The sequence below is a fragment of the Streptomyces sp. NPDC056224 genome, from assembly GCF_042267665.1.
Taxonomy (GTDB): Bacteria; Actinomycetota; Actinomycetes; order Streptomycetales; family Streptomycetaceae; genus Streptomyces.
This window is the reverse complement of record NZ_JBHJTK010000014.1, coordinates 97,528-154,330: the sequence shown is the minus strand read 5'-3', so window position 1 is coordinate 154,330 and position 56,803 is coordinate 97,528. Positions and strand designations below refer to the sequence as shown.

General features: G+C 73.0%; 48 protein-coding genes and 2 tRNA genes (1 of these 50 cut by a window edge). 15 read left to right on the top strand and 35 right to left on the bottom strand.

Translation table 11 applies throughout. From position 1 onward, the window contains the following. The 6 genes from ACFCZ1_RS19170 to ACFCZ1_RS19145 all read right to left on the bottom strand — a co-directional run. A protein-coding gene (locus ACFCZ1_RS19170) for an HD-GYP domain-containing protein (RefSeq protein ID WP_376679443.1) crosses the window boundary here: on the bottom strand, positions 1-545 show its 5' end (the start). Its footprint begins 715 nt before the window's first position; 545 of the gene's 1,260 nt are visible here — the first part of the coding sequence; its start codon is at positions 543-545; the stop codon falls past the left edge of the window. After that, a complete protein-coding gene (locus tag ACFCZ1_RS19165; protein WP_376679442.1) occupies positions 542-2,044 on the bottom strand; it encodes an HD-GYP domain-containing protein in 1,503 nt (500 codons plus the stop codon). Before ACFCZ1_RS19165 ends, ACFCZ1_RS19170 begins: the two co-directional genes overlap by 4 nt. 190 nt (positions 2,045-2,234) lie before the next feature. Next, the gene (gene rsrA / locus ACFCZ1_RS19160) at positions 2,235-2,600 is read right to left on the bottom strand and encodes a mycothiol system anti-sigma-R factor (protein ID WP_376679441.1); all 366 of its coding nucleotides are present in this window, start codon (positions 2,598-2,600) and stop codon (positions 2,235-2,237) included. Continuing rightward, the gene (locus ACFCZ1_RS19155; RefSeq protein WP_376679453.1) at positions 2,597-3,241 is read right to left on the bottom strand and encodes a sigma-70 family RNA polymerase sigma factor; all 645 of its coding nucleotides are present in this window, start codon (positions 3,239-3,241) and stop codon (positions 2,597-2,599) included. Before ACFCZ1_RS19155 ends, rsrA begins: the two co-directional genes overlap by 4 nt. Positions 3,242-3,574: 333 nt before the next feature. Further along, a complete protein-coding gene (locus ACFCZ1_RS19150; protein ID WP_376679440.1) occupies positions 3,575-4,231 on the bottom strand; it encodes an alpha/beta family hydrolase in 657 nt (218 codons plus the stop codon). Positions 4,232-4,268: 37 nt separating this feature from the next. Then, entirely contained in the window at positions 4,269-5,087 is an 819-nt protein-coding gene (locus tag ACFCZ1_RS19145; protein ID WP_376679439.1) for an SOS response-associated peptidase, read from the bottom strand. Between the two features lie 81 nt (positions 5,088-5,168). Between ACFCZ1_RS19145 and ACFCZ1_RS19140 the strand changes: the two genes are divergently transcribed. From ACFCZ1_RS19140 to ACFCZ1_RS19125, 4 genes are all read left to right on the top strand, one after another. Then, the gene (locus tag ACFCZ1_RS19140; protein WP_376679438.1) at positions 5,169-5,882 is read left to right on the top strand and encodes a M50 family metallopeptidase; all 714 of its coding nucleotides are present in this window, start codon (positions 5,169-5,171) and stop codon (positions 5,880-5,882) included. A gap of 53 nt (positions 5,883-5,935) precedes the next feature. Then, entirely contained in the window at positions 5,936-7,330 is a 1,395-nt protein-coding gene (gene aroA / locus ACFCZ1_RS19135) for a 3-phosphoshikimate 1-carboxyvinyltransferase (RefSeq protein WP_376679437.1), read from the top strand. An 8-nt stretch (positions 7,331-7,338) separates the two neighbouring features. Beyond that, complete coding sequence (gene rsgA, locus ACFCZ1_RS19130; RefSeq protein WP_376679436.1) at positions 7,339-8,349, top strand: ribosome small subunit-dependent GTPase A; 1,011 nt, start codon at positions 7,339-7,341, stop codon at positions 8,347-8,349. Between the two features lie 135 nt (positions 8,350-8,484). Then, the gene (locus ACFCZ1_RS19125; protein ID WP_329099136.1) at positions 8,485-8,808 is read left to right on the top strand and encodes a multidrug efflux SMR transporter; all 324 of its coding nucleotides are present in this window, start codon (positions 8,485-8,487) and stop codon (positions 8,806-8,808) included. Here ACFCZ1_RS19125 and ACFCZ1_RS19120 read toward each other — a convergent pair. Beyond that, positions 8,774-9,313, bottom strand: coding sequence for a TetR/AcrR family transcriptional regulator (locus ACFCZ1_RS19120; protein ID WP_376679435.1), 540 nt, complete (start codon positions 9,311-9,313; stop codon positions 8,774-8,776). The two genes, ACFCZ1_RS19125 and ACFCZ1_RS19120, sit on opposite strands and share 35 nt — an antisense overlap. Before the next feature lie 101 nt (positions 9,314-9,414). On the opposite strand from ACFCZ1_RS19120, the gene hisN reads away from it, so the two are divergent. Further along, positions 9,415-10,218, top strand: coding sequence for a histidinol-phosphatase (gene hisN, locus ACFCZ1_RS19115; RefSeq protein ID WP_376679434.1), 804 nt, complete (start codon positions 9,415-9,417; stop codon positions 10,216-10,218). A 136-nt stretch (positions 10,219-10,354) separates the two neighbouring features. Beyond that, positions 10,355-10,747, top strand: coding sequence for a cyclic nucleotide-binding/CBS domain-containing protein (locus tag ACFCZ1_RS19110; RefSeq protein WP_376679433.1), 393 nt, complete (start codon positions 10,355-10,357; stop codon positions 10,745-10,747). A gap of 63 nt (positions 10,748-10,810) precedes the next feature. On the opposite strand, the gene ACFCZ1_RS19105 is transcribed toward ACFCZ1_RS19110, so the two are convergent. Next, positions 10,811-12,280, bottom strand: coding sequence for a catalase (locus ACFCZ1_RS19105; RefSeq protein WP_376679452.1), 1,470 nt, complete (start codon positions 12,278-12,280; stop codon positions 10,811-10,813). Between the two features lie 131 nt (positions 12,281-12,411). On the opposite strand from ACFCZ1_RS19105, the gene ACFCZ1_RS19100 reads away from it, so the two are divergent. Beyond that, positions 12,412-12,828, top strand: coding sequence for a Fur family transcriptional regulator (locus ACFCZ1_RS19100; RefSeq protein ID WP_376679432.1), 417 nt, complete (start codon positions 12,412-12,414; stop codon positions 12,826-12,828). Positions 12,829-12,948: 120 nt separating this feature from the next. On the opposite strand, the gene ACFCZ1_RS19095 is transcribed toward ACFCZ1_RS19100, so the two are convergent. The 4 genes from ACFCZ1_RS19095 to ACFCZ1_RS19080 form a co-directional block, all read right to left on the bottom strand. Beyond that, positions 12,949-13,022, bottom strand: a tRNA-Met gene (locus ACFCZ1_RS19095). A gap of 73 nt (positions 13,023-13,095) precedes the next feature. Continuing rightward, a complete protein-coding gene (locus ACFCZ1_RS19090) occupies positions 13,096-14,958 on the bottom strand; it encodes a tetratricopeptide repeat protein (RefSeq protein ID WP_376679431.1) in 1,863 nt (620 codons plus the stop codon). A gap of 201 nt (positions 14,959-15,159) precedes the next feature. Continuing rightward, positions 15,160-15,233 (bottom strand) — tRNA-Met (locus tag ACFCZ1_RS19085). A 52-nt stretch (positions 15,234-15,285) separates the two neighbouring features. Beyond that, positions 15,286-18,168, bottom strand: coding sequence for a UPF0182 family protein (locus tag ACFCZ1_RS19080; protein ID WP_376679451.1), 2,883 nt, complete (start codon positions 18,166-18,168; stop codon positions 15,286-15,288). A gap of 131 nt (positions 18,169-18,299) precedes the next feature. On the opposite strand from ACFCZ1_RS19080, the gene ACFCZ1_RS19075 reads away from it, so the two are divergent. Next, on the top strand, positions 18,300-18,869 hold the full coding sequence (locus ACFCZ1_RS19075; protein ID WP_376679430.1) for a PPA1309 family protein: 570 nt from the start codon (positions 18,300-18,302) through the stop codon (positions 18,867-18,869). Positions 18,870-18,898: 29 nt separating this feature from the next. On the opposite strand, the gene ACFCZ1_RS19070 is transcribed toward ACFCZ1_RS19075, so the two are convergent. The 4 genes from ACFCZ1_RS19070 to ACFCZ1_RS19055 form a co-directional block, all read right to left on the bottom strand. Beyond that, entirely contained in the window at positions 18,899-19,990 is a 1,092-nt protein-coding gene (locus ACFCZ1_RS19070; protein ID WP_376679429.1) for a PDZ domain-containing protein, read from the bottom strand. Positions 19,991-20,102: 112 nt separating this feature from the next. Beyond that, entirely contained in the window at positions 20,103-20,300 is a 198-nt protein-coding gene (locus ACFCZ1_RS19065) for a hypothetical protein (RefSeq protein ID WP_376679428.1), read from the bottom strand. 313 nt (positions 20,301-20,613) lie between these two features. Then, positions 20,614-21,075, bottom strand: coding sequence for a molybdenum cofactor biosynthesis protein MoaE (locus tag ACFCZ1_RS19060; RefSeq protein WP_328927537.1), 462 nt, complete (start codon positions 21,073-21,075; stop codon positions 20,614-20,616). Positions 21,076-21,313: 238 nt separating this feature from the next. Further along, positions 21,314-22,366, bottom strand: coding sequence for an SDR family oxidoreductase (locus ACFCZ1_RS19055; RefSeq protein WP_376679427.1), 1,053 nt, complete (start codon positions 22,364-22,366; stop codon positions 21,314-21,316). Positions 22,367-22,681: 315 nt separating this feature from the next. Here ACFCZ1_RS19055 and ACFCZ1_RS19050 point away from each other — a divergent pair, with 315 nt between their 5' ends. After that, positions 22,682-24,088: a zinc-dependent metalloprotease gene (locus ACFCZ1_RS19050; protein ID WP_376679426.1), complete on the top strand. Its 1,407-nt coding sequence runs from the start codon at positions 22,682-22,684 to the stop codon at positions 24,086-24,088. Then, positions 24,085-24,633: an NUDIX hydrolase gene (locus tag ACFCZ1_RS19045; protein WP_376679425.1), complete on the top strand. Its 549-nt coding sequence runs from the start codon at positions 24,085-24,087 to the stop codon at positions 24,631-24,633. The genes ACFCZ1_RS19050 and ACFCZ1_RS19045 overlap by 4 nt, the downstream gene beginning before the upstream one ends. A 70-nt stretch (positions 24,634-24,703) precedes the next feature. Here ACFCZ1_RS19045 and ACFCZ1_RS19040 read toward each other — a convergent pair whose 3' ends face one another. From ACFCZ1_RS19040 to ACFCZ1_RS19025, 4 genes are all read right to left on the bottom strand, one after another. Beyond that, positions 24,704-25,459, bottom strand: coding sequence for an AIM24 family protein (locus ACFCZ1_RS19040; RefSeq protein ID WP_376679424.1), 756 nt, complete (start codon positions 25,457-25,459; stop codon positions 24,704-24,706). Positions 25,460-25,476: 17 nt separating this feature from the next. Then, entirely contained in the window at positions 25,477-26,157 is a 681-nt protein-coding gene (locus ACFCZ1_RS19035; RefSeq protein ID WP_376679450.1) for an AIM24 family protein, read from the bottom strand. Between the two features lie 20 nt (positions 26,158-26,177). Continuing rightward, positions 26,178-27,806, bottom strand: a complete 1,629-nt coding sequence (locus tag ACFCZ1_RS19030; RefSeq protein WP_376679423.1) for a TerD family protein — start codon at positions 27,804-27,806, stop codon at positions 26,178-26,180. Between the two features lie 130 nt (positions 27,807-27,936). After that, entirely contained in the window at positions 27,937-28,575 is a 639-nt protein-coding gene (locus tag ACFCZ1_RS19025) for a M48 family metallopeptidase (protein WP_376679422.1), read from the bottom strand. A gap of 125 nt (positions 28,576-28,700) precedes the next feature. On the opposite strand from ACFCZ1_RS19025, the gene ACFCZ1_RS19020 reads away from it, so the two are divergent. Next, entirely contained in the window at positions 28,701-29,843 is a 1,143-nt protein-coding gene (locus tag ACFCZ1_RS19020) for a ThiF family adenylyltransferase (RefSeq protein ID WP_376679421.1), read from the top strand. Between the two features lie 73 nt (positions 29,844-29,916). Further along, positions 29,917-31,245 (top strand): ABC1 kinase family protein, encoded by a 1,329-nt coding sequence (locus ACFCZ1_RS19015; protein ID WP_376679420.1) that lies wholly within the window; start codon positions 29,917-29,919, stop codon positions 31,243-31,245. A 27-nt stretch (positions 31,246-31,272) separates the two neighbouring features. Here ACFCZ1_RS19015 and ACFCZ1_RS19010 read toward each other — a convergent pair whose 3' ends face one another. From ACFCZ1_RS19010 to ACFCZ1_RS18990, 5 genes are all read right to left on the bottom strand, one after another. Beyond that, the gene (locus ACFCZ1_RS19010; protein ID WP_328927529.1) at positions 31,273-31,479 is read right to left on the bottom strand and encodes a hypothetical protein; all 207 of its coding nucleotides are present in this window, start codon (positions 31,477-31,479) and stop codon (positions 31,273-31,275) included. A gap of 125 nt (positions 31,480-31,604) precedes the next feature. Beyond that, positions 31,605-31,934 (bottom strand): hypothetical protein, encoded by a 330-nt coding sequence (locus ACFCZ1_RS19005; RefSeq protein ID WP_376679419.1) that lies wholly within the window; start codon positions 31,932-31,934, stop codon positions 31,605-31,607. After that, positions 31,931-32,302 carry a WhiB family transcriptional regulator gene (locus ACFCZ1_RS19000; protein WP_376679418.1) on the bottom strand — a complete coding sequence of 124 codons (372 nt, stop codon included), beginning with the start codon at positions 32,300-32,302 and terminating at the stop codon, positions 31,931-31,933. Before ACFCZ1_RS19000 ends, ACFCZ1_RS19005 begins: the two co-directional genes overlap by 4 nt. Before the next feature lie 174 nt (positions 32,303-32,476). Further along, positions 32,477-32,818, bottom strand: coding sequence for a hypothetical protein (locus ACFCZ1_RS18995; protein ID WP_376679417.1), 342 nt, complete (start codon positions 32,816-32,818; stop codon positions 32,477-32,479). Positions 32,819-32,986: 168 nt separating this feature from the next. Next, positions 32,987-35,158 carry an ATP-dependent DNA helicase UvrD2 gene (locus tag ACFCZ1_RS18990; protein ID WP_376679416.1) on the bottom strand — a complete coding sequence of 724 codons (2,172 nt, stop codon included), beginning with the start codon at positions 35,156-35,158 and terminating at the stop codon, positions 32,987-32,989. A 186-nt stretch (positions 35,159-35,344) separates the two neighbouring features. On the opposite strand from ACFCZ1_RS18990, the gene ACFCZ1_RS18985 reads away from it, so the two are divergent. Next, on the top strand, positions 35,345-35,605 hold the full coding sequence (locus ACFCZ1_RS18985) for a mycoredoxin (RefSeq protein ID WP_031151539.1): 261 nt from the start codon (positions 35,345-35,347) through the stop codon (positions 35,603-35,605). 65 nt (positions 35,606-35,670) lie between these two features. On the opposite strand, the gene nudC is transcribed toward ACFCZ1_RS18985, so the two are convergent. The 5 genes from nudC to ACFCZ1_RS18960 form a co-directional block, all read right to left on the bottom strand. Further along, positions 35,671-36,618, bottom strand: a complete 948-nt coding sequence (nudC, locus tag ACFCZ1_RS18980) for an NAD(+) diphosphatase (RefSeq protein ID WP_376679415.1) — start codon at positions 36,616-36,618, stop codon at positions 35,671-35,673. A gap of 57 nt (positions 36,619-36,675) precedes the next feature. Continuing rightward, entirely contained in the window at positions 36,676-38,103 is a 1,428-nt protein-coding gene (locus ACFCZ1_RS18975; protein WP_376679414.1) for a dipeptidase, read from the bottom strand. 9 nt (positions 38,104-38,112) lie between these two features. After that, positions 38,113-41,928: a UvrD-helicase domain-containing protein gene (locus tag ACFCZ1_RS18970; RefSeq protein WP_376679413.1), complete on the bottom strand. Its 3,816-nt coding sequence runs from the start codon at positions 41,926-41,928 to the stop codon at positions 38,113-38,115. Positions 41,929-42,013: 85 nt separating this feature from the next. Then, positions 42,014-45,445: an ATP-dependent helicase gene (locus tag ACFCZ1_RS18965; RefSeq protein ID WP_376679449.1), complete on the bottom strand. Its 3,432-nt coding sequence runs from the start codon at positions 45,443-45,445 to the stop codon at positions 42,014-42,016. Between the two features lie 255 nt (positions 45,446-45,700). Beyond that, positions 45,701-46,072 (bottom strand): MGMT family protein, encoded by a 372-nt coding sequence (locus ACFCZ1_RS18960; protein ID WP_376679412.1) that lies wholly within the window; start codon positions 46,070-46,072, stop codon positions 45,701-45,703. A 119-nt stretch (positions 46,073-46,191) separates the two neighbouring features. On the opposite strand from ACFCZ1_RS18960, the gene ACFCZ1_RS18955 reads away from it, so the two are divergent. Beyond that, a complete protein-coding gene (locus ACFCZ1_RS18955; protein ID WP_376679411.1) occupies positions 46,192-48,957 on the top strand; it encodes a YbhN family protein in 2,766 nt (921 codons plus the stop codon). 291 nt (positions 48,958-49,248) lie between these two features. After that, a complete protein-coding gene (locus ACFCZ1_RS18950) occupies positions 49,249-50,868 on the top strand; it encodes an alpha/beta hydrolase (RefSeq protein WP_376679410.1) in 1,620 nt (539 codons plus the stop codon). A gap of 102 nt (positions 50,869-50,970) precedes the next feature. On the opposite strand, the gene moeZ is transcribed toward ACFCZ1_RS18950, so the two are convergent. The 5 genes from moeZ to ACFCZ1_RS18925 form a co-directional block, all read right to left on the bottom strand. After that, positions 50,971-52,149 (bottom strand): adenylyltransferase/sulfurtransferase MoeZ, encoded by a 1,179-nt coding sequence (moeZ, locus tag ACFCZ1_RS18945; RefSeq protein WP_376679409.1) that lies wholly within the window; start codon positions 52,147-52,149, stop codon positions 50,971-50,973. A gap of 63 nt (positions 52,150-52,212) precedes the next feature. Then, positions 52,213-52,968, bottom strand: a complete 756-nt coding sequence (locus tag ACFCZ1_RS18940; protein WP_376679408.1) for a spherulation-specific family 4 protein — start codon at positions 52,966-52,968, stop codon at positions 52,213-52,215. Then, positions 52,956-53,966, bottom strand: coding sequence for an NAD-dependent epimerase/dehydratase (locus ACFCZ1_RS18935; protein ID WP_376679407.1), 1,011 nt, complete (start codon positions 53,964-53,966; stop codon positions 52,956-52,958). The genes ACFCZ1_RS18940 and ACFCZ1_RS18935 overlap by 13 nt, the downstream gene beginning before the upstream one ends. After that, entirely contained in the window at positions 53,963-55,009 is a 1,047-nt protein-coding gene (locus ACFCZ1_RS18930) for a hypothetical protein (RefSeq protein WP_376679406.1), read from the bottom strand. Before ACFCZ1_RS18930 ends, ACFCZ1_RS18935 begins: the two co-directional genes overlap by 4 nt. Continuing rightward, complete coding sequence (locus ACFCZ1_RS18925) at positions 55,006-56,622, bottom strand: DUF3492 domain-containing protein (RefSeq protein WP_376679405.1); 1,617 nt, start codon at positions 56,620-56,622, stop codon at positions 55,006-55,008. Before ACFCZ1_RS18925 ends, ACFCZ1_RS18930 begins: the two co-directional genes overlap by 4 nt. Positions 56,623-56,803: the final 181 nt, after the last annotated feature.

Sequence of the window (56,803 nt, the reverse complement as noted above, 5' to 3'; positions counted from 1 at the left end):
GGCCCGTACGGCCAGCCGGTCCGGGCCGCGGCGAGGGCGGCGGCGAGCACGGCGTCGCACAGGGCGGTGAGTCCGAGGAGCAGGAGCAGGAAGAGGACGAGCAAAGGGCCCTGGCCCACCCGCTCCTCCAGGCGGCCCGAGTTGTACAGGGGCTGGAAACAGACGGCGGCGAAGGCGACGGTGAGGACCCGGCGGGCGACGTGGTCCAGGGCGGGGCCGCGGCCCCGGGCGACGTGCGGGACGATCCCGGCGAGGGCGGCCGCGACGACGACGGCGACGATCTGCAGCGCCCCGTGGTGGGTGGGCAGGCCGGCGAGCGGGCCGAGCAGGGCGTAGGCGAGGGCTCCGGCGGAGCCGAGCGGTGCGGGCTGGCGGTCGGCGGGCCCCGGCCGGTCGCGGCGGGCGAGCTCGCCGATGGTGATCAGGATCCCGAAGGCCAGGGCGGTGCCGGGCTCGACGAGCCCGTTCCACAGGGTGTGCCCGAGCGCGGCGGCGGTGAGCGCCGCGGCCGCGCCCCGCACGGTCCGGACGGTGGCCCGCCTCATGTGCCGGCCCCCGGCGGCGCGGGGGACGCGGGGGACGCGGGGGTGGCCGCGGACGGACGGCCGCCCTGCCCGGGCAGGGCGGGCAGGGTCGGCGAGCCGGGCCCGCCCCCGGCGGGCGGGGAGCCGCTGATCGTCTGGAGGTCGTCGTCGGAGGTGACCACCGGATGCCACCCGTGCCGTCCGACGGCCCCGGTCAGGGCTCCGACCATCGCCGGGTCGAACTGCGTCCCCGCGCACCGCGCCAGTTCCGCCAGGGCGGCCTCCACCGGCCGGGCCCGGCTGTACGAGCGGGTGGAGGTCATCGCGTCGAAGGCGTCGGCCACGGCCACCACCCGGGCCAGTACCGGGATCTGGTCGCCGGTCAGCCCGTACGGGTAGCCGGAGCCGTCGACCCGCTCGTGGTGGTGCAGGATCGCGGACCGGGCCTCCCCGAGGAAACCGATGCCGCGCACCATCTCGTGCCCGTACTCGGGGTGCAGTTCGATGACGCGGCGCTCTTCCGGGGTGAGCGGCCCGTCCTTGCGCAGCAGCCGCGTCGGCACGCCGAGCTTGCCCACGTCGTGCAGGATCCCGGCGATGCGGACGGCCTCCAGGCGGTCCTCGGCCATGCCCAGTTCGCGGGCGATCATCGCGGAGGCCTGGCCGACCCGTTCGCTGTGGCCGCGCGTGTAGCGGTCCTTGATGTCGACGGCCTGGACGAGGGCGCGGATGGTGGCCTGGTGGGCGGCGCGTTCGCGGTGGTACTGGGCGAAGACCCAGCAGGAGATGTACATCGGCAGCAGGACGAGCAGCGCCGCCGGGAGCCCGTACGGACTGCGCCACATGACCGCCATCATCAGGCCGGCCAGGCCGTGCACACAGTGCGGGGCGAGGGACCGGGTGAGCAGCCCGCGCCAGGCGGTGGCGGCGGGCCGGCGTTCCGCGGTGGCGAGGATGCCCCCGTCGAGGGCGGTGAGCACCAGGCAGAAGGCGACGGCCGCGGCCGCCGCGGGGAGCATCACGTACGGGAAGTCGGCCACCCAGACGGGCGGGTCCGCCGCTCCGGCCGGCCCGGAGCCGCCGGAGGGCCCGGGGCCGCCGGAGCCGCCCGATCCCCCGGAGCCCAGCGCCGCCGGGCCGTGCAGCAGCCGGTACGCCTGCCCCGCGGCCCAGGCGGCCATCGCCTGCTGGGCTCCGTGCCACACCCGGCGCACCCGGGCGGGCCGTTGGACCACGGTCCCCGCGAGGCCACCGGGCAGCGCCACGAGCGCGGCGGCGGCGGGCGGCAGCAGGAAGACGGCGGCCAGCACCACGGGGAAGAAGGAGCCGATGTCCTCGGGAACCCGGCTGCCCGGCAGCGGGCGGGTCTTCACGAGCTCGCAGCCGAGGTAGAGCCCGGCGAGCAGGGCCACGGTGACCCAGGGCGTACCGGAATCGGTGAAGGCCGGGACGACGCACGCGGTGGCCGCGAGAACGGCGCACAGGATGTATCCGCGCGCCCCCGGCGGAAGTAACCGCATGGCGCTCCCCTCCCCTGGGCCGTTCAAGCCGGGTACGGAATCGGACCAGTACCGATTGGGGAGAATAGGCGGGGCCCCGGGCGAAGTGGGCCACATTTTTGCATTGCGCCATACGGACGCCCCCGGATTAGCACCTTCGGGTGAATGAAGTACCTCTCCGGGGGCGGTTGTTCACACCGCGACCGCCGATTCAGCCGGCGGCCGGACGGTCCGCGGTGGCATCCGCCGTGGCGTCGGAGGTGACACCGGCCCCGATGTCGGAGGTGACGTCGGAGGTGACGTCGTGGTCCGGCACGGCCTGCCCCGACCGGATCAGCTCGATCCGGCCCATCACCTTCGACCGCAGGTCGGTCGGCACGTCGTCCGACCCGCAGCAGCGCTTCACCAGCTTCTTCACGGCCTGCTCCAGGCCGTACTTCTCCAGACAGGGGCTGCACTCGCCGAAGTGTGTCTCGAACTTCGTGCAATCGCTGTCGGGCATCTCATGGTCGAGGAACTCGTAAAGGTGGTCCAGGACCTCAGAGCAGTCCGTCTCGTGCGGCTCTCCGCAACTCATGAGCCCGAGCCTTTCCTGTCGTTCGACTCTCCCGCGCCGGCGGGGACCATCCCGCGCTCACGGGCATAGTCCTCCAGCATTCCACGGAGTTGACGGCGGCCACGGTGCAGTCGCGACATGACCGTACCGATGGGTGTACCCATGATGTCGGCGATCTCCTTGTACGCAAAGCCCTCTACGTCGGCAAGGTAGACCGCGATGCGGAACTCCTCGGGAATGGCCTGGAGCGCTTCCTTCACGTCCGAATCGGGCAGGTGGTCGAGCGCCTGCGACTCGGCGGAACGCAGGCCGGTCGACATGTGCGACTCGGCGCGTGCCAGCTGCCAGTCCTCGATCTCCTCCGCGGCGCTGCGCTGGGGCTCGCGCTGCTTCTTGCGGTAGGAGTTGATGAACGTGTTGGTCAGGATGCGGTACAGCCACGCCTTCAGGTTGGTGCCCTCGCGGAACTGGTGGAAGGACGCGTATGCCTTCGCGTACGTCTCCTGGACCAGGTCCTCGGCGTCGGCCGGGTTGCGCGTCATGCGCAGCGCGGCCGAGTACATCTGGTCGAGGTAGCCGAGGGCGTCCCGCTCGAAGCGCGCGTTGCGCTCCGGGGTCGTCTCCTCCGCGTGGCCTTCGTCGGTCCCAGCGACAGGACCCACCTCCTCCGACTGCGTGGCGGCTCCGAAAGCGGACCCGCTCGAATCGGAGAATAGTCGACCTTCCCGGCCCTCCGCCGCCCGAAGCGGGCCGCGCTTCGGCGCGGGCAGCACCGTCCAGTCCAGGTCAGCGGCCTGCGGACGGTTCTGGCTGATGACCTGGGTCATGCGCTCCCTCTCCTCCGACGAAATCCTGTGCGTACCGACATCCGGGACAACAGAAGGTGCGGGCGGCACATTCCCCGGCGGGGCCCGGTTTCCGGCCTCCGTACGGGTCCGCGCGGCCGGCGCCGGGCCGGGGTGATCCGGATCACCCCGCAATACGTCAGGTCGCGGTCAGACCGCCAGGGCCGCGAGCCACTCCGCCACCGCCCCGGTGATCACCGCGAGGGCCTCCTCCTGGGTGGTCCCCGCCTTCTTCGGCACGGCGAAGCCGTGGTCCGCGTACGGAACCTCCACCAGCTCGTACGGGTGGTGCGCGGCCGGCTCCGGGAACTCCTCGGGACGCCCGAAGGAATCCCGGCCTCCCTGGACCACCAGGGTGGGCAGCCCGGCGCCGAGCAGTTCCCCGGCCCGGGACTTCTCAGGCCGGCCCGGCGGGTGCAGCGGGAACGCCAGCGCCAGCACCCCGGCCGCGCCCAGTCCGGCCGCTGTCCGGCAGGCCACCCGGGCCCCGGCGCTGCGGCCGCCCGCGACCACCGGCAGCCCGGGCCCGGCCAGCGCCGGCCACAGGCCGCGCCAGCCCTCGTCGAGCACCTTGGGCGCGGCGGCGACCCTCTTCCCGGCGACCCGCCAGGGTTGTTCGACCAGGGCCACGGTGATCCCCCGGGCGGGCAGGGCGGCGGCCAGCGCCTGGAGGTCGCGGGCCTCGACGCCGCCGCCGGCGCCGTGGCCGACGGCGAGGACGAGCCGGGCCCCGCGTGCGGTGTGCCAGCCGATGCGGGCCTCACCCGCCGGGGTGTCGACGCTCTCGGTACGCGTACGCGTGGTCATGGATCCATCGTGCACGCGGACGGGCCCCGGGCAGCGTCTAGAAGAGGGTGGCCTCCTCCGGCGCGGCGAGCTCCTCCAGCAGTTCCGGCCCGTTGTTGCGGACGCTGCTCACCGCGGCCCTGACCGGATAGGCGCGCATCAGGCCGCCCGGCGGTGGCTCCAGCAGGCGCCGCAGCGAGCCCTCGGTGTCGGTGTTCGCCGGGTCCAGCCAGGCGTCCCAGCGGTCCGGGGTGAGCATCAGCGGCATCCGCGGGTGGATGTCGGACAGCGAGCGCGGCCCCTCGGCGGGAGCCACGCCCAGCGGTCCGGTCTCGGCCTCGGTGGTGATCACCGAGCAGGTGGCCCACCAGGCGAGCGGGTGCGCGTCGGGCAGCGTCCGGTCGCGCCAGAACTCGTAGATCCCGGCCATGGCGAAGACCGAGCCGTCGGCGGGGAGGACGAAGTAGGGCTGCTTGCGGGCGCGCTTCTTCTTCCCCTCCACCTCCAGCTGCCGTTCGTCGTGGGCGGTGACCCACTCGTAATAGCCGTCGGCGGGGATGATGCAGCGGCGCTGGGCGAACGGCCGGCGGAAGGACGGCTTCTCGGCGAGGGTCTCGGACCGGGCGTTGATCATCCGGGCGGCGCCGTCGGGGTTCTTGGCCCAGGAGGGAACGAGCCCCCACTTCAGGACGCGCAGCTGACGAACCGGACGCGGAGTCGGAGCGTCTTTCACGGGACGGTCGAGGACGACGCGGACCTCTTTCGTCGGCGCCACGTTCCAGTCGGGGGCCAGCGTCTCCTCCGGCTCCCACTTCTCGACGCCGAAGACCTCCGCCAGGTCCTCGGGCCCACGGCTCGCTGCATACCTTCCGCACATGGCTGCCACACTGCCATGTCACTCCCCCGGCTCACGCCGGGAGGTGCCCCCAGCCCCCTACCGCAAGGAGTCCGCCACCCCATGGACAGCACCACGACGGCCGGCCTGTGGGACCGGCTCACCGGCATACAGACCCCGCCCGAGCTGTGGCTGGTGATCGTGACGGGCCTGGCCGCGCTGGCCGCCGTGGGCCCCCGCCCGCTGTGGCGGCTGTCACGCAACGCCGTGACCATCGCGCACGAGGGCGGGCACGGCCTGCTGGCACTGCTCACGGGGCGGCGCCTCGACGGGATACGGCTGCACTCCGACACCAGCGGGGTCACGCTCAGCTGGGGCAGCCCGACCGGCCTCGGGATGATCCTGACCGCCGCCGCCGGGTACACCGCCCCCTCGCTGCTCGGGCTCGGCGGGGCAGCACTGCTGTCCGCGCACCGGATCACGCTGCTGCTGTGGGCGGCCACCGCCCTGCTGCTGGCGATGCTGGTGATGATCCGGAACGCGTACGGGGTCCTGACCGTCGTACTGACCGGCGGCACCTTCGTGCTGGTGTCCTGGAAGGCCCCGGCCGAGGTGCAGGCCGTCTTCGCGTACGGGGTGGTGTGGTTCCTGCTGCTCGGCGGCGTCCGGCCGGTCTTCGAGCTCGGGGCCAAGCGGCGGCACGGCGGAGCACCGGATTCCGACGCCGACCAGCTCGGACGGCTCACCCACGTGCACCCGGTGGTGTGGCTGCTCCTCTTCCATGTTGTCGCCCTGTGCTCGCTGGTGGGCGGCGGCCGTTGGCTTCTCGGTCTCTGAGACGGCGCAGCGATCAAGATCTGGTGCCGGAGGAAGCCACTAAAGTGGTGGCCATGACCGAGACCCCCGCGCTCCCCGTCCTCTGGCCCGCCCCGATCGCCGACTCGGCCGTCCACGCCACCGTCACCGTGCCGGGGTCCAAGTCGGTCACCAACCGGGCCCTCGTGCTCGCCGCGCTCGCCGCCGAGCCGGGCTGGGTGCGCCGCCCGCTGCGCTCGCGCGACTCCCAGCTGATGTCGGACGCCCTGCGCGCGATGGGCGTCGGCATCGAGGAGACCGTCTCCTCCAGCTCCGCCGGGTCCCCCAGCGGCACCGTCGGCGGAGAGGCCTGGCGGATCATCCCCGCGGCCCTGCACGGCCCGACGACCGTGGACGTCGGCAACGCGGGCACGGTCATGCGCTTCCTGCCCCCCGTCGCCACCCTCGCCGACGGCGACATCCGCTTCGACGGCGACCCGCGCTCCTACGAGCGCCCGCTCGGCCAGGTCATCAGCGCCCTGCGCACGCTCGGCGCCCGCATCGACGACGACGGCCGGGGCGCGCTGCCCATGACCGTCCAGGGCGGCGGGGCGCTGGAGGGCGGCACGGTCGAGATCGACGCCAGCAACTCCTCGCAGTTCGTCTCCGCGCTGCTGCTCTCCGCCCCGCGCTTCAACCAGGGCGTCGAGGTCCGGCACGTGGGCACGACCCTGCCGTCGATGCCGCACATCCGGATGACCGTCGAGATGCTGCGCGCGGCGGGCGCCCAGGTCGACACCCCCGAGGCGGGTGGCGAGAAGAACGTGTGGCGGGTGACCCCCGGCGCGCTGCTGGGCCGCGACATGATCGTGGAGCCGGACCTGTCCAACGCCCAGCCCTTCATGGCCGCGGCCCTGATCACCGGCGGCACGGTCACCATCCCGGACTGGCCGCGCCGCACCACGCAGCCCGGTGACGCGCTGCGCCGGATCTTCACGGAGATGGGCGGTTCCTGCGAACTGACCGACGCGGGTCTGGTCTTCACCGGAACCGGCAAGATCCACGGCATCGACGTGGACCTGGGCGAGGTCGGCGAGCTCACCCCGGGCATCGCGGCGGTGGCGGCCCTGGCCGACTCGGAGTCCGTCCTGCGCGGGGTCGCGCACCTGCGGCTGCACGAGACGGACCGGCTGGCCGCGCTGACCAAGGAGATCAACGCGCTCGGCGGCGACGTCACCGAGACCGCGGACGGCCTGCACATCCGGCCGCGCCCGCTGCACGGCGGCACCTTCCACACGTACGACGACCACCGGATGGCCACCGCGGGTGCGGTGATCGGCCTGGCGGTGGAGGGCGTAATGATCGAGAACGTGGCGACGACCGCGAAGACCCTCCCGGACTTCCCGCGGATGTGGACGGACATGCTCGCCGCGGGTGCCGGGGTCGTCTCCGGGGATGCCGGGAGCCATGCGGCGGGTGCGGGAGCGTAGGGCCCGTCATGCGCAGGTACGGCAAGCACACCGACGAGGACGACATCCGCCAGCGTCCCAACCCCAAGGGCAACCGGCCCCGGACCAACATCCGGCCCAAGCACGAGGACGCCTCCGAGGGCTTCGTCCTCACCGTCGACCGCGGCCGGCTGACCTGCCTGGTCGGGGACCGCGCGGTCCACGCGATGAAGTCCAGGGAACTGGGCCGCAAGGCGGCGGTGGTCGGCGACCGGGTCTGGATCGTCGGTGACCTGTCCGGCAAGAAGGACACCCTCGCCCGGATCGTGCGGATCGAGGAGCGCAAGTCCGTCCTGCGGCGCACGGCCGACGACGACGACCCGTACGAGCGCGTGGTCGTGGCCAACGCCGACCAGCTGGCCATCGTCACGGCCCTCGCCGACCCGGAGCCCCGGCCCCGGATGATCGACCGCTGTCTGGTGGCGGCGTACGACGCCGGGCTGGAGCCGCTCCTGGTGCTGACCAAGTCCGATCTGACGTCCGCCGACAAGATCCTGGAGATCTACTCGACGCTCGGCGTGAACTTCGTCGTGACCAACCGCGAGGAACTCGCGACGGGAGACGCGGCCGCCAGGGTGCGCGAGCGCCTGGAGGGCCGGATCACCGCGTTCGTGGGGCACTCGGGCGTCGGCAAGACCACCCTGGTCAACTCGCTGGTGGCGCCGGACCGCAAGCGGGCGACCGGCGTGGTGAACGCGGTCACCGGGCGCGGCCGTCACACCACCACCTCGGCCCTGGCGCTGCCGCTGCCCGGTATGGAGGGGTGGGTCATCGACACCCCGGGCGTGCGCTCCTTCGGCCTGCACCACGTGGATCCCTCCCGGGTGATCCTGGCCTTCCCCGACCTGGTGCCCGGCACCGAGGAGTGCCCGCGCGCCTGCAGCCACGACGAGCCGGACTGCGCGCTCGACCGGTGGGTGCAGGACGGTCACGCGGACCCGGCGCGGCTGTATTCGCTGCGGCGGCTGCTGGAGACGCGGGAGCGCCGCGAGGGCGACTGACCGCCTGGCGGGACGGTGGCGCCGAGGGGACGGCGGGGCGCGCGGGGCCGATGGGGTTTGCCGAAGATCGTGTCTGGATACATGCATAGTCGCACCGAGTGGCGCGAAGTCACGTGACGCGGGGAGGCATTCGACATGGCGTGGCTGCTCGTGGTGGTCGCGGGGCTCCTGGAGACCGGCTTCGCGGTCTGCCTCAAGCTGTCCCACGGCTTCACGCGGCTGTGGCCGACCATCGCCTTCGCGTGCTTCGCCCTCGGCAGCTTCGGTCTGCTGACCCTTGCGCTGAAGAAGCTGGACGTGGGCCCGGCGTACGCGGTGTGGACGGGCATCGGGGCCGCGGGGACGGCGATCTACGGCATGGTCTTCCTCGGCGACCTGGTCTCCACCCTCAAGCTCGTCTCGATCTCGCTGGTGATCCTCGGGGTCATCGGGCTCCAGTTGTCCGGTTCTGCGCACTGAGCAGCCTTAGCAGCTCACCCGCCCCCGGCTCCTCCCCAGGCGCCACCACGTAGGACAGGGCGAGCCGTACGGCGAGCTCGCACCGCTCGGCGTCCGCCGCGGGCATCAGCACGGCGGCCGCCCGGTCGCGCACGACCCGGACCAGCTCACCGGGCCCGGGCGACCGGCCCGCGGCGGGCAGGTCAGGGCCCCAGAACCCGGTCAGCAGGCCTCGTACGAGGGGGTACGCGCGGGCCGCTCGTACGGTCCACTCCGCGACCGCGGCCAGTCGCTCGACGGTCCGGCCCGGGACCGCCAGGGCCCGCTCCACGCCGTCGAGGTAGCGCTCGCCCTCGCGCCGGACCAGGGCCCGGCCGAGGCCCCCCTTGCCGCCGAACTCGTTGTAGAGGGTCTGCCGGGACACCCCGGCGGCGGCCGCCACGTCGACCATGCGCACGGCCGGCCAGGGGCGCGCGCAGAGCGCCGCTCCCGCCGCCTCCAGCAGGGTTTCCCGGGCTGCCGGCACACGCGCCTCCCCCGTTTGGCTCCACGGCCAGAGTTGACGGGGCGACAGGTCCTGTCAAGGGCGCGTCCCGGCCGCGCCACCGGCCGCGATACTGTTCGGCCATGTCCGAGTATGACGATGACCTGCGCCTTGCCCTCGAACTCGCCGACGCCGCGGACGTCGCCACGATGGAGCGGTTCCGAGCCCTCGACCTGGAGGTCGAGACGAAGCCGGACATGACCCCGGTGAGCGAGGCGGACAAGGCCGCCGAGGAGATCATCCGGGCGGGCATCGCGGCCGCGCGGCCGGGCGACGCGATCCTGGGCGAGGAGTACGGCCTCGAGGGCAGCGGCCCGCGCCGCTGGGTCGTGGACCCGATCGACGGCACGAAGAACTACGTGCGCGGGGTGCCCGTCTGGGCGACCTTGATCTCCCTGATGGCCGAGGGTGCCGACGGGGTCTTCCGCCCGGTGGTCGGCGTCGTGTCGGCGCCCGCGCTGGGCCGGCGCTGGTGGGCTGCACAGGGCGGCGGCGCCCACGCGGGCGGCGCGCTCGGCGCGACCAGCGCGATCGGCGTCTCGAAGGTGGGCACGCTGGCCGACGCCTCGTTCGCGTACTCCTCGCTGAGCGGCTGGGAGGAGCAGGGCCGCCTCGCGGGCTTCCTCGACCTCACACGCGCGTGCTGGCGTACGCGCGGCTACGGCGACTTCTGGCCGTACATGATGGTCGCGGAGGGCTCGCTCGACCTGTGCGCCGAGCCGGAGCTGAACCTGTGGGACATGGCGGCCATCGCGGTCGTGGTCCAGGAGGCGGGCGGCCGGTTCACCAGCCTGGACGGGGTGGACGGGGTGCACGGCGGGAACGCGGCGGCGTCGAACGGGCACCTCCACGAGGAGATGCTGGAGCACTTGCGCCCACGCGCCTGAGCACGCCCCCTTGTTGGCCCTGCGTGTCCGTGGGAATCTGAGGATCCCCCCGCTTGTGCGCTTGTGAATCCATTCTCTTGGTTCGCCGCCGCACCCCACCCAAGCGGAGGGACTCACCCAGGAGGTGGCTCTCTTCATGCTCGTCCGTGACGCAATGAGCACCGTGATCCTCACCCTCGGCCCCGCACACACCCTGCGTCAGGCGGCCTGCCTGATGTCCGGCCGGCGCGTGGGCGCGGCCGTCGTACTCGACCCCGAGCACAGCGGGATCGGCATCCTGACCGAGCGCGACATCCTCAACTCGATCGGCGCGGGCCACGATCCCGACCGCGAGTCCGTGGGTGCGCACACCACCAACAACGTCGTGTTCTGCACCCCCGACGCCACGGTGCAGGAGGCCGCCGAGGCGATGGCCCACGGCGGTTTCCGGCACCTGATCGTGCTGGAGAACGGCGGCCCGGTGGGCATCGTCTCCGTACGCGACGTCATCCGCTGCTGGGTGCCGGCGCGGCGGACGGTCCCGGCGTAGAACGACGGAGGGCCGGAACCCGTGGGTTCCGGCCCTCCGTCCTGCCGCGGCAAGCGGTCCGGATCAGCCGCGAAGGGCCTGGACCGCGGCTTCCAGCCGCTTGCCGAAGTCGCCGTCCGCCCTGCGGAAGTTGTCGATCGCTCGCTCGGCGATGTCGTCACGGGAGACCTTGGCGATGAACCCGGCCAGGTTCTCGACGAGACGGGACTTCTCGTCCTCGGAGTACAGGCGGTAGAGGTTGCCCGCCTGGACGAAGTCGTCGTCCTCGCTGTGCACCGCGGCGGCGTGGTTGCCCGTGCCGCCGGTCACGTCGACGGGCTGCCACAGGGGGCGGTCCGTCTGGTGCGGGCCGCCGAAGGAGTTCGGCTCGTAGTTCTTCGCGCCCTTGTGGCGGCCGTCGTACAGGTGGCCGTCACGGGAGTTGGTGCGCGCCTCGGTGGCGTGCGGACGGTTCACCGGCAGGTGGTCGGCGTTGATGCCGACGCGGTAGCGGTGGGCGTCGCCGTAGCCGAAGAGGCGGCCCTGGAGCATCTTGTCGGGGGACGGGCCGATGCCGGGGACGAAGTGCGCCGGGGAGAAGATGCTCTGCTCGACCTCGGCGAAGACGTTCTCCGGGTTGCGGTTGAGCTCCAGCGTGCCGATCTCGATCGGCGGGTAGTCCGCGTGCGGCCACACCTTGGTGAGGTCGAACGGGTTGAAGCGGTACCCGGCCGCCTCGGCCGCCGGCATGATCTGGACCTGCACGGTCCAGGACGGGAAGTCGCCGCGCTCGATGGCCTCGCGCAGGTCGCGCTGGTGCGAGTCGGGGTCCTCACCGGCGAGCTTGTTGGCCTCGGCCTGGGTGAGGTTCTTGATGCCCTGGTCGGTCTTGAAGTGGTACTTGACCCAGAAGACCTCGCCGGCCTCGTTGTTCCACTGGAACGTGTGCGAGCCGTAGCCGTTCATGTGGCGGTAGGACGCCGGGATGCCGCGGTCACCGAACAGCCAGGTCACCTGGTGGGTCGACTCGGGCGACAGCCCCCAGAAGTCCCAGACGTTGTCCGCCTCCTGCGAGCCCGTGTACGGGTCGCGCTTCTGGGTGTGGATGAAGTCCGGGAACTTGATGGCGTCCTTGATGAAGAACACCGGGGTGTTGTTGCCGACGAGGTCGTAGTTGCCCTCCTCGGTGTAGAACTTCAGCGCCCAGCCGCGGGGGTCTCGCACGGCGTCGGCGCTGCCGAGGTTGCCCGCGACGGTGGAGAAGCGCAGGAAGGTCTCGGTCTGCTTGCCGACCTCGGACAGGAACGCGGCGCGGGTCCACCGCGAGACGTCACGGGTCAGCGTGAAGGTGCCGTACGCGCCGGCGCCGCGGGCGTGCACCACGCGCTCCGGGATGCGCTCGCGGTTGAAGTGCGCGAGCTTCTCCAGCAGCAGCTGGTCCTGGACCAGGACGGGACCGCCGACGCCGGCCGTCTCGCTGTTCTGGTTGTCGGCGACCGGAGCCCCGGCCTCCGTGGTGAGCGGTCCCTGCGTCACGTGCGCCTCCTGCGTCATTCCCTGCATGTCCTGTCCTCGGTCCGTGCCGTACTCGATCCTACGATGGACATTGTCTAAGTCAAGTAAGCATCCAATTCCGCACTGGTTCGGGAGTTACACCGAGTCCCCACGCTGTTAGGCTGGTTTCCATGAGTGACCTGCTGGAACGACTTCGCGGACGCGGATGGCGCATGACCGCACAGCGGCGCGTCGTGGCCGAGGTGCTCGACGGTGACCACGTTCACCTGACGGCCGACGAGGTGCACGCGCGCGCCGTGGCCAAGCTGCCGGAGATCTCCCGCGCGACGGTCTACAACACGCTCGGCGAGCTCGTGTCCCTGGGCGAAGTCCTGGAAGTCTCCACGGACCGCCGCGCCAAGCGGTACGACCCGAACGCCCACCGGCCGCACCAGCACCTGGTCTGCGCCCGGTGCGGCGCGATCCGCGACGTCCACCCGGCGGGAAACCCGCTGGCCGACCTGCCGGACACGGAGCGCTTCGGCTTCGTCGTGTCGGCGGTCGAGGTGACGTACCGCGGGGTGTGCCCGACCTGCGCCGGCGCGTAACCGGCCCGACGGACGAGGCGAAAGGGGCCCGGAGCGAACGCTCCGGGCCCCTTTCCTTGTCGAACGCCCGGGAAACGGCTGAAGGCCCGGATCCAGAGGATCCGGGCCTTCAGTCTTCAGTAGCGGGGACAGGATTTGAACCTGCGACCTCTGGGTTATGAGCCCAGCGAGCTACCGAGCTGCTCCACCCCGCGTCGGTAAACACGACTCTACGTGAGGCCGCACAGCAGATGCAAATCGGTTGAGGACAGGTCCTGGCCGCAAGGGTCAGGCCGAGAGCTCCTCGGCCAGGGCCTCGCGCAGCCGCGCCGCGCGCTGCGAGACCTCCTCCGGCCCGAGCTCCATGGCCCGCACACACCACTTCTGCCCCTCCGCCAGGTCCCCGTGCCGCGCCGCCAGCAGCCCCAGCCGCAGCGCGGCGCGGCCGTGGCCCGCCACCGCGGCGCGGGTCCACCACAGGGCGGCCTCCGGCTCGCTCCCCTCGCGGGCCAGCAGCAGCCCCAGGTTGAACGCGCCGTTCCGGGAGCCCGCCTCGGCCGCCTCGCGGTACCAGCGCGCGGCGACGGCCAGGTCGCCCCGGGCCGCGGCCAGCATTCCGATCCGCACCTGGGCGCGGCGGTGCCCCAGCTCGGCGGCCCGCTCGTACCACTCCTCGCTCTCGCTCCGCGGGGCGCCGCCCACCGGCTCGCCCAGTGCCACGGGCTCCGGCGGCGGGGCCAGCGACTCCAGCAGCGAGGCCAGCCGGAAGGCCGCCTCCGCGCTGCCGCCGCCCGCCGCGCACCGCAGGTGGCGCTCGGCGGCCCGCTCCTCCCCGTCCCGGACCAGCGCGATGCCGACCTGGAGCGCGGCGTCGGTGTGCCCCGCCGACGCGGCCCGCTCGTACCACTTCAGCGCCGTACGGTCCTCGTCGCGGCTGGCGAACAGGATCCCGAGGTTGAAGGCGGCGTCGACGCTGCCGGCCTCGGCGGCCTTGGAGAACCACGGCTCGGCGCCCTCCGCGTCCCCGCCCTGCAGCAGCAGGATGGCGAGCGCGTTGGCCGCCTCGCGGTGTCCGGCGTACGCGGCACGCCGGTACCACTGCTCGGCCTGCGCGGTCCGGTCCTGTGCGACGCACAGCAGAGCAAGGTTGTACGCCCCGTTTTGATCGCCCGCGTCCATGGCGGTCCGGTACCAGCGCTCCGCGGTCTGGGTCTCGCCGCGCGCCGCGTACAGCGCGCCCAGGGCGTTCGCGGCGTTGCCGTCGCCGTCCTGCGCGGCCCGGTGCCACCAGGTGGACGCGCTCTCCTCGTCGCCGGCGTCGCGCAGCAGGAAGCCGAGCGCGCAGGCCGCCCTGGCCTCGCCCTGCTTGGCGGAGGTCAGGTACCAGCGCCCGGCCTCCTTGACTTCGCCGCGCGCCTCCAGCATCGCGCCCAGGTGCAGCGCGGCACGGCGGTGCCCGCGCGCGGCGGCCTGCCGGTACCACTGCTCGGCCTCGGCGGGGTCGCCCTTCCTCAGGTGCCGCGCCAGCCGGTAGGCGGCTTCGCGGTGCCCCTGTTCCGCGGCGGCGCGGAACCACCGCTCGACGCCCTTGTCCCCCCGGTGCTCCAGCAGGTCGGCCAGCCCGTACGCACCCAGGGCATGGCCGGATTCCGCCGCCTGGCGGAGCCAGTACTCGGCGGCGGGCTCGTCCCCGCGCTCGCGGAAGTGGCGGCCCAGAGCGTGCGCGGCGGGCGCGGATCCGGCCACGGCGGCGACCCGCCACCAGCTGGCCGCCTCCTCGGGGTAGCCCCGCTGGTGCAGCAGGACGCCCAGGTTGTTCGCGGCGGCGCGGTCCCCTTCCCCGGTGGCGCCGCGCAGGTACGGCTCGGCGCCGTCGAGGTCGCCCCGGCGCAGCAGCAGCGCACCGAGCACGCTCATGGCACCCGGGTCGCCCTTGTCGGCGGCCACCCGGTGCCGGGCTTCCAGCTCGGCGTCGCTCGCCGTGTCGGTCTCGGCGAACACTTCCTCCGCGCTGTGCTTGTCCAAGAAATCCGCATCGGTCAGCGCGGTCTGCGCGTTGGCAACGGGAGCCGACTCACCGGCTCCCGTACCCGGCTCGGCCTCCGCCCTCACAAACCGCCCTGTCTCCAGCAGAGTTGACCTGTCCCCCATAAATCCCATCGTCGCATCACCTGCTACCCGCGTACACCAGGTATGTCGCAGCCAGTGAGGTCACTACAGCGTTTTGTCGACATGCCCATAGAGAGTCAAGTCAAACACGCTCCCGGCCCAACTCACCCTTGTGGGCTACCGCGTGTCCGCCCCGGGCACGACGAAGGCCCGGATCCCATGGATCCGGGCCTTCGTCTTCAGTAGCGGGGACAGGATTTGAACCTGCGACCTCTGGGTTATGAGCCCAGCGAGCTACCGAGCTGCTCCACCCCGCGTCGGTGAAACCACAGTATCACGACGCGGGACGGACCCATTACCGAGGTGGCACTAGCCGGCCGGTGTGGGCGGGGTCAGCTTCGCCTCCGCGTCGATCGCCCGCTTCAGCGCCGCCTTGATCTCGTCCTGGGCCTTGCCGAAGGCCGCCCAGTCGCCGGCCTGCCTGGCCTTCTCGGCGTCCTCGATGGCCCTCGACGCGTCGGCGAGCGCCGCCTTCACCGTCGGGTCCGTGGCAGTCGGAGGCGTCGTGGTGCCCTCGCCCGGCGGCTGGGCCGGAGGCACGGGCGTGGTGGGGGCCTCGGCCCCGAACACCACGTTCAGCGCCTTCTCCAGCGTGTCCTCGAACGCGGTCTGGCCGCCGTAGGTCACGAGCACCTTGCGCAGCAGCGGGTACTTCAGGCCCGAACTGCGCACGTACACCGGCTCCACGTAGAGCATGCCGCCGTCGAGCGGGACCGTGAGCAGGTTTCCGTACTCGACCTCCGAGTCGCCACCGCGCAGCAGGCGGATCGACTCGGCGATCTTCGGTTCGGACTGGAACTTGCTCTGGACCTGCTTGGGCCCGTCCACCGGCTTGCTCGTCGGCAGCTTCAGGACGCTGATCTTGCCGTAGTCCGGGGTGCCCGGATCGGCGTTGACCGCCATGAAGGCGCTCAGGTTGTCCCGCTCGTTCGGCGTGAACGTCGTCGTGAGCGAGAAGACCTGGTCCTTCTCCGTCTGGCCCGGCAGCTTCATCGACAGGTAGTACGGCGGGACCGCCGTGCCGGCCTTGGTCGTCGGGTCGTCCGGGACGGCCCAGGCCTCACTGCCGCTGAGGAAGGTCTGCGGGTCGGTGACGTGGTAGCGGGTCAGGAGCTCGCGCTGGACCTTGAACAGGTCCTGCGGGTAGCGCAGGTGGTCCATGAGCGGCTTGGAGATCTCGCTCTTGGCCTTCACCGTGCCCGGGAACGCCTTCATCCAGGTCTTCAGGACCGGGTCCTGGGTGTCCCACTGGTACAGGCTGACCGTGCCGTCGTACGCGTCGACCGTGGCCTTCACCGAGTTGCGGATGTAGTTGACCTGGTTCTCCTGGGCCACCACCGCGCGCTGGCTGTTGGTCAGCGAATCCGCGGTGCTCTGGCCCAGCGTGGTGCGCGAGGCGTACGGGTAGCCGTTGGTCGTCGTGTAGGCGTCGACGATCCACTTGATCCGGCCGTCCACGACCGCCGGATACGGGGCGCCGTCGATGGTGAGCCACGGGGCGACGGCCTCGACGCGCTCCTTGGGCGTGCGGTGGTACAGGATCCGCGAGCCGTCGCCGATGGCCCCGGAGTACAGGATCTGCGGCTCGCTGAAGGTGAGCGCGTACGCGGCCCGGTTTATCGGGCTGTCGAGGTTGACGCCGGAGTCGCCCTTGTAGCTCGTCTCCTTCTCACCCTTGAGGTCGTCCGAGTAGTCGAGTTCCTTCTGCGGTCCGCCGACGATCGAGTACTGCTTCGTCTGCTCGCCGTAGTAGATCCGCTGCTCGAAGTCCGTGCCGAACATGCCCTTGGAGGGCAGGTCGGACTGGGTGAAGTCGGGCGCGCCCTGGTCTCCGACCGTGGTGCCCTTGGCGGCGACCACTCCGTAGCCGTGCGTGTACTTGAAGTGGTCGTTGATCCAGTTGTTCTTCGGGATGCCGCCGATGTTCAGCTCGCGCAGCCCGATCACCGTGTCCTGGCCGCTGTACCGGTCCACGGCGAGCGTGGACGGGAAGGCGTAGTAGCCCTTGACCTGCTGGAGCTGCTGGAAGGCCGGCGAGACGATGTTCGGGTCGAGGAGGCGGACGCTGGCGGTCGTGTCGGCCGCCTTGCGCAGCTTGGTCCGGTCCTGCGTCTGCGGCACGCCCGGATAGTCCTTGACCTCGGAGCCCGCGATCCCGTAGGCGTCGCGCGTCGCCTTGATGTTCTTCTCGACGTACGGGGATTCCTTGGCCTGCTCGTTCGGCTGGACCTGGAACTTCTGCACGATCGCCGGGTACAGGCCGCCGATCAGGATCGCCGAGAGCACCATCAGGCCGAAGCCGATGACCGGCAGCTGCCAGGTGCGGCGCCACAGGGTCGCGAAGAACAGGACGGCGCAGATCGCCGCGATGGCGACGAGGATCGTCTTCGCCGGGAGGTACGCGTTCGCGTCGACGTAGCGCAGGCCGGTCCAGTTGTCGGCTGCCTTGAAGTCACTGGACTTCACCGCGAGGCCGTACCGGTCGAGCCAGTACGCGACCGCCTTCAGCGTGACGAAGAGGCCGAGCAGCACCGACAGGTGACCGGTCGCGGCGGCGGTGGCCCGGGCGCCCGGGCTCGTCACGCGCAGTCCGCCGTACAGGTAGTGCACGACCGCTGCGGCGATCACCGACAGGACGACCGCGGCGAAGCCGAAGCCCAGCAGGAAGCGGTACCAGGGCAGGTCGAAGGTGTAGAACGACACGTCGAGGTGGAACTCGGGGTCCTTCTGCCCGAAGGGCACCCCGTTGACGTACATCAGCCAGGTCTTCCACTGGCCCGCCGCCGAGGCGCCCGCGATCAGGCCGACGATCACGGCGATGCCCAGGAGCAGCCACTTCTTGTACGGGGCGATGCTCATCCGGTAGCGGTCGAGGCTCTGCTGCTCCATCGACATCGCGCTGAGCGGCGGACGCAGCCGGTGCGCCAGCCAGATGTTGAACCCGACGGCACCCGCCATCAGCAGGCCGAAGACGGCGAAGAGGCCGATCTTCGTCCACAGGGTGGTGGTGAAGACCGTGGAGTACTTCACCGAGCGGAACCAGAGCCAGTCCGTCCAGAAGCCCGCGAACATGATGAAGAGCATGGCCAGGACGGCCAGGACGCCCAAGGTCATGAGGAGAGTGCGGGCTCGCCGGGACGGGCGGCCGACTCTCATCCGTGGCCCCGAAGGGCCTCCGCCGCGGTCCGGCATCTGGAAAGCCAAGGTGCGCACCTCGAAAGTCGCTGAGTCTGGTATTGAACGGGCACCCGATCCTAGAGCCCCACTCATCCAACTTTCCGGGGCCTTGGTCAGTTCCCGGTATCGGGTGGAAAGGAGGCAGGATGTTGTCCATGTCCAACCTTTCCCCTTCCCCCGGCACGCCCATGGCGGCCAGCCCGCTGACCCGCGCCTGCCTCGAAATCGACGAGTACGCGGCCGGACTCGGCTGGGACAAGCCCGCCCGGCTGTTCGCGCTCGTGGACACCGCCCGGCTCAAGAAGCAGGAGCCGCGCCTCGCGAGCCAGCTCGGCCTCGACCAGGACGACGCGGGCAAGTCCTCCCTCACCCCGGTCGAGCAGGACGAGGTCCCGGCCGGGACCCCGCTCGACAAGTTCCTGGGCACCATCGCCTGGCCCGCCGCGGTCGTCGGCTGCGCGCTGACGGTGGAGCGGCTGATGCTGCCGCCGTCCGCGGAGGCCTCCGTACCGGAGGGGCTGAGCGACAAGCAGCTGGCGAAGTGGGTGGCCGGGCACCCGGAGCGGCAGGAGGTACGCCTGACGGTGGCCGTCCTTCGCGACGGCTCGCGCGAGTCGGCCGTGCGGCTGCGCGAGAAGGACTCCTCGACCGAGGTCCTCACCGGCGGGAACCTGGTGCCCGGGCTGGCCGAGGCGCTGGCCGCGACCTTCTCGTAGTACTCGTAGCGGGGTGGCCGGGGGGCCGGTCAGGGCTTGGCGCCGCACTGCGGCAGCCCGGCCGTGTCCCCCTTGCTGATCTTCTGCAGCGCCTGCGTGGCGTCCCCGATGGTGGAGACCTTCACCAGGGTCAGCCCGTCGGGCACGTGGACGGCCGCGGCGGCGCAGTTCTCGGCCGGGGTCAGGAAGTACTCGGCGCCGGCCTGGCGGGCTCCGATGGTCTTCATCTGGATGCCGCCGATGGGCCCGACCTTGCCCGCGTCGTCGATGGTGCCGGTGCCCGCCACGAACGTGCCGCCGGTCAGGTCCTCCGGGGTGAGCTTGTCGACGATGCCGAGGGCGAACATCAGCCCGGCGCTGGGACCGCCGACGTCGGCGAGCTTGATGTCGATCGTGAACGGGAAGGTGTGGTCGGTCCCGGCCCGGATGCCGACGATGGCGTGGCCGTCGCCCTCCGCCTTGCCCGCGGTGACGGTGACCTTGGTGGAGCCGGTGGGTTCGCGGTTCGCCTTCACGGCCTCGGCCGCGTCCGCGGCGGGGACGATGGTGAACTCGACGGGCTCGCCGGGCTTGTGCTTGGTGACCAGCTTGGCCACGTCCTCGGGGGCGGTGACGGGGGCGCCGTCCACGGCCTTGACGACGTCACCGGCGTGCAGCGTGCCGTCGGCGGGGCTGGCCTTGACCACGGAGGAGACGATGACGCGGGCGGAGACCGGGATGCCGAGCTGCTTGAGGGCGGCCACCTTGGCGCTCTGCTGCGACTGGCTGAACTCCTCGGCGTTCTCCTGAGTGGACTCCGCGTCCGTCTTGCCGTCCGGGTAGAGGTTCTCGTGCGGTACGACGATGTTGTCGCCGGCCAGCCACCCGTACACCGCTTCCACCAGGTTCATGTCGTAGTCCGCGCCCGTGACGCGGACCGTCGTCATGTTGAGGTGGCCGCTCGTCGGGTACGTCTTGCGCCCCGCGATGTTGAGGACGGGCTCGCCGTGCGAGTCCCCGAGCGTGTTCACGGTCGGCCCGGGGCTCATCTCGGAGTACGGGACCTTGATGAACACCCCTGCGCAGAGCAGCGCGAACAGCATGAGGGTGGAGGCGAGCATCGTCGCAGTGCGGCGTGGCATGGATCCGACAGTACGGGACGGCTTTGGCGGGCGGCCCGTGGGGCCGGTCCGTACGGGGCCGTGCGCGGAGCCCTCGGGCTCCGGGTGATCTCGGGGCATCTCGCGGGACGCGTCAGACGGCGTCGGAACCGGAGTGAGCCTCTGCCTTGTGCCGGGTCTGTTCGGCCTTTCCCATGGCTTCGCGGAATCGCGCGTAGCCGGCGAGCTCGGATATGTCGCCTTGTGTGCGGTCGCGTGCCGCCCAGCTGCCCCATATCGCCGCTCCGATCGCGGCGAACAGCGGAATCAGCAACCACGCCAGTGACGCCATGGGCGTGCCTCCCTACCCCGAAGTACGTGTCGTTGGTGGCTTCAACGCTGCTGCCCGGGAAGGGGTTACGCAAATCGAGGGCGTGTTGCGCGGCCGAACGGGTGCGAGGCTACCCCCTTCCGGGGGCGGTCCCGCGACCGGGGGTTCGGCCGGCGCCGGGTTCAGCAGGCGCCCACCCACTCCTCGCTGCCGTCGGCGAAGGACCCCTCGTCCAGAGCCGCCCTCGCACGGATCGGCGCCGGGGCGCCTCACAGGCTTCGGACGCCCGCGCCGGACTCCGTCCGCCGGCCCGCTCGGTCCGCTCGGTCGGCGTTCAGCAGGCGCCCACCCACTCCTCGGTGCCGTCGGCGAAGGTCTGGTGCTTCCAGATCGGGACCTCGTGCTTCAGGTCGTCGATCAGCATGCGGCAGGCCTCGAAGGCCTCGCCGCGGTGCGGGCAGGACACGGCGACGACGACGGCCAGGTCACCGACGGCCAGGTCGCCCACGCGGTGCACGGCGGCCAGGGCGCGGACCGGGTACTTCGCCACGACGCGCTCGGCGACCCGGCGCATCTCGGCCTCGGCCGTCGGGTGGCAGGAGTAGCCGAGCGAGTCGACGTCCGCGCCGCTGTCGTGGTTGCGCACCGTGCCGACGAAGAGCGTCGTGCCGCCCGTCGCGTCGTCGCCGACGGCCTGGAAGACCTCGTCGATCGAGAGCGGGGTGTCACGGATCGCGAGCAGCCGGATCGGGTCCTGTGCGGCCTGCTCGCCGGGGTGATCGAAGTGCGGTGCCATGTCTTCATCGTGCCCTAGCCGCTGACGAGGCGAAATAGCTGATTCACCCGCGCCGCGCCCGCCTGCTTGGGAGCCTCCTACAGAAATCCCCGCATTCCGAACCCCGCCGGCCGTGGAGGAGCGGGGTCCGGGCGGGGCCCCGGACAGCCCGGGCGGGGCCCCGGGCAGCCCGGGCGGGGCCCCGGGCCGCCCCCGCGACGCCGCCGCGTGACCCGGGCCCGGACGGGCGGCCGCCGGGTCAGATGCCCCGGCGCCTGCGGGCCGCCCGCACCACGGCGGCGGCACCGAGCAGCGCGACCGTCGCGCCCGCCGCGCCCGCGGCGGTGGCGTCCTTGCGGCCCAGCCGGCGGCCCACGACGGTGTGCCGGCCCGCGACCTCCTGGAGGAGCTCGGCCAGCACCTCCTCGTTGGTCCAGCGCGGCCGCCAGCCCGCCGCGTGCAGCCCGCTGACGCTGACCACCCACGGGTGCATGGTGTAGGCGAGGTCCCCGGCCGGGGAGGGCGTCAGGCCGATCCGGTGCAGCCGGGCCGCGGCTCCCAGGGCGACCGCCGAGGGGAGTTCCATGCGGCGGATCCCGCTCAGCTCCTCGACCTCCTCCTGCTCCAGCCAGCCCTCGCAGCCCACCGCGAGCTCGCCCTCGACCTTTTCCAGCGCCGCGTACTCCAGCGCGCTGACCAGGTCCTCGACGTGGCAGAACTGCCAGGTGGGGCGGGAGCCGGCGACCACGAGCAGGCGCGGTGACTCGAAGTACCGGGTGAGGGCGGTGTCCGTACCGCCGACCAGGACCGCGGGACGGATCACGGTGACGTTCAGGCCGGGGTGGGCGCGGGGGGCCCGGCGGCCGAGGCGCTCGATCTCCAGCAGGTCGCCGACGCCGGTCGCCTCGGCGGTGGCCCGCAGCTCGGAGTCCTCGGAGAGCGGGATGTCGTTGTCGGGCAGGGCCCCGTAGACCATCGCGGAGGTGCACAGCACGACCCGGTGCACGCCGGCCGCCGCGGCGGCCGTCAGCACGGTCTGGGTCCCGCGCACGTTGTACGCCGTGCGGGCCGCCGGGTCCGTCTCCAGATCCAGGTCCAGGGCGAGGTGCACCACGACGTCGGCGCCGCGCAGCTTCTCGGCGATCGCGGGGTCCCGTACGTCCAGGACGTGCCACTGCGCGGCCGCGCAGTCGCCACGCCGCTCGTCGATGGCCACGACCTGCTTGACCTCGTCGGAGGCCGCCAGGCGGGTCACCAGGGCCGCGCCGACGCCCGACGCGGCGCCGGTGACGGCGATCACGGGGCCTCGCACGGCAGGGTTTCGCGGCTGGCGAACATCGTGCGCGCCGTCGCTCCGCTCGGGGCGGTTTTCGGCGTCGGGCCTGTACTCGTCCGAGCCGTGCTTGTCCAAAGCGTGCGGATCTGGGGAACTCACCAGGCGTCTCCAGCGGTTGTCTTCAGTAGGGACGCGCCGTGACGCGTACCCACCAGGTGATGTCCATCCTGCCGCAGCCCAGGAGTCGGCGGAGCACCGAGCCCGCAAGCGGTTCCGGTGTCTACGCTGGGTGGTGTTGTCGGACCATTGCCCGTCGGCACCCGCCGGCGGCCCTACGAGCCGAGGAAACCCGTGAGCGACACCCCATTCGGATTCGGCCTTCCGCCGGAGGAGCCGGAAGACGGCGACGAAGGCAAGAAGAAGGGCAATCAGGGCGGCCAGGGCGGCCCGAATCCGTTCGGGTTCCCCGGCATGGGCCTGCCGGGCGGCGCGGGCGGTCCCGGCGGCGCGGACAATCCGTTCGCGGCGATGTTCGGCTCGATGAACCCGAACGACCTGGGCGCGGCCTTCCAGCAGCTCGGCCAGATGCTCAGCTACGAGGGCGGTCCCGTGAACTGGGACATGGCCAAGGACATCGCGCGCCAGACCGTGGCACAGGGCACGGCGGACGGCGTGAAGGACGCGAGCGTCGGCATCGCCGAGAAGGCCGCCGTGGACGAGGCCGTGCGTCTGGCCGATCACTGGCTCGACGGCGTGACCTCGCTGCCCTCGGGCGCCACCACGGCCGTCGCCTGGAGCCGCGCCGAGTGGGTGGAGGCGACCCTCCCGGTGTGGAAGGAGCTCGTGGACCCGGTCGCCGAGCGGGTCGGCGCGGCCATGGGCAGCGTGCTGCCCGAGGAGATGCAGGCCATGGCGGGCCCGCTGCTCGGGATGATGCGCTCCATGGGCGGCGCCATGTTCGGCCAGCAGATCGGCCAGGCCGTGGGCGTGCTCGCGGGCGAGGTCGTCGGCTCGACCGACATCGGGCTGCCGCTGGGCCCGGCCGGCAAGGCCGCGCTGCTGCCGCTGAACATCGAGGGCTTCGGCAAGGACCTGAGCGTCCCGGCGGACGAGGTGCGGCTGTACCTGGCCCTGCGCGAGGCGGCCCACGCCCGGCTGTTCGCCCACGTGCCGTGGCTGCGCTCGCACCTGTTCGGCGCGGTCGAGGGCTACGCCCGCGGCATCAAGGTCGACACCTCGAAGCTGGAGGACGTGGTCGGACAGCTGGACCCGTCGAACCCGGAGCAGTTGCAGGAAGCGCTGCAGGGCGGCATGTTCCAGCCGCAGGACACTCCCGAGCAGAAGGCCGCGCTGGCCCGCCTGGAGACGGCGCTCGCGCTGGTCGAGGGCTGGGTCGACGCGGTGGTCCACGAGGCGGCGAAGCCGCGCCTGACCTCGGCGGACGCGATGCGCGAGACCATGCGCCGGCGGCGCGCCTCGGGCGGTCCGGCGGAGCAGACCTTCGCGACGCTGATCGGACTGGAGCTGCGGCCGCGCCGGCTGCGCGACGCCTCGCGGCTGTGGGCCTCGCTCACGGACGCGCGCGGTGTGGACGGCCGTGACGGGCTGTGGGAGCACCCTGACATGCTGCCGACGGCCTCGGACCTGGACGACCCGGACGGCTTCGTGCACCGCGAGCAGCTGGACTTCTCCGAGCTCGACAAGATGCTCGGCGAGGCGGCCCAGAAGCGCGACGAGGAAGACGGCGGGGAGAAGTGAGCCTGCACGACGACGCGGTCCTCGTACTGAAGCGCTACGAGGACCAGCCCGATCTGCGCGATGTCTACCTGGAGCACCTGGCCGCCCATCCGGACGGGGTCTACAAGCCGTGCGGGGCCGGGCACGTCACCGGCAGCGCGCTGGTGATCGACCCGGAGCGGCAGCGCGTCCTGCTGACCCTGCACAAGAAGCTGGGCATGTGGCTGCAGATGGGCGGCCACTGCGAGCCCGGCGACACGACCCTCGCCGAGGTGGCGCTGCGCGAGGCCCGCGAGGAGTCCGGCATCGCGTCCGGGCTGAGCCTGGTGCCCGGCGGGCCGGTGCGCCTCGACCGGCATCCGATCCCGGCGCCCTGCCACTGGCACCTGGACGTGCAGTACGCGGCGCTGGCACCGGCCGGTGCGGTGGCGGAGATCAGCGAGGAGTCCCTGGACCTGCGCTGGTTCCCGTACGAGGAGGTGGCGGCGGTGGCCGACGCCTCGGTCGTGCGGCTGCTGGAGGCGACGTTGGCCCGTCTCGACGCGGCTCGGCACGTGGCGTCGTGACGTGACGTGAGGAAGGGGCGGACCCGGCGGCCCGGGTCCGCCCCACGTACCTCGCCGTGCCTATGCCGCACTAGTTCCAGGCGTTGTTCTGGTTCTGCGCGTGCGAGCCGTGCTGGCCCATGCCGAACTGCGCCGCTGCCCCCTGGCCTAGCTGGGCGTTCTGCGGCGGCAGCACCTCGCTGGGCTGCACCAGGGCGAAACCGGTGCCGAGGAAGCTCAGCTCCCAGCCCTCACCGGTGTTGCCGCGCCGGCGCCACACTCCGGAGGAGTGCGTCTGGGCCTGCATCTGCACCCGCAGCGAGGTGGACCAGGCGACGATCGCGTCCGCGTCGGCGTTGACGTACTTGTCGGGCGTGACCTGCATCATCAGCGGCTGCCCGGAGGTCATCAGCGCGACCTTGCCGCGGCCGGTGATGTTGAGCTGGTACTTGCCGGACCCGGAGATTCCGTACTGGCTGTCCACCGCGATGGCCTCGGTGTGCAGGGTGGAGTCCAGGGCCAGCACGTAGCTGCTGTCGACGGTGAGGCCGTCCTGGTCCACGTCCACGACGTGGACATACTGGGCCAGGTTGGCCAGGTAGACCGTGCCCTGCCCGGAGCAGCGCATGAGGTCGAGGCCCTCGCCGGTGCGGGCGCGGGCGGTGCGCTGGGTGGTGCTCTGGTACTCGCCGTCGAAGTCGATGATCCCCTGGTAGGCGACCATCGCGCCCTTGCGGGCGAGTACGTCGTCGTGGCCGGTCAGCGAGACCCGCAGCAGCTGCGGGTTCTGGACGGCGTACCGCTCCTGGGACTGCGCCTCGGCGTGGGCGAAAAGTGCGCTCTGCATGATGTGTCCGCTCCCCCTCAGCCCCGGGCCCGGAGCCGGTCGGTGCTGTCCTCGCTGGGCTGTACGACGACGATGCCCTGGCCGGAGAAGGCCATCTGGTAGGCCTCCCCGCTGCCCCGGCCGATCATCGACGAGGCCTTGAAGCTGCGCTTCCCCTTGATCTTGAGATTCGGCGACCAGGCGACGAGCGCGTCCGGGTCGACGTACGTCTCGTCCTCGCCGCGACCGCAGTCGACCACGATCGGGGTGCCCCGGGAGGTGATCGCGACCCATCCGGTGCCGGCGACCTGCACGTTGAACAGGCCCTGGCCGGCGAACTTCGCCATGCCCTTGACCCGCTCGACGCCCCACTGGAGGTGGGCGTCGAAGGCGAGCAGGTTGGTGCCGTTGACGGAGAGGGCGTCGTTGTTGAGGTTGATGACGACGACGTCGGCGCCGTAGTCGGCGAGGTAGAGCAGGCCGTCGCCGGTGCACTTCATCAGCGGGGCACCCTCGCCGGTGAGCCACTGCGAGGCCATCTGGCGGACGGCCGGCGGGTTGGGCTCGTACTGGACGAAGCCCTCGTACGCGACCATCGAGCCGGTGCGGGCGAAGAGGTCCTGGCCGCTCTGCATGGCGACCTTGAGCATGGCCCGGCCGTGGTTCTCCATGCGGGCCGTGACGGGCGTCGGGGCGTAGCCCGCGAGCTGCTGGTTCATTGCGTTCATGTCGGGCTCCCTCAGACCTCGTACGGCTGGACGACGATGAAGTTGCCGGGAGCGCCGCGGAACTGGAGGTTCACGGTCTCCCCGCTGTGGCCGGGATAGGCGTTGCGCCGGAGCCGGACCTGACTGGAAATGATCACCTGTGAGGCGGCCGACCACGCCACGATGGCGTTGCTGTCCGCGAAGGTGGTCGGGGTGACGGGGAGGACCACCGGGACGCCGTGCGTCTTGACGATCACGGTCCCGGTCCCCTGGAACTGCATGGTGAACAGGGCGCCGCCGGGGATGCCGTGGCCCTCGATGCGGCGGACCTCGTGCTGGAGCGACTCGTCGAAGGCGAGGACGTTCTCGGCGGAGACGCAGATCGCGTCGCCCTGGAGCTCGATGGCGTGCAGGTGGGAGCCGTTCTCCGCGAGGAAGACCTGGCCGCGGCCGGTGCAGCGCATGAGCTGCATCTCCTGACCGGTGGCGTTGCCCACGACGCGGCCGGCGAAGCCCGCGCCCTTGTAGCTGAAGTCGACCTTGCCCTGGTACAGGACCATGCTGCCCTGGCGGGCGAGCACGGCCTGGCCGCCCATCGACAGGTCGACGCGCATGAGCTGCTGGTTCTGCGCGGTCCAACGGGCGCCCGTCGGGGCTTCCTTGTACGGCTGGAGCGCGGCGGCGAGACCGGCTGCGGCGGGGGCGGGGGCCTGCTGGGCGTAGCCGGGCTGCTGGCCGGCGGGAGGGTACTGGCCGGGCGCCTGGCCCGGTACCTGCCCGTAGCCCGGCTGCTGCCCGTAGGGGGCAGGGGCCGGAGCGGGCGCGGGGACCTGGCCGTACGAGTGCTGCTGCGCCGGCTGGCCGTACGGCGCGGGGGCGGGCGGGGCGAGCGGCGCGGCCATGGTGGGCGCACTGTGCTGGGGGTACGCCTGAGGCTGCGGGGCGGCGGCGGGCGGCGCGCCGAAGGCGGGCGCGGGAGCCGGGGCCTGCGGGGCCGGGGCCTGCGGGGCCGGGGCCTGGGGAGCCGGGGCCTGGGCGGGGGCGCCGAAGGACGGTGCCTGGGCCTGCGGCGGCGGGGCGAATCCCGGCGCGGCGCCGCCCTGGGCCGGGGCCGGCTGCTGCGGCTGCTCCTCTTCGGCGACCTCGCCGCCGAAGTTCTTGAGCAGCGCGGCGAGTCCGCCGTCGAAGCCCTGGCCGACGGCGGCGAAGCGCCACACGTCCTTGAGGTAGAAGTCGCCGAGCATCACGGCCCGCTCGGTGGTGAACTCCGCACCGGTGAACGAGTACCGGACGACTTCCTCGCCGCCCGCGACGATCCGGATGTAGCCCGGTCCGATCTGAGACATCTGGCCGGCGCCGTCGATGGTGGCGGTGAAGGACAGCTTGTGGATGGAGGCCGGCACGCGGTCCAGGGTCACCCGGAAGGATTCGGTGTCTCCGGCCTGGGCGCCGAGCTGCTGGATGGACTCCTCGGGCGACTTCGGCTGGTTGAAGAAGACGAAGTAGCGGTCGTCGGACAGCTGCTCGTTCGCGTCGAGGCCGAAGCAGCTGATGTCGAAGGTGAGTCCGGGTCCGGCGATCTGGACGCCCACGTACAGATCCGTGCCCGGCGTCAGATCACTGATCTTGGCCTTGTGGCCCCGTTGGAATTCCCTGGCCATACGTAACGACCGTCCCCCATCCCGACTGTGAATGCGTGCCGCTCAGGCTAACGGCAACTGCCGACATCCGGCCAAGTCGGTACCGACCCGGTACATATCACCGTCCGTGACAGTGCGTGTGGCTGACGCGCTACTCACCGCGGGCGGCGGGGACCTTCGGGAGGCGCTCGGCGGCGACGATTCCCTCCAGGTACCCGCGGGCCCGCTCGGTCCGCGGATACGCCTCCAGCAGTTCCCAGAAGCGGGGGCCGTGGCCGGGGACGAGCAGGTGGGCCAGCTCGTGCAGGAGGACGTAGTCGACGACGTACTCCGGCATCCCCTGGAGGCGGTGGGAGAGCCGGATGCTGCCTTCGGCCGGGGTGCAGGAGCCCCAGCGGGTGTTCTGGTTGGTGACCCAGCGGACCGAGCGGGGGCGGGCACGGCCGGTGAAGTACTGCTCGGACAAACGCTCGGCGCGCTCGGTGAGTTCCGTGTCGCCGAGGGTGCGCTTGCTCTCCTGGGCGGCCAGCTTGTCGAGCATCACGCCCACCCAGCGCCGCTCCTCGGCCTCGGACATCCGGGCAGGGATGAGGACGACCGTACGGTCACCCTCGCGATAGGCGGATACGGTCCTGCGGCGGCGCGCGCTCCGGCGGACTTCGACGGCGCGCTGCGGTGGGTCGGCGGACACGCCACGACGGTACCCGGTAGCCGCGGCGGAAGTCCCGCCCGTCCGGCGGTCGATCGCGATCGATTCGCAGCCGGTATCCGCAAGACCCCATTTCTCCATCTCATATGCCTAATACACCTCGGCTGTGGACAAATTCCCGCACCGAATGCGGCGGACGGGCAGTGTTGCGGGAGACCGGAAAACGGGACGGCGCCGGTGCGCACGTCGAAATCGAGGGGGCGGCCGTGTATCCGAAGGTGAAGCCGGCGCTGGCAAGGGCCTGGCGGGATCTGCAGACGGTTCAGTTCGGGGTGACCCCCGACCACGCGGTGGTGCTCGGCCCCGTCGACACGGCGACGGGCGCGCTCATCGACCGGATCGACGGGACGCGGCGGATGGAGCTGTTGCGGGCCGAGGCCGCGGGGATGGGACTGCCGGACGGCCTGGCCGACGAACTGGTCCGGCGGCTGGCCGGGGCCGGGCTGCTCGACGACGCCACGGCGGGTGGTCCGCGCGCCCAGGCCGTGCGCAAACGGCCGGAGGCCCTGGAGCGGCTGGGGCCCGACCTGGGCTCGCTCTCCCTGGTCCACCGGGAGCCGGGCGGGGACTTGCGGGGGATCGCCGCGCGCCGGGCGATACGGGTGCAGGTGCGCGGGAGCGGCCGGGTGGGCGCGTTGATCGCCGCGGTCCTGTCGGGAGCCGGTGTGGGCGGCGTCGAGGTGCTCGACGGGGGCCGGGTGGAGCCCGGGGACGTGGCGCCGGGCGGGTTCGGGTCCGGCAGCGTGGGCCGGCCGCGGGGCGAGGCCGCGGGCAGGCTGGTGCGCGAGTCCGCTCCGGGGCGAGCGCCGCGCGCCGGGGAGAGCGGGGGCCCGGAGCCCGGGCTCGCCCTGGTGGTGGTCGCGCCCCGCGACGGGCTGCAGGCCTGGGCCCCCGATCCGGACACCGCGGCCGACTGGGTGGCGACGGGCGTCCCGCACCTGTACGCGGGGGTGCTGGAGGGCACCGGACTGGTGGGGCCGCTGGTGCTGCCGGGCACGACGGCGTGCGCGGGGTGCATGGAGCGCGAGCGCGTGGATCTGGATCCGGCCTGGCCGAGGATGCTGGTGCAGTGGCGCTCGGCGCACCGCCGCCGGGCGGGCGGCGCCTGTGACCTGGGCCTGTCCACGATGGTGGCCGGCCTGGCCGCGGCCCACGCGCTGTCCTTCCTGGACGGCGAACTGCCCGCCTCCACCGCCTCCCGCTGGGAGGCCGCGCTCCCGGCCCTGCACTGGCAGCGCAGCCCGGTCGGCCCGCACCCGGACTGCCCCTGCGGCGCGAGCGCCGGTCGTCCAGCTGTGCTCCAGCGACTGGGAGGAGGATCGGGAGGGGATCCTCCGGAGGGGCCATGACAGGATGCGTGGGTCGGAGGGGTCTTCCCACACCGCCGCTTGCGGCGCAGCTGTCTGGGACATGGAGGGGCGTATGTCTGATCTTCCCCGGAAGGCGGTCACCCGTACCGTCAAGCTGGCCGCGCTGCCGCTCGGCATCGCGGGGCGGGCGACCTGGGGGCTGGGCAAGCGGATCGGCGGCAAGTCGGCGGAGATAGTGGCGCGCGAGCTCCAGCAGCGCACCGCCGAGCAGCTGTTCCGGACGCTCGGGGAGCTGAAGGGCGGCGCCATGAAGTTCGGGCAGGCCCTGTCGGTCTTCGAGTCGGCCCTGCCCGAGGAGGTCGCGGGGCCCTATCGGGCGGCGCTGACCAAGCTTCAGGAAGCGGCTCCGCCGCTGCCCACGGCCACGGTGCACCAGGTGCTGGCGGACCGGCTGGGCGCGGACTGGCGGGACCTGTTCGAGGAGTTCGAGGACAAGCCGGCCGCGGCGGCCTCGATCGGGCAGGTGCACCGGGCGGTGTGGCACGACGGCCGGCAGGTGGCGGTCAAGGTCCAGTACCCGGGGGCCGGCGAGGCGCTGCTGTCGGACCTGAAGCAGCTGGCCCGGTTCGCGGGTCTGCTGGGGCCGCTGATACCGGGCATGGAGATCAAGCCGCTCATCAAGGAGTTGCGCGACCGGGTCGCGGAGGAGCTCGACTACGAGCTGGAGGCCGAGGCGCAGCGGACGCACGCGGACGCGTTCGAGGGCGACCCCGACGTCGTGGTGCCGGATGTCGTGCACCAGGGCGACCAGGTTCTGGTGACCGAGTGGTTGGAGGGGACTCCGCTGTCGGAGGTGATAGCCGACGGCACCGAGGAGGAGCGTGACCGCGCCGGTCAGTTGCTGGCCCGGTTCCTCTTCTCCGGTCCCGCCCGCACCGGGCTGCTGCACGCGGACCCGCACCCGGGCAACTTCCGGCTGATATCGGGGCCGGAGGGCCGGATGCGGCTGGGCGTCCTGGACTTCGGCACGGTCGACCGGCTGCCGGGCGGCTGGCCCAAGCCCATCGGCAGGTCCCTGCGGATGACGCTGGACGGTGACGCCGAGGGGGTCTATGGACACCTGTGCGCCGAGGGGTTCGTGAAGGAGTCCATCGAGCTGGACCCGGATGCGGTACTGGACTACCTCAAGCCGATCATCGAGCCCGCCGAGGCCGAGGAGTTCACCTTCACGCGGGCGTGGCTGCGCGGCCAGGCGGCGCGGATCGCCGATCCCCGGTCCCCCGCACACCAGTTGGGTCGGCAGATCAACCTGCCGCCCTCGTACCTGCTGATCCACCGGGTCACGCTGAGCACCATCGGGGTGCTGTGCCAGCTGGGCTCGACGGTGCGGCTGCGGGACGAACTGGACTCCTGGCTGCCGGGATTCGCGCCCGCGGAGTGAGCCGCGAGCGGGCGGGCCGGCTCCGGGTCACCACCAGGAGGAGTCGAGCCTGCCCTCGATCGCCCGGATGTTGGCCCGGGCGCAGTCGTGACAGAAGTAGTGCCTGCTGCCGTTTTCCATGGAGCAGGTCCAGGTGATCGGGGCGCCGTCCGGAGACCGGGCACCGCAGCGCGCGCAGACGACGGGCTGGGCCTCGGATCCCGGCTTGGCGGGGTGGGGAGTCGGCTGGTCCACCTCCAGACGATATCCCCGTACGGGGCGGACAGGGCTGCGCAACGCACCGGGGGGACCGGTCCGTTCGGACCGGTCCCCCAAGGCATCGTGTCTGTGCTGTTCAGAGCCTCGCAGCTGCAGGGCTCTTAGTGCATGACGGCCATGGCGAGCGCACGCCGGGCGCGCATCGAGACGCGCTCGGCTCGCCGCTGCATGCGGCGGGCGGCGATCAGGCGCACGGCGTGACGCTCGGCGTCCACCTCACGCATGCGGTCGTCCATATGGGCGCGAGCCAGGGCTTCTGGGATGAGTTGCATTTCGCGGGTCCTGTTCTGACGCGAGGTGATCGCGCCTGCGGTGATGAAGTCTGCGGTGGCGGAGCCGTGCGGCTGCTCGCTCGTGGAGTGGGCGGTCATGAGGGCCTGCTTCAGGGGGTCGTGCGTGAGGGGGCGGTCGATGGTTCCGTGGGCGGTCATGCCGCGACAACCGGGTTCTTGCGCGGACGGCCACGCGGCCGCTTGCGGGCGACGACGACACCCTGGACGAAGAGCTCGCCACCCCAGACGCCCCAGGGCTCGCGGCGCTCGGTCGCACCGGCGAGGCAGGCCTCGACCAGCGGGCAGGTGCGGCAGAGGGACTTGGCGTACTCGACGTCCGCCGGGGACTCGGCGAAGAAGACCTCGGGGTCGAAGGTGCGGCACGGGACGGGTACGCCGAGGTTCTCGATGGCGTCGTCGAGCGCGGTCAGCGCGGTGAGCGGGGTCAAGGTGTGGTCCTCCGGGACTGCGGGCGGGGAGATCGTTTGGGTCTGCGGTGCGGACGGGGCGTGCGCTTCGAGTTGCACGGTGGTTTCTTCCTCGTCTTGGTCGTCTAGTCGTTCCGGCCGGTCGGCCGGATTCGGCTGGGGTTCTGCCAGTCCCGAGGCGCCTTGCCGTCGTCCCCGTTCGGGGACAAACAGAAGGGCCGCGGATCCCGGGTGGGGTTCCGCGGCCCTGAAGGCGCCGGCCTGATCATGCGATCAGGCTGGATCACTCCAGGGTTCGAGCCCACGGAAGGCCCACATCAGGTGGTGCTGCTGCTTCGTCGTCTGCTTGGTCTGGCGCTTGAATCCGGCACTGGCGGCACCGGCTGCGGCGGCGAAGCCATAGGCGCCATGCGCCTGGGCTTCCGCTGCCAGTACTGCCACCGGTGCCTGGGTCGGTCGCTCATTGCGCTCGCTGACCGGAAGGGTCGCCAGCAGGGCGGGGATGTCAGCGGAAATCGCGGACACACCGGTACCCAGGAGGGAGACGGAACCGAGCAGGCAGGAAGCGTCGACCGAGCGATCGGTCATTTTGGTGAAGGTCATGAAGCTGGTCACTGGTCTCGCCTCCTCTCGGCGTCTCGGGGACGGGGGCCCGGGGGCCCGTCCCATGCGTATTCGGATAAGTACAGCACGGAACCAGGGCTTCGGAGAAGCCACCGTTTCCGTTGCTAAGAACCTATGGGGATTCGCTGGGCATGTGCAAACTATTTTTCCGACGAGTTTCTACGCGTCGTCAGACTCCTCGAACCCAGGCTCCTCACCTGCACAGATGGCCAGCACGTCGGCTCCGTACCGGTCGAGCTTGCGCGCACCCACGCCGGAGATCATCGAGAGCTCGCCCGCTTCGGAGGGTGCGGCCTCCGCGATCGCCATCAGCGTCTTGTCCGTGAAGACGCAGTAGGGGGGCAGGCCCTGCTCCTTCGCCTGGGCCCGGCGCCACTCCCGCAGCCGCTCGTAGAGACCCTCGTCCATATCGGACGGGCAGTCCTCGCAGCGCATCAGTTTCAGCTCGCCGGCCTCGGTCAGGGTCTTGCCGCAGACGCGGCAGAGCACCGGCCCGCGGCGCCCGTGCTTGCGGGCCGCCCGCTCGCCCGCGCCGCCCGGCCCCGTTCCCGGGGCCGCGGAACCCGGCCGCAGGCCGTTCAGGAAGCGGCTGGGGCGTCGTGAGGCCCGGCCTCCCGGGGCCCGCGAGAGCGCCCAGGAGAGGGTCAGGTGCAACCGTGCCCGGGTGACGCCGACATAGAGCAGCCGGCGCTCCTCCTCGACCTGCTCGTCGGTCTTGGCGTAGGTGATCGGCACCATGCCGTCGGTGAGGCCGACGAGGAACACGGCGTCCCACTCCAGGCCCTTGGCCGCGTGCAGCGAGGCCAGGGTGACGCCCTGCACGGTCGGGGCGTGCTGGGCGGCCTTGCGCTCGTCGAGCTCGACGGTGAGGTCCGCCAGGGTGGCCCCGGGCCGCATCCGGGCGAAGTCCTCGGCGAGGCGGACCAGGGCGGCCAGCGATTCCCACTGGTCGCGCACCGCGCCGGAGCCGGCCGGCGGCTGGGCGGTCCAGCCGGTGGAGCTGAGCACGGCCCGGACCTGGGAGCCGAGCTCGACGACATCGTCGAGCAGCGGGTCGTTCCCGCCGGACCGGGCGGCTCCGCGCAGCGCGAGGATCGCCTTCTGGACCTCTCCGCGCTCGAAGAAGCGCTCGGCTCCGCGCAGCTGGTAGGGGACCCCGGCGTCGGCGAGGGCCTGCTCGTACACCTCGGACTGGGCGTTGATGCGGTACAGGACGGCGATCTCGCCGGCCGGTACGCCCGCCGCGATCAGGTCGCGGACCCGCGCGGCGACGCCCTCGGCCTCGGCGGGCTCGTCCGGGTATTCGGCGTAGACCGGGTCGGGGCCGGTCTCGCGCTGCGAGATCAGCTCCAGGCGGTGCTCGGCGGCCCGGCCCTTGGCCTGCTTGAGGAGGCCGTTGGCGAGGTGGACGACCTGGGGGGTGGAACGGTAGTCGCGGACCAGCTTCACCACGGTGGCCTGCGGGTAGCGGGTACGGAAGTTCAGCAGGTGGTCGGGGGTGGCGCCGGTGAAGGAGTAGATCGTCTGGCTGGCGTCGCCGACGACGCAGAGACTGTCCCGCTCGCCGAGCCACAGGTCGAGCAGCCGCTGCTGGAGGGGGCTGACGTCCTGGTACTCGTCCACGACGAAGTGCTGGTACTGGGCGCGGATCTGTTCGGCGATGTCGTGGCGGTCCTGGAGGATGCCGACGGTGAGGAGCAGCACGTCCTCGAAGTCGATCATGCCGCGGTCGCGCTTGAGCTGCTCGTACGTCCCGTAGATCTGGGCGATCTCGGCCAGGTCGCGGGGGGCTTCGCGGCCCGACTTGAGGGCGGCCACCGGATAGTCGGCGGGCACGGTCTGGGTGACCTTGGCCCACTCGATCTCGCCGGTGACGTCGCGCAGCTCGCCCCGGTCGAGGCGGATGCGGCAGCGCGCGCCGGCCTCGGCGACGAACTGGATCTTGCGCTCCAGGAGCCGGGGGACGTCCCCGCCGACCGCCTTGGGCCAGAAGTACTGGAGCTGGCGCAGGGCGGCGGAGTGGAACGTACGGGCCTGGACCCCGCCGGCGCCGAGGCCACGCAGGCGGCCGCGCATCTCTCCGGCAGCGCGGTTGGTGAAGGTGACGGCCAGCACACTGGCCGGCATCAGCTGGCCGGACTGGACTCCGTAGGCGATGCGGTGGGTGATCGCACGGGTCTTGCCGGTGCCGGCACCCGCAAGCACGCACACCGGCCCGCGCAGGGTCGTCGCGACCTCGCGCTGCTCCGGGTCCAGGCCCAGGAGCACCGCGTCGGCCGAGTCGGCGGCCTCGGCGGCGGAGAAGGATGGGGAGTGCGTTGCTGCTGTCACCCCGCCATGCTGCCAGGTCTGGAGGGGCCGACGGGAAACTTGTCCACAGGTCACCCGTATACGTCGTACTTGTCACACCGGCTGCCTTGCCGCACCGGCCGCCCGCACCGGCCCTGCGGGAATGGCCGCGCGGTCGCGTACGTTCGAGTACTCGGACCACCGAGACCCCACGAAGGAGACCGCAGCATGCAGGACACGGGCACCGTCACGATGTACAGCACCACCTGGTGCGGCTACTGCCGCCGGCTGAAGACCCAGCTGGACCGGGAAGGCATCGCGTACAACGAGATCAACATCGAGCTCGACCCGGAGTCCGCGGCGTTCGTGGAGAAGGCGAACGGCGGCAACCAGACGGTTCCCACCGTGCTCGTGAAGTCCTCCGCCGGCAACGAGTCCGTCATGACGAACCCGAGCCTGGCCCAGGTCAAGCAGGCCCTCGCCGTCTGACCGGTCCGCCCCCAGAGCGGCCCCCGCCCCGGCGGGGGCCTTCTGCGTCCAGGCCCGCGGCGCCGTCAGGCGGCCGGGGGCTTCGGCAGGGGCTGGCCGTACCAGCGCTCGACCAGGCGGGCGGCGATGGAGATGCCGCCCGACGGGGGCAGCACCTCGCCCGCCTCGATCGCCGCGCGCAGGTCGTCGCGGGAGAACCAGCGGGCCTCCTCGATCTCCTCGCCGTCCACGTTGATCTCGGAGCTGGTGGCGCGGGCCGTGAAGCCCAGCATCAGGCTGTACGGGAACGGCCACGGCTGGCTGGCCATGTACGCGACCTCGCCGACCTTGACGCCCGCCTCCTCCCACACCTCGCGGACGACGGACTGCTCGATCGACTCGCCCGGCTCCACGAACCCGGCGAGGGTCGAGAAGCGGCCCTCCGGCCAGTGCACCTGGCGGCCCAGCAGCGCGCGGTCCTGGTCGTCCGTGACCAGCATGATCACGGCCGGATCGGTGCGGGGGTAGTGCTCGGCGCCGCAGCCCGGGCAGCGGCGGATGTGCCCGGCGGCCGCGACCACGGTGCGCTCGCCGCAGCGGGAGCAGAAGCGGTGCAGTCGCTGCCAGTTCTCCAGCGCCACCGCGTGCACCATCAGCCCGGCGTCGCGCGCATTCAGCAGCAGTCCGGCCTCGCGCAGGCCGGCCGGGCGGGCCGACTGGTCCATGCGGCCCGGCAGCGCGTCCTTCTGGAGCGCGAAGTACCGCACGCCGTCCTCGTCGGTCCCCAGGAAGTAGCGGTGGGTCTCGGTGACCGGGGCCTCGAAGGCCGGGGTCATCACGATGCCGGAGCCCCCGTCGGGGGTGTCGTCGATCAGGACCTGGCCTCCGGAGACGACGAACACGCGGGTCGTCGGGTGGCTCCAGGCGGCGGCGAGCCAGGCCTCGTCGAGGCGGTGGTGCGCGGCACGGTCGATTCCGCTGGGCGCGGTGAGCGAGATCGGGTGCTCGGTATGGATGCTCACGGGTACTTCCAACTCCCCCGGTGGTGGGACAGGCAGGCTCAGTGACTCGGGTGGCGTGTGTGCCGGGCGTCAGAGATCGGCGCCGGGTGTCGGGCGGGGTGTGCGGTGGGACGCGGCCAGGTCCCCCCAGAGGTACGCGGTCGTCTCGACGCCCTTGAGGAGGAGGTCCAGCTCGACCTTCTCGTTCGGGGAGTGCCAGCCGTCCGACGGGACGGAGATGCCCAGGAAGAGGACGGGCGCGTCCAGGACGTCCTGGAGGTCCGCCGCGGGTCCGGAGCCGCCCTCGCGGGTGAAGCGGATCTTCTGGCCGAAGGCCCGGCCCATGGCCCGGACGACCGACTGCAGCGCCGGATGGCCGAGCGGGGTCAGGCACGGGCGGGTCGGGGCGCCGAAGGTGATGGAGTGGCGGATTCCGGCCGGGACGCGGGCCGCGACCCAGTCCGTGACCGCTGCCTCGACCTCGTACGGGTCCTGTCCCGACACCAGGCGGAACGACAGCTTCAGGTGGGCGGAGGCGGGCACGATCGTCTTGCCGCCGGGGCCCTGGTAGCCGCCGCCGATGCCGTTGACCTCGGCCGTCGGGCGGGCCCAGACGCGTTCCAGGGTGGAGTAGCCGGCCTCGCCGGCGGCCGCGTGGGACTTGGCCGTACGGAGCCACTCGGACTCGTCGAAGGGGAGCTCGGCGATGAGCGCGCGCTCGGCGTCAGTGAGTTCCGCGATGCCGTCGTAGAAGCCGGGGATCATGACCCGCCCGTCGGCGTCGTGCAGGGCCGCGACCAGCCGGGCGGCGACCGTGGCCGGGTTGGGCACGGCACCGCCGAAGGCGCCGGAGTGGATGTCCTGGTCCGGGCCGTGGAAGTCGATCTCGCAGTCCGCGACGCCGCGCATGCCGGTGCACACGGTGGGGGTGGTCTCGGACCACATGCCGGTGTCGGAGACGATCACGACGTCGGCGGCGAGCTCGGCGGCGCGGGCCTCGACGAGGGCGCGGAAGTTCGGGGAGCCGGACTCCTCCTCGCCCTCCACGACGAGCTTCAGGTTCACGGCGGGGGCGGCGGCGCCGGTGGCCGCCAGGTGCGCGCGTACGCCCAGGGTGTGGAAGAACACCTGGCCCTTGTCGTCGGCGGCGCCCCGCCCGTACATCCGTCCGTCCTTGACGACCGGCTCGAACGGGTCGGTGTGCCAGCCGTCCGCGACGGCGGCGGGCTGCACGTCGTGGTGCCCGTAGACGAGGACGGTGGGGGCGTCCGGGTCCTCGCTCGGCCAGTGCGCGAACACGGCCGGGGCGCCCGGCGTCTCCCAGACCTCGGCGACCGGGAAGCCGGTCTCCTTGAGCTTCGCCGCCAGCCATTCGGCGCTGCGGCGTACGTCGCCCGCGTGCTCGGGCTGCGCCGAGACGGAGGGGATGCGGAGCCACTCGGCGAGGTCGTCGAGGAAGGCTGCGCGGTGGGTCTCGATGTACGTGCGGACGGCGCTGTCCGGCGGGCTGTCACTCATGCCCCGAGCCTAGCCGTCCACCTGAGGGTCACCGTCGGTGCCCGACGTGCCTTGGAGGATCCGCTCAAGACGGGCCCGGTCGGGCAGGTCGCGGGGGCGGATCACGCGGCCGCTGCGGACGTGCAGGAAGGCGGCGGTGACCCGGCTGAGGGGCGTGCCCGTGGCTTCCGCCCAGGCCAGGCGGTAGACGGCGAGCTGGAGGGGGTCGGCCTCGGTGGTGCGGCCGGTCTTCCAGTCGACGATCTCGTACGCATCGCCGTCCTCGTCGGAGGTGGTCTTGTACACGGCGTCGATCCGGCCGCGGATGACGCGGCCGGCGAGGGTCAGCTGGACCGGGGCCTCCATGCGGTGGGGTGGCCGGTCGGCGTACGGGCTGCGCTCGAAGGCGGCCTTGAGGGAGGCGAGATCGGCCTCGTCCGCGACCTCCTGGTCGGATCCGGGCAGCTCGGTGGCGGGGTCGAGGACGTCGAGGAGCGGGAGCGGGAGCTCGTCGAACCGGGACTCGACCCAGGCGTGGAAGCGCGTGCCCTGGCGCGCCGCGGGCTGCGGGGGCTTGGGCATGGGGCGGGCGAGGTCGCGGACGAAGCCCTGCTCGTCGGCGGCGAGCCGGAGCAGCTGGCTGGCGGAGAGCGCGGCGGGCAGCTCGACGTCGCGCACGGCGGCGCGGGCGCGGCGGAGCTCGCCCTCCAGGGCGTCGAGGTCCCGGTCCCAGGAGGCCACGGCCCGCGCCTCTTCGGGTGTGAGGGGGCCGGTGCCCGCGGCGGGGGCGGGCGCGGTGCCGGTTGCGCGGGGGCGCGGTACGGCCCGGTCGGCCTCCGGCCAGGGGGCGGAGTGCGGGGCACCGCCGCGGGCACCGTGCGGGGTCGGGCCGGCGGCGGGCCGCCCGGCCTCGGCGGGGGCCCAGAGGTCGGCCTCCGGCCAGAGGTCGGCGTGCAGGTCCGCGGGGGCGGGCGGGTCCGCGGGGGCGGGCGGGTCCGCGGGGGCGGGCGGGTCCGCGGGGGCGGGCGGGTCCGCGGGGGCGGGCGGGTCCGCGGGGGCGGGCGGGCAGGACTCCTCCGCCGCCCCGCCCCCCACCGGAACCGGGGCTCCGTCCCGGACGCCGGCCGGAGACCGGAGGTCGTCGCTCTGCCGGTCGGCGGGACCACCGGCACGCGGTTCGGCCGGATCCTGCGGCCAGAGGTCGTCGTCCGGCCAGGGTTCGTCCTCGTAGGACGGCTCCCCGTAGGACGGCTCCTCGCAGGAGGGGGGCCAGAGGTAGGAATCGTCCTCCTCCGGAGCGGGGGGCGGCGGGTCGGCCAGGTAGGAGTCCACCAGGGCCGCCGCCGCGCGGCGCAGGTGCAGGGAGGCCGGGTCCAGCGGCAGGGGCCAGGAGTGGTCCGGGGTCGAGTCGTCGGCGAGGGACGGGTTCTCGGCCGACGGGTCGGGTTCGGGTGCCCAGGCCTCGATCTCGCCGAACCCGGCCGCGCAGTGCTCGTACAGGGCGGACAGGAACGCGGACGGGCCGCGGCGCCTCTTCTGGGTCGGGCCCCACCAGTGGCCCGAGGCCAGCAGGAGGGAGCGGGGGCGGGTGAAGGTCACGTAGCCCAGGCGCAGCTCCTCCACCGACTTGTGGTCCTTCAGCGCCGTCTTGAAGGACTTCAGGCCGGCCGAGGTCCAGGCCGGGTCCCCCGGCAGGGTGGGAGCGTCGCCGCGCAGGGCGTACGGGAGCACCTTCGCGTAGGAGGTCCAGGCCTCGGGCGCCTTCTCCTTCGGGAAGGCGCCTGCGCACAGGTCCGGGACGACGACCACGTCCCACTCCAGGCCCTTCGACTTGTGGGCCGTCAGGACCTTGACCGTGTTCTCGCCGCCGGGCAGGGCGTGGTCCAGGCCCTTCTCGTACTGGGCGGCGGTGCGCAGGAAGCCCAGGAAGGCGAGGAGGGTCGCCTCGCCGTCCAGTGCGGCGAAACCCGCGGCGACGTCCATGAAGTTCGACAGCGTCTCGCGGCGGCGGGCCGCCAGCGCGTGCGGGGACGCGGACAGCTCCACCTCCAGGCCGGTCGCGGACAGGACCCGGTGCAGTACGTCCATCAGCGGGTCGGCGAGCGAACGGCGCAGGTCGCGCAGCTCCTGCGCGAGGTGCGCGAAGCGGACCCGGGCCTCGGCGGAGAACGGCAGGTCGTCCGGGGCATGCCCGGCGCCGTCGAGGAAGGTCTCCAGTGCGTCGGCCAGCGACACGATCTCCGCCGGGTCCACGCCCTCGACGGCCGCGGCGAGCCGCTCGTCCGGATCCGCCCCGGACGGGGACGCCCGGCCCACCAGCAGCCGGGCGCGGCGCCCCAGCAGGGCCAGGTCGCGCGCGCCGATCCGCCAGCGCGGGCCGATGAGCAGCCGGACGAGCGAGGCGTTGGCTCCCGGGTCCTGGAGGACCTCGCAGACGGCGACGAGGTCCGCGACCTCCGGCAGGTGCAGCAGCCCGGAGAGGCCGACGACCTCGACCGGCACGTCCCGGGCCACCAGGACGGCCTGGATCCGCGCGAAGTCGCCGCCGGACCGGCACAGCACGGCGATCTCGCGGGGCTCCGTCCCGGTGCGGACCAGGTGCGCGACGGAGCCCGCGAGCCACTCCAGTTCCTCGGCGTGCGTCTCGAGCAGGGCGCACCGGACGAAGCCGGCGCCCTCCGCGCCGGGCGCCGGGCGCAGCGCCTCCACGCCCTCGTGCATGGCGCGCAGCGGGGCGGCGAGCCCGTTGGCCAGGTCGAGCAGGCGGCCGCCGCTGCGCCGGTTCTCGCTGAGCGAGAGGCGGGTGGCGGGGGTCCCGTCGGCGTGCGGGAAGTGCTCGGGGAAGTCGTCGAGATTGGCGACGGAGGCGCCGCGCCAGCCGTAGATGGCCTGGCAGGGGTCGCCGACGGCGGTCACGGCGTGGCCGCTGCCCGCGCCGAAGAGGCCGGACAGCAGCAGCCGCTGCGCGACGGAGGTGTCCTGGTATTCGTCGAGCAGGACCACCCGGAACTCCTCGCGCAGCAGCGCCCCCACTTCGGGCCGGGTGGTGGCGAGCTGCGCGGAGAGGGCTATCTGGTCGCTGAAGTCGAAGAGGTCGCGGGAGCGTTTGGCCGCGCGGTAGCGGCCGACGAGTTCCAGCAGTTCGAGGCGGCCGCGCACGGCCTCGGGGACCTTGCGCAGGTCCTCGTTGGTGAGCTTGGCCTCGGCCAGCTCACCGAGCAGCCCGGTGTCGTGGGCGCGCAGCCGCTCCGGCTCGACCAGGTGCTCGGAGAGCTCCCCGTCGAGCGCGAGGAGGTCGCTGACCAGGTCGGGGAGGGACTTGGTGAGCGCGGGGTAGGGGCCGGGGGCCTCGCGCAGCACCTTGGCGGCGAGCTGGAAGCGGGTGGCGTCGGCGAGGAGGCGGGAGCTGGGCTCCAGGCCGATGCGCAGGCCGTGGTCCTTGAGGAGCTGGCCGGCGAAGGCGTGGTACGTGGAGATCCGCGGCTCGCCGCCGGCCGCGTCGGCCTCGGCCGGGGTGGGGGTCCCCCCGGCGAAGCCGGGGGGCGGCGGGTCCGGGTCGGTGATGCCGGCCCGGGCGAGGGCCTTGCGCACGCGCTCGGACAGCTCTCCGGCGGCCTTGTTGGTGAAGGTCAGGCCGAGGACCTGCTCGGGCGCGACCGCGCCTGTCCCCACCAGCCAGACCACGCGGGCGGCCATGACGGTGGTCTTGCCGGAGCCGGCTCCGGCGACGATGACCTGGGGGGCGGGCGGGGCGGTGACGCAGGCGAGCTGTTCGGGCGTGAACGGGATCCCGAGGAGCTCTTTGAGCTGCTCGGGATCGGTGAGGACGGGCGCACGCACGGACACGTGAAAAGGCTAGCCGCCCTCGCTGACACTCCCCGACGCGCGCGTCGCCGAATGCGCTCGGCGGCGCTCCGCGCCGTCGTCCGTCTCACTCCACGGTCTGGCGGCCCTCGGGGCGGGCGCTGCACGAGCTGCGGAAGGAGCAGTGGTCGCAGTGTGTGCCGACGGCGGGCGCGAAGCGCTCGTCCAGGACCCGGCCGGCGGCCGTGGCGAGCAGGTCGCCGACCCACTCGCCGGAGGGGCCGCCCGGCAGGGGTTCCTGGGCCTGGATCTTCGGTACCGCGTCGCCGCCCTCCTTCTTGGGCGCGGGCTGGCGCAGCTGCACGAGCTCGGCACCGCCGGGTGCGGGGCGCAGGCCGTCGAAGACCTCGTCGACGGCGCCTTCGCGCACGGCCAGCTGGTAGACGGCGAGCTGGGGGTGGCGCTCGACCTCGGCCTTGGTGGGCGACGACTTGCCGGTCTTGAAGTCGACGACGTACGCGCGCCCCTGCGGGTCCGCCTCGACCCGGTCCATGGAGCCGCGGATCCGGACGGCGTACTCGCCCGCTTCGAGCGTGACGTCGAACTCGTGCTCGGTGGCCACCGCCGCCCGGCCCCCGCGGTCGGTGGTGTGCCAGCGCAGGAAGCGTTCCAGGGCGGCGCGGGCGTTCTCCTTCTCCTGGGCCGATTTCCAGGGCGCGTCGAAGGCGAGGGCGTCCCAGACGGAGTCGAGTCGTTCCATGAGGACGGCCAGGTCGGCGGGGGTGCGGCCGGAGGCGACCTCGTCGGCGAGGACGTGGACGACGTTGCCGAAGCCCTGGGCGGCGGTGGAGGGGGCGTCGGCCTTGACCTCGCGGCCGAGGAACCACTGGAGGGAGCAGGTGTTGGCGAGCTGGTCCAGGGCGCTGCCGGAGAGGGCGACGGGCCGGTCGCGGTCGCGCAACGGGACGCTGCTGCGGGTGGGCTCGTACAGGCCCCACCAGCGCTGCGGGTGCGCGGCGGGGACCAGCGGGCGGTCCTCGTCGTCGGTGAGCGCGGCCAGGCGGGCGAGGCGGCGGGCGGCCGCGTCGCGCAGGGCGGGCGAGGCGTCCGGGTCGACGGTGGTGGCGCGCAGCTCGGCGACGAGGGCCGGGACGGCGAGGGGGCGGCGGGGGCGGCCGGTGACGTCCTTCGGCGGCACGCCGAGCTCGGTGAGGAAGCGGGAGGGCTGGTCGCCGTCGTCGGCGGGGGCCTTGACGGCGGTGACGACGAGGCGGTCGCGGGCGCGGGTGGCGGCTACGTAGAAGAGCCGCCGCTCCTCGGCCAGGAGCGCGCCCGGGCTGAGGGGCTCGGCGAGGCCGTCGCGGCCGATCCGGTCGGCCTCCAGGAGGGAGCCGCGGCGGCGCAGGTCGGGCCACAGGCCCTCCTGGACGCCCGCGACGACGACGAGGGACCACTCCAGGCCCTTGGAGCGGTGGGCGGTCATGAGGCGGACCGCGTCGGACCGGGTGGCGCGGGTCGTCAACGTGTCGGCGGCGATGTCCTCCGCCTCCAGTTGTTCGAGGAAGTTGAGGGCGCCGCGGCCGCCGGTGCGTTCCTCGGCGCGGGCGGCGGTGTCGAAGAGGGCGCAGACGGCGTCGAGGTCGCGGTCGGCGTTGCGGCCGGCGGCGCCGCCGCGGCGGGCGGAGCGCTCCAGCCGCTGGGGCCAGGGGGTGCCGTCCCAGAGGGTCCACAGGGCCTCTTCGGCGGTGCCGCCGCCCTGGAGGAGTTCGCGGGCCTTGCGCAGGAGCAGGCCGAGGCGCTGCGCGCCGCGGGCGTAGGCCGGATCGTGGGCGGTGAGCCGTTCCGGCTCGGCGAGTGCCCTGGCGAGCAGGACGTCGGAGGGCGCGGGCACCTTGACGCCGGCGGCGCGCTCCTCGTCGCGCAGGGCGCGGCCGAGGCGGCGCAGGTCTGCGGCGTCCATCCCGCCGAGGGGGGAGGCGAGCAGGGCCAGGGCGGCCTCCACGCCGATCCACCCCTCGTCGGCGCCGGCCGCGACCGCCGCGGCCGAGTCGAGGTCCGGTCCCTCCGCAGACGCGGAGGGGGCGGCCTGCACGGCCGGCGCCGCAGGCGCAACGCCGTCGACGGCCGCCACCGGGCCGGGAACGGACCCGTCACCCGACACGAAGTCCCCGCCGGACTCCGGCGCCGCCGGGTCGGCGGCCGTCCCTGCATGCAAGCCGGGGTCGGACGCGCCCGCGCCCGGCAGGGCGGACGGTGAAGCGGAGTCGGCGGGGAGGCCCTCGGCGAAGGTGGCCGTGGCGCGCAGGGCCGTGAGGAGGGGGGAGACGGCCGGTTCGTGGCGCAGCGGGGTGTCCGCGCCGTCCGTCTCGACCGGGACTCCCGCCGTGATCAGGGCGCGGCGCATCGCGGGGAGGGTACGGCCGCCCGCGCGGACCAGGACGGCCATGTCCTGCCAGGGCACACCGTCCTCCAGGTGGGCCCGGCGCAGGATGTCGGCGATGTTGTCGAGCTCGGCCCCGGCCGTGGGGTACGTGTACACCTCCACCGCGCCGCCCTCCCGCGCGGCCGCGAGACCGCGGTGCGCGCGGACCGCGGCCGCGGGGAGGCGGGGCAGCGGCATGCGGGTGGTGAGGAGCCGGGTCGCCGCCAGGAGCCCCGCGCCCGAGCGGCGGGCGACGGTCAGGGCCCGCACCCGCGCGCCGGGGAAGGACGCCTCGAAGTCGAGGATGTTGTTGATGTCGGCGCCGCGGAAGGCGTAGATGGACTGGTCCGGGTCGCCGAAGGCGACCAGTGTGCCGCCGGTGCCGCTCAGCGCCCGCAGCAGCCGCAGTTGCGAGGCGTCCGTGTCCTGGTACTCGTCCACGTAGATCACGTCGTAGGCGGAGGAGAGGGACGGGGTGCGCTCCGCCAGGAGGACGGCTCGGTGGAGGAGTTCCGCGTAGTCCAGGGTGCCCTGCATGTCCAGGACGTCCAGGTACTCGGAGAGGAACGCCGCGGCCGCCTTCCAGTCGGGGCGGCCGATCCGCCCGGCGAAGTCGGACAGGGCCTCCGGGCCCAGGCCCAGTTCGCGGGCACGGGCCAGGACCGCGCGGACCTCGTCCGCGAACCCGCGCGTGGTCAGCGCGGCCCGCAGGTCGTCCGGCCAGCGGATGGAGCGGATCCGGCGCTGGCCCTCCAGCAGCGTGCGGACCGTCACGTCCTGCTCCGGGCCCGACAGCAGGCGCAGCGGGTCGGCGAAGAGATCGGTGTCCTGGTGGGCGCGGACGAGGCCGTAGCAGAAGGAGTGGAAGGTGGTCGCCTGCGGGGCGCGCGCGCCGCCGAGCCGCAGGGCGGCCCGGTCGCGCAGTTCCACGGCCGCCTTGCGGCTGAAGGTGAGGATGAGGATGCGGGCTGGATCCGCGCCCCCCTCGACCCGGGCGGCGACCGCCTCGACCAGCGTCGTCGTCTTCCCGGTGCCCGGTCCGGCGAGGACCAGCAGCGGTCCGGCCGTATGGTCAACCACCGCGCGCTGCGCTGCGTCCAGGACAGGGGGATCGACCCGTTCCGGCCCGGTGCGCACCAGGCGGTACGCGTCAGGGGTCCGCGTACGCCGCCGTTCGGTGCGGTCGGAGGGAGAGGTGATCACGTGAGCTGCCGGTCCTGGTGGGTCTTCGGGTGGTGCGCGGTCTTCGGGTGCCGCCGGAACGGCATCGGCCGGAGCCGAAGAGGCAACGCTACGGCAACCCGCCGACGCCGCGCAGTCCGTCCCCGTCCCCCGGACGGGTCTTCGCACGGACGCTCGGCCGCCCGTGCGGGCCGCGCATGGCCGAAGCTGTCAGGTGTGAGCCTCGTCGCGGTCCCCGTCCCCTCCGCCGGCCCCTCCGTCCTCTGCGCCGTCTCCGCCCCAGCGTGCCCGCCGCATGTCCAGCCGCGGATCGCCGCCCGCCGTCAGGCGCAGCGGCGTGGCCTCGGCCCGGTAGTGCTCCAGGGCTCGCCGCTCGCTGCCGGGCAGCGGTACGCCGTCCGCCCGCACCACGCGCCACCAGGGCACGGCGCCTCCGTACAGGGCCATGACGCGCCCGACCTGGCGCGGCCCTCCCTCGCCGATCCACTCGGCCACGTCCCCGTACGTCATCACCCGGCCGGGCGGAATACGCTCGGCCAGCTCCAGCACGCGCTCCGCGTACGCGGGCAGCTCCTCGCTCATTCGGCCCATGGTGCAGTACGTCGGCCGTCCGGCGACGGAGGACGTGCTTCCGCACCGGCGCGCACCCTGATGCCCCGCTCGCCCGCCGGTCCGTGCCACCATCTTCCGGGCGGTGACTGGTGATACGTGATCAAGAAGAGACGGATGTGACGACGAAGGAGCAGGGTGTGAGCCCTCCGGACAGCGCGGCGCCGGACGACGACGCGCGCCCGGACCACCAGAGCGCCGGGGCCCCGCGCGGCGGTGACGGCAACGGCACCGCCCGCCCCGAGGGCATCGAGGGCCACGAGGCCCCCAAGGGCCCGCACGAGCACGCCCCCACGACCGCCGACCGGGTCGAGGTCGACGAACCGCTGCTCGCCGCCCGCGTGCACCGCCCGTCCGACCTCGTACGCCTCCTCGTCGGCATCCTCGGCATCGCCGTCGTCCTCGCCATCGCCGCCTTCGCCCACGGCACCACCGTCGGCCTGGAGGAGGACATCAACAAGGGCACCGGCCAGGCACCGGACCTGCTGGTCAAGGTCGCCGCGCTGGTGTCGAGCATCGCCGTGCTCCTGCTGCCCGTCGCCTTCGCCATCGAGCGGCTGATCAAGCGCGACGGACTGCGCATCGCCGACGGCGTGCTCGCCGCCGTCCTCGCGCACGGGGTCACCCTCGCCACCGACCTGTGGGTGTCCCAGGCCGCCCCCGGCACCATCCAGGAAGCCCTCACCCGCCCCGCCGGCGCCGACGGGGCGCTCACCGATCCGGTGCACGGCTACCTCGCGCCCGTGATCGCGTACATGACGGCCGTGGGGATGACCCGGCGCCCGCACTGGCGCGTCGCGCTGTGGGTGGTCCTGCTGCTCGACGCGTTCACGATGCTGGTCAGCGGCTACACGACCCCCTTCTCGATCATCCTGACGGTGCTGATCGGCTGGAGCGTCGCCTACGGGACCCTGTACGCCGTCGGCTCGCCCAACGTGCGCCCCACCGGGCAGCACCTCCTCGCGGGGCTGCGCCGGGTCGGTTTCCAGCCGGTCAGCGCGATGCGTGCGGAGACGCCCGAAGGTTCCGAGGCCCCCGACGTGAGCGACCGGGGCCGGCGCTACCACGTCACCCTGGAGGACGGCCCGCCGCTCGACGTCACCGTCGTGGACCGCGAGCAGCAGGCCCACGGGTTCTTCTACCGGGTCTGGCGCCGGCTCACGCTGCGCGGCATCACCACCGGGCGCAGCCTCCAGTCGCTGCGCCAGGCGCTGGAGCAGGAGGCGCTCCTCGCGTACGCCGCCATCGCGGCCGGGGCGAACGCGCCGAAGCTGATCGCCACCTCCGAACTCGGGCCGGACGCCGTGATGCTCGTGTACGAGCACCTGGGCGGCCGGAGCCTGGACTCCCTCTCCGACGAGGAGATCACCGACGACCTGTGCCGCAACGCGTGGGAACAGGTCCGGGCGCTGCAGTCGCGGCGGATCGCGCACCGGCGGCTGACCGGGGACGCCCTGGTGGTGGATCGTTCCGGCAATGTCATCCTGACCGACCTGCGGGGCGGCGAGATCGCCGCGGGCGATCTGGTGCTCCGGATGGACATCGCGCAGCTGCTGACCACGCTCGGCCTGCGGGTCGGCGCGGAGCGGGCGGTGTCCTCGGCGGTGTCGGTGCTCGGCCCGGACGCGGTGGCGGACTGCCTGCCGCTGCTCCAGCCGATCGCGCTGAGCCGCTCGACGCGGGCGACGCTGCGCAAGCTGGCCCGGGAGCGGGCGCAGCGCCAGCGGGAGGCCGTACTGGAGTCCTCGCGGGCGGCGAAGGCGGCGCGCGAGGCGGGCGCGGCGAGCAGCCCGGCCGCCGACCGGAAGGCGGAGAAGAGGGCGCTGGACGATGCCCTGGACGGGGCCCGCGAGGAGGACCTGCTGAGCCAGATCCGCCAGCAGGTGCTGCTGATCCGCCCGCAGGCGCCGGTGGAGCCGGCCCGGCTGGAGCGGATCCGGCCGCGCACGCTGGTGTCGTTCATCGCGGGCGCGTTCGGCGCGTACTTCCTGCTGACCCAGCTGGCGCACGTGGACTTCGCGACCATCGTCGGCGAGGCCCAGTGGGGCTGGGTCGGGGCGGCGCTGGCCTTCTCGGCGCTGAGCTACTTCGCGGCGGCGATGAGCCTGCTGGGCTTCGTGCCCGAGCGGGTGCCGTTCCTGCGGACCGTGCTCGCGCAGGTGGCCGGGTCCTTCGTGAAGCTGGTGGCCCCGGCGGCGGTGGGCGGTGTCGCGCTGAACACGAGGTTCCTCCAGCGAGCGGGTATCCGGCCGGGTCTCGCGGTCGCGAGCGTGGGCGCCTCGCAGCTGTTCGGGCTGGCCAGCCACATCCTGCTGCTGCTGTCGTTCGGCTACCTGACCGGGACCGAGAAGACCCCGGAGATGACGCCGTCCCGGACGGTCATCGCGGGTCTGCTGACGGTGGCGGTGCTGGTGCTCGTGGTGACGGCGGTCCCGTTCATGCGCAAGTTCGTGGCGACGCGGGTACGGGCGCTGTTCGCGGGCGTGGTGCCGCGCATGCTGGACGTGCTCCAGCGGCCGCAGAAGCTGATGACGGGCATCGGCGGGATGCTGCTGCTGACGGGCTGCTTCGTGATGTGCCTGGACGCGTCGATCCGCGCGTTCGGAGGCGGCCAGGCCATCAGCTACGCGAGCATCGCGGTGGTGTTCCTGGCGGGCAACGCGCTGGGGTCCGCGGCGCCGACGCCGGGCGGGATCGGCGCGGTGGAGACCACGCTGACACTGGGCCTGATCGCGGCGGGGCTGGAGAAGGAGGTCGCCATCTCGGCGGTGCTGCTGTTCCGCCTGATGACGTTCTGGCTGCCGGTGCTGCCGGGCTGGCTCTCGTTCAACTTCCTGACCCGCAAGGAAGCCATCTAGCCTCCGGCCCGGCCGGTGGGTGCGGCGGGGGCCCGCGGCTCGTACGGGACGTACCGGCGCGGTCCGGCAACGCGGCGAGGTGCCGTGCCGTGCCGGGGGCCGCGACCCGGTGGACCCTGCCGGTCACAGCACTGGCCTCCGGCCCGGCGGGGCCCCGGGACCCGCCGCGCCTACGCGTCCGCCCGGCCCCGGCGAACCGGGCCCCGGTCCCGACCCCGCACCGCACCGCATCGCACCCCCGGATGGGTCAGCGCGGGGGCGGGTGTGGCGGAGGGCGCAGAGGATGGGGGCATGCCGAGAAACGTCCTGCGGTCCACCGCCACCGCCGCGCTCGCCGCAGTGCTGCTCACCACCAGCGCCTGCTCCGACGACGGCGACGGGACGAAACCGAAGGCCGACGGCACCAAGGGGGCGAAGCCTCTCAAGTGGGGCGAATGCCCGGCTCCCACGCCCCTGGAGGGCGGCGGCCAGGCCCCGCCCAAGGACTGGCAGTGCGCCACCCTCGACGTGCCCCTCGACTACGCGAAGCCCGAGGGCGAGACCATCCCGCTCGCCCTGATCCGCGCCAAGGCCCGCGACCAGAAGAACCGCATCGGCTCGCTCGTCTTCAACTTCGGCGGACCGGGCGGCTCCGGCATCACCACCCTCCCCGGCGCCGCCAAGGAGTACGAGGCCCTGCGCTCCCGCTACGACCTGGTCAGTTTCGACCCCCGCGGGGTGGGTCGCAGCGTCCCCGTCCGCTGCGAGGACGACAAGCAGTTGGACGAGTACTACGCCCAGGACTCCTCCCCCGACACCCCGCAGGAGGAGAAGGTCTTCACCGACAACATCCGCGGCTACCAGCAGGCCTGCGAGAAGAACTCCGCCAAGGTCCTGCCCCACGTGGGCACGTCCGACGCCGCCCGCGACATGGACCGGATCCGTCAGGCCCTCGGCGACGAGAAGCTGCACTACTTCGGGATCTCCTACGGGACCGAGCTCGGGGGGGTCTACGCGCACCTCTTCCCGAAGAACGTCGGGCGGGCCGTGTTCGACGCGGTCGTGGACCCGACCAAGACCTCCGAGGAGGGGGCCCTGGCGCAGGCGAAGGGGTTCCAGCTCGCCCTCGGCAACTTCGCGCAGGACTGCGTGGACCGCGGCGACGAGTGCAGGCTCGCGGGCAGCACGGCCAAGGAGATCGAGGACGGCGTCATCAAGCTCCAGAAGGACCTGGCCGCGCAGCCCATCCCGGGCATCGGCGACCGGATGCTGACCGAGAGCGCCGCGACCAACGGCATCGCGCAGGCCCTGTACTCCAAGGAGCTGTGGCCGTTGCTGGAGCAGGGGCTCGACGAGGCGGACGGCGGGCAGGGACAGCTGCTGATGGCCCTGTCCGACGCGCTCAACGGCCGTGACCAGCAAGGGAACTACAGCAACATCGGCGCGGCCAACACCGCGATCAACTGCGCGGACTCCAAGGACCGTTACACGCTGGAGCAGACCAAGGCGAAGCTGGCGGCCTTCCGTTCGGCCTCGCCCGTCTTCGGGGACTTCCTCGGCTGGGCGATGATGGGCTGCACCGGCTGGCCGGTCGCGGGCGCCTGGGAGACCCCGGACGTCTCCGCCCCGGGGGCCGCCCCGATCCTGGTGATCGGCAACACCGGCGACCCGGCCACCCCGTACGAGGGCGCCCGCAAGATGGTCGAACGGCTCGGCCCCGGCGTCGGGGTGGAGCTCACCTACAAGGGTCAGGGGCACGGCGCCTACAACAGCGGCGACATGTGCGTGCAGGACGCGGTGAACGCGTACCTGCTGGAGGGGAAGACCCCCGCGGCCGGCACCGTCTGCACCGCGGGCGCGACCCCGAGCGCGCCTCCGGCCGTGCCGACCGCGCCGCCGACCGCGCCGCCGACCGGGGCCGCCCCCGTCTGACCGGCGGCCCGCCGGCCTGCCGCCCGCCCCCGGACACCCCGAAGGGGCCGCACCCCGGACCTCGCGGGTGCGGCCCCTTCGGGGCGTGACTGGTAGACCGGACTAGTAGACCGGCTTGCTGGGCTCGATCTGGTGGACCCAGCCGATCACACCGCCGCCGACGTGGACCGCATCCGCGAAACCGGCGGACTTCAGGACCGCGAGGACCTCCGCACTGCGGACACCCGTCTTGCAGTGCAAGACGATGCGCTTGTCCTGCGGCAGGTCCTGGAGGGCGGTGCCCATCAGGAACTCGCCCTTGGGGATCAGCTTCGCGCCGGGGATCGAGACGATCTCGTACTCGTTCTTCTCACGGACGTCGATGATCTCGATCTTCTCGTCCGCGTCGATCCACTCCTTGAGCTGCGTGGGAGTGATCGTCGAGCCGGCGGCCGCCTCCTGGGCCTCCTCCGACACGACGCCGCAGAAGGCCTCGTAGTCGATGAGCTCGGTGACGGTCGCGTTCGGACCGCAGACCGCGCAGTCGGGGTCCTTGCGGACCTTGACCTGGCGGTACTGCATCTCCAGGGCGTCGTAGATCATCAGGCGGCCGACCAGCGGCTCGCCCACGCCCGTGAGGACCTTGATCGCCTCGGTGACCTGGATGGAGCCGATGGACGCGCAGAGCACGCCCAGGACGCCGCCCTCGGCGCAGCTCGGGACCATGCCCGGCGGCGGGGGCTCCGGGTACAGGCAGCGGTAGCACGGGCCGTGCTCGGACCAGAAGACCGAGGCCTGACCGTCGAAGCGGTAGATCGAACCCCACACGTACGGCTTGTTCAGCAGCACGCAGGCGTCGTTGACCAGGTAGCGCGTGGCGAAGTTGTCCGTGCCGTCGACGATGAGGTCGTACTGGCTGAAGATCTCCATCACGTTCTCGGCTTCGAGCCGCTCTTCGTGAAGGACCACGTTCACGTACGGGTTGATGCCCAGCACGCTGTCACGGGCCGACTCGGCCTTGGAACGGCCGATGTCCGCCTGGCTGTGGATGATCTGGCGCTGCAGGTTCGACTCGTCGACCTCGTCGAACTCCACGATGCCCAGCGTGCCGACACCGGCCGCGGCCAGGTACATGAGAGCGGGCGAACCGAGGCCGCCCGCGCCCACGGCCAGCACCTTGGCGTTCTTGAGGCGCTTCTGGCCGTCCATCCCGACATCCGGGATGATCAGGTGGCGGGAGTACCGACGGACCTCGTCAACGGTGAGCTCAGCAGCTGGCTCTACCAGGGGTGGCAGCGACACGGGGACTCCGTAGATGGTTACGTCTTAACGGTGGTTCTCCCCGTAACACTGCCACGCCCGTCTTCATTCCAAGACACCCGTTCCGATGCGTGAGACGATTTCGTCCCAGTACGCGGGCATCGAGGCCCATGGATCCCGGTCCCCCGATCCGCGCCGGTCGGTGAACCAGACCGTACCCGCGCCCTGCCAGCGGGCGATCCGCATCGCCTCCTCCAGGTGGGTGCGGGGCACCCCGTGGACGAGGTGGCAGAACCGCTCCGCCGGGTGGTCCGCGGTCCACTCCGCCACCTGCGACCAGCGGTAGTCGGCCCAGCTCCCGGAGAAGGTGACCAGCTGGTCGGCGGCCTCCGCGTAGCCCTCGTACGGGTGCGTGCCGTGCCCGAGGACGATCCGCGCGTCCCCGCCGAGGGCGCGCAGGGTGTCCGCGACCCGGCGCACCTGGGCGAGTTCCGCCTTGCCCGCCGGGGCCCCCGCGAGGTAGAAGCCGCCGACCCCGTACCAGTCGCGGAAGCGGTGGGCGTCGGAGATCAGCTCCCCGAAGGACCGCTCGCCGCCCCGCATCGCGAGATGACCGAGGATCACGCCGCCCGCGCCGCGCAGCTTCGCGGCCGTCTCCGTGCAGTTCGGGTCGGGCCGCCCGCCCGGGCCGTCCGCGACGTTGAGCACGGCCCAGTGCAGCGGGGTGCCGGGTCGGGTCAGCTCGGCCCACTCGACGGGCGCGAGCAGCGGGTGCGCGTAGCCGGGGATGCCGAGGCCGAGGCGGCCGGCCTCGGTCGCGGCGGCCGCGGGGACACCTGGCGGGGTGGTCAGATACGGCACGCCGCCTCCATCCAGATGTCCGCGAGGGACTCCTCCAGGTTGATCCGGGGCCGCCAGCCGAGCCGGTCGCGGGCGGTGCGGACGTCGGCCTGCTGCCAGGCCCCGCAGCCGTCGGGGTACGGGTACGGCGGCGGGGCCGCGGCGGCGAGCTGCTCGGCCGTCGCCTCGGACCGGGGGGACCCGATGGCGGCGAGCCCGGCCGCGCGGCCGGGATGCCCGTGCGCCTGCTGCGGCCCGCCGTGCGGTACGTCCAGCTCGTGGAGGGCGCCGCCGTAACCGGCGACCCTGGCCAGGACGGCGGCCGCGTCGCGCAGCCGGACCGCGCGGCCGGTGCCGATGTTGACGACGCCCTGCGCGGCCGAGAGGGAGGCGGCGTGCACGGCCCGCGCCACGTCCCGGACGTCCACGAAGTCGCGCTGGACACCGAGCCCGCTGAGCTTGAGCTCGCCGTCCCCGGACTGCATCGCGCGGCGCATGGCCTCCGCGAGACGGCCGAGGGGAGATCCGGCGGGGGTGCCGGGGCCGACCGGCGAGAAGACCCGCAGCACGACGGCGTCCAGCCCGGAGCCCAGGACCAGCTCGGTGGCGGCCAGTTTGCTGACTCCGTACGGTCCGCCGGGTCTCGGCACGGCGTCCTCGGCAGTGGACGACCCGGGCTGGCTGGGCCCGTACTCGGCGGCGCAGCCGAGCTGGACGAGGCGGGCCCCGCAACCGCTGCGGCGCAGCGACTCGCAGACGGTGGCCACGGCGACGGTGTTGTGCCGGGTGAGCTCCCGGGCGCCGCCGCGGGTGGCGCCGGCGCAGTTGATGACGACGCCGGGGTGGACGGCGTCGAGGAAGCGGGTGAGCGCGCCGGGGCTGCCGGTGGCGAGGTCGAACCGGACGTCGGCGTCGTCGCCGCGGCCGAGCGCGGTGAGCTGGACGGCGGGGTCGGCGAGCAGGCGGTCGGCGACGTAGCGGCCGAGGTATCCGTTGGCTCCGATCAGCAGCACCCTCATCGCGTGGCCCCTTGTTCGGTTGGCTGGCCGGTCATCTTCTGTTTCTCCTTGCGAGTGGGTGGATGGGGCCGCGCATGGGCGGATGCGCGGGACAGCGCGAGGACGGCGTGTACGAGGAGTCCCGCCGCGGCGGCGGTGACCGCCGCGGGGACCGGGACCAGGGCGAGTACCAGGGCGGCGGCCACGGGTCCGCGGTGGGCACCGTGCCGGAGCAGGAGCCGGGTCAGGAACAGCAGCACGGCGAGCGGCACGGCCGCCGCGAGCGGTGCTCCGGCGAGCGCGGCGGCCCCGGCGGCGGCCCCGGTGAACAGGGCGACGGCCGCGAGGAGCAGCGGCCGGGCCCGGTCGGTGAAGTCCTCCAGGGCGCGGCTCCCGGCGAGCCGGGCCCTGGCCGCCGCGGCGAACGCCGCGGCGGCCAGGTGGGCGGGCGCGACGGCCAGGGCGAGGCCGACGGCGAGGGCGGAGCCGTGCCGGTGCGCGGCCCAGCCGACGGCCGCCGCGGCCAGCAGGTGCGCGGCGTACGGGAAGCGGCCGCCGGCCCGGCCGGGCCACACGAGGGCGGTGACGGTGGCTGCCCCGGCGGCGGTCCCGGCCCAGGAGGGTGCGGCGGCGGCCGCGGCGAACGCGACGGCCCCGGGCAGCAGCGCGAGGCCGAGGCCCCGGAGCGCCGACGGGCCGGCCGGGGCGGGGACGAGCGCGGCGGGTGCGTCGGCGTGCGGGGTCCGGGCGTACAGCTCCTCGGCGAGCGAGAACACGTCCCGGTGGCGGAAGCGCGCGGCGGTCCGGTCGGTGATGCCGTGGGCTTCCAGCCCGGCGGCGATCTCCAGCGGGTCCACGGCCCGTTCGCACAGGTCGTGGTGGCGGTGCAGGAGCGCCTTGACGGGGTCTGCGCCACCTCGCCGCCGAGCGGTTCCGGCCGGCGCCGCACCGGTGCCGGGTTCCGTCCCCACGCCGTGTGCCGCACTGGTGCCGGGTTCCGCGCCCGCGCCGTGTGCCGCACCGGTGCCGGGTTCCGCCACGGTGTGCGGGTCGACGGGGGTCATACGGCGGCCTCCGAGGCCGAGGCCGGAGCTCCGGCCGGAACCGCGGCCGGGGCCGCGGCCCACGTCGGGCTGGTCCAGTGCCCGGGCACGCGCGCCTCCGGGGGCCGGGCGAAGGGGATGTCCCCGTCCGGCCGGTCGGAACCCCGGGCGAGCAGCCGCAGGTAGATCTCCTGGAAGGCGGCCACGTTCTGCTCGACGGTGAAGAGTTCCAGGGCCCGCGCCCGGGCGGCGGCCCCGAGCCGCTGCGCCCGTTCGGGATCCCGCAGCAGCGAGAGGCAGGCGTCGGCGAGGGCCCGCGGGTTGCGCGGCGGTACGACGAGCCCGGTGCCGCCGATGACCTCGCGGACCGCGCCGACGTCGGTGGAGACGGTGGCCCGGCCGCAGAACATCGCCTCGGCCAGGGTGATCGGGAAGCCCTCGATCACGGAGGACAGGACGACCACGCGCCCCGCGCCGTACGCCTCGGCAGGGGAGGGCGCCTCGGGTCCGCCGATCTCCTCGAAGGTGACGGGGTTCTCCCCGGCGGTGACGGCGTCGGCGGCCTCGTCGGGGAACAACTGCGCGGCCAGGGACCGGCAGTCGGCCAGGTAGCCGGGGGCCACGGCCGTGGCGAAGATCCGCAGCCGGGTCCGGGGCGCGGCCCGGCGGACCTCCGCGAACGCGTGCAGCAGGCCGATGAGGTCCTTGGCGGGCTCGATCCGGCCGGCCCACACCAGGGTTTCGGGGTCCCCGCAGTCCACGGCCTCCCCGACGGTGGCGAATCGGTCCGCCTCCATCCCCGGATAGACCGTCCGCAGCCGGTCCCTCGGGGCCCCGCACCGCTCCTGCCAGCGCCGGGCGTGCGCGTTCCCCGGGGTCAGGAGGTCGGCCTGGGCGTAGATCTCGCCGGCCAGCCGGACGTGGAAGGCGGCGAGCAGGGCCCGTACGGCGGGCCGGGCCTCCTGGCTCTGGTCGAGGTAGTGGGCCCGCAGCTGGACCCCGTACTCGGTGACCAGCAGGGGGACCCCGAAGAAGCGTTTGGCCAGCAGCCCGGGGATCGCAGCCACGCCGCCCGCGGCGGCGTGGCAGATGTCGACCGCGCCGAGACCGCCGGGCTCCTCGCACCAGTCGAGGGACAACGGCCGCAGCGTGCGCTCCAGTTCGTCCACGAACTCCAGCAGGTCCGGCACCTGCGCCGCCTGTACGGTGCGCCCCGCGCCCGGTACCCGGCAGGCGGACTCCACCGCCCGCACCGCGGACTCGGAGCGCAGCGCCGCGTAGAGCCCGCCCTGGTCGCGGGCGAGCCCGTAGAGCCCGTAGAGCCCGGCCGCGAAGGCCGGTGCCTCGCCGGCGCAGATCCCGTGGACCAGCTCCCGGAAGCAGTCGGCGAAGCGCCGGCGCTCACGTCGGCCGTAGGTCCGCCCGTCGTCGGCCGGGGCCCACAGGGGGGCGGTGCACACGCGTGTGACGTGCTCGGGCAGAGGGACCCTGGTGCGTTCCTGCCCGGCGCTGCGACTCAGCGCGTAGAGCTCGAACTCGTGTTGCGGGAGCCCGCGCACGAGCCGGTCGCACCACAGCCTCGCCTCTCCCGTGGCATACGGATAACCACCTTCCGTGACCAGTCCGATCCGCACGAGTGGCACCCCCGATCTCGCGTTCCAGGCGGTCGTCGTGGGCCGGCGACCCGCCGCGGAAGAACTCAAGCGGATATACCGGAGGCGGGGGGGGCGCGGGTTGGTGGGGCCCCCCCCAACAGGGGCTGGAATAAAACACACACAACAAACACCAAAAAAAAAACACGCCCGCGCAGGGCCG

Excerpts from the sequence above, each read along its gene's own strand:
- ACFCZ1_RS19005 (WP_376679419.1), bottom strand. The coding sequence starts at position 31,934 with ATGACCGCCCACGGAACCATCGACCGCCCCCTCACGCACGACCCCCTG.
- ACFCZ1_RS19110 (WP_376679433.1), top strand. The coding sequence starts at position 10,355 with ATGCTCGTCCGTGACGCAATGAGCACCGTGATCCTCACCCTCGGCCCC.
- ACFCZ1_RS18935 (WP_376679407.1), bottom strand. The coding sequence starts at position 53,966 with ATGAGGGTGCTGCTGATCGGAGCCAACGGATACCTCGGCCGCTACGTC.
- ACFCZ1_RS19035 (WP_376679450.1), bottom strand. The coding sequence starts at position 26,157 with ATGAACCAGCAGCTCGCGGGCTACGCCCCGACGCCCGTCACGGCCCGC.
- ACFCZ1_RS19040 (WP_376679424.1), bottom strand. The coding sequence starts at position 25,459 with ATGCAGAGCGCACTTTTCGCCCACGCCGAGGCGCAGTCCCAGGAGCGG.
- rsrA (WP_376679441.1), bottom strand. The coding sequence starts at position 2,600 with ATGAGTTGCGGAGAGCCGCACGAGACGGACTGCTCTGAGGTCCTGGAC.
- ACFCZ1_RS19015 (WP_376679420.1), top strand. The coding sequence starts at position 29,917 with ATGTCTGATCTTCCCCGGAAGGCGGTCACCCGTACCGTCAAGCTGGCC.
- ACFCZ1_RS19145 (WP_376679439.1), bottom strand. The coding sequence starts at position 5,087 with ATGTGCGGAAGGTATGCAGCGAGCCGTGGGCCCGAGGACCTGGCGGAG.
- ACFCZ1_RS19075 (WP_376679430.1), top strand. The coding sequence starts at position 18,300 with ATGTTGTCCATGTCCAACCTTTCCCCTTCCCCCGGCACGCCCATGGCG.
- ACFCZ1_RS19125 (WP_329099136.1), top strand. The coding sequence starts at position 8,485 with ATGGCGTGGCTGCTCGTGGTGGTCGCGGGGCTCCTGGAGACCGGCTTC.
- ACFCZ1_RS18975 (WP_376679414.1), bottom strand. The coding sequence starts at position 38,103 with ATGAGTGACAGCCCGCCGGACAGCGCCGTCCGCACGTACATCGAGACC.
- aroA (WP_376679437.1), top strand. The coding sequence starts at position 5,936 with ATGACCGAGACCCCCGCGCTCCCCGTCCTCTGGCCCGCCCCGATCGCC.
- ACFCZ1_RS19140 (WP_376679438.1), top strand. The coding sequence starts at position 5,169 with ATGGACAGCACCACGACGGCCGGCCTGTGGGACCGGCTCACCGGCATA.
- ACFCZ1_RS18985 (WP_031151539.1), top strand. The coding sequence starts at position 35,345 with ATGCAGGACACGGGCACCGTCACGATGTACAGCACCACCTGGTGCGGC.
- ACFCZ1_RS19070 (WP_376679429.1), bottom strand. The coding sequence starts at position 19,990 with ATGCCACGCCGCACTGCGACGATGCTCGCCTCCACCCTCATGCTGTTC.
- ACFCZ1_RS19150 (WP_376679440.1), bottom strand. The coding sequence starts at position 4,231 with ATGACCACGCGTACGCGTACCGAGAGCGTCGACACCCCGGCGGGTGAG.
- ACFCZ1_RS19105 (WP_376679452.1), bottom strand. The coding sequence starts at position 12,280 with ATGACGCAGGAGGCGCACGTGACGCAGGGACCGCTCACCACGGAGGCC.
- rsgA (WP_376679436.1), top strand. The coding sequence starts at position 7,339 with ATGCGCAGGTACGGCAAGCACACCGACGAGGACGACATCCGCCAGCGT.
- ACFCZ1_RS19060 (WP_328927537.1), bottom strand. The coding sequence starts at position 21,075 with ATGGCACCGCACTTCGATCACCCCGGCGAGCAGGCCGCACAGGACCCG.
- ACFCZ1_RS18950 (WP_376679410.1), top strand. The coding sequence starts at position 49,249 with ATGCCGAGAAACGTCCTGCGGTCCACCGCCACCGCCGCGCTCGCCGCA.
- ACFCZ1_RS19065 (WP_376679428.1), bottom strand. The coding sequence starts at position 20,300 with ATGGCGTCACTGGCGTGGTTGCTGATTCCGCTGTTCGCCGCGATCGGA.
- ACFCZ1_RS19080 (WP_376679451.1), bottom strand. The coding sequence starts at position 18,168 with ATGCCGGACCGCGGCGGAGGCCCTTCGGGGCCACGGATGAGAGTCGGC.
- ACFCZ1_RS18930 (WP_376679406.1), bottom strand. The coding sequence starts at position 55,009 with ATGACCCCCGTCGACCCGCACACCGTGGCGGAACCCGGCACCGGTGCG.
- hisN (WP_376679434.1), top strand. The coding sequence starts at position 9,415 with ATGTCCGAGTATGACGATGACCTGCGCCTTGCCCTCGAACTCGCCGAC.
- ACFCZ1_RS19025 (WP_376679422.1), bottom strand. The coding sequence starts at position 28,575 with ATGGAGAAATGGGGTCTTGCGGATACCGGCTGCGAATCGATCGCGATC.
- ACFCZ1_RS18960 (WP_376679412.1), bottom strand. The coding sequence starts at position 46,072 with ATGAGCGAGGAGCTGCCCGCGTACGCGGAGCGCGTGCTGGAGCTGGCC.
- ACFCZ1_RS19100 (WP_376679432.1), top strand. The coding sequence starts at position 12,412 with ATGAGTGACCTGCTGGAACGACTTCGCGGACGCGGATGGCGCATGACC.
- ACFCZ1_RS19090 (WP_376679431.1), bottom strand. The coding sequence starts at position 14,958 with ATGGGGGACAGGTCAACTCTGCTGGAGACAGGGCGGTTTGTGAGGGCG.
- ACFCZ1_RS19030 (WP_376679423.1), bottom strand. The coding sequence starts at position 27,806 with ATGGCCAGGGAATTCCAACGGGGCCACAAGGCCAAGATCAGTGATCTG.
- ACFCZ1_RS19165 (WP_376679442.1), bottom strand. The coding sequence starts at position 2,044 with ATGCGGTTACTTCCGCCGGGGGCGCGCGGATACATCCTGTGCGCCGTT.